Raw genomic sequence first — 57,671 nt, forward strand, 5'->3', positions numbered from 1 at the left:
AGATCATCAAAATTGTATCGCTGTTTTCTCATTGCACCTTCGTCTATTTTCCCATTGATGATAAGCAGGGCCGGTTTTCCGTCAAGAAAGCGCCGGACACCTTGAAATTTTAATGAGAGGTAGGCAAGTGTGATTTGAATGAAGGTTAACAGCAGGATTGGCCATACCGTATGTAACATGTTATCCTCTACTTCTTCTATGGCGAGAACCGCAATTTCTGCGATCATCATAAAAATGACTAGATCTAAAATGCTCAGCTCGCCAATTTCCCTTTTGCCCATTAAGCGAAATATAAACCAAATAAGAAAATATAAGATGATGGTTCTCATGGAAATGATCAAGATGTCCTGCATGTGATGTAAACCCTCCTTCTCCAACATAGCTTGTGTCAAAACACTTTATTTATGTAGAAAAGAAACGTCTGAAACATGTCTATTTTTTCTTCACTGTGAATACATTTTAGTAAAAGACAAGCTTCGTTCAATTGGAGAGGAGACGAATCTACATGCAGGAAACGAAACAAATTGGAAAAGGCATTTTATCCGGCTTAATTGCCATTTTTATCGTGATGGTTGTCACCAGTTTACTTGTGTCGCTCATGCTTACATTCACAAGTATGCAGGAATCATCATTTAAATGGATGATTATGATTTTGTCCTTTGCTGCCCTTTTATTAGGAGGCATCATTTCTGGTGGGAAAGCAAAGGAGCGCGGCTGGCTGATTGGTGCGGTCACATCTATCATTTTTTCTCTCACTGTCTTTTTATTTCAATATTTGGGGTTTGGAAAAACGTTTTCACCAGAGCAGTTTATCTATCATGGAGCATTTTTAGGCATTTGTATGCTGGGGGGAATGATTGGCGTCAATCTTCGAGGCAAATAAAAAAAGAGCGGTCATATCGCTCTTTTTTTATGGCTATGTATCAGAGGATTAGCCTTTGTCAGCTAATTCTCTAATAGCACGACGATCGAAAGTTAAACGGTTGTTTTCGCTTGTTTTGATGACCACTTTTGATTCATCAATTGAGTCGATTTCACCGTGTAAACCACCGATTGTGACGATTTTATCGCCTTTTGATAAAGATTGCTGCATCTGACGCACAGCTTTCTGTTGCTTTTGCTGTGGACGGATTAACAAGAAGTAAAGCACAGCAAACATGACAACAATCATAATGATTGAACCCATACCACCATCCATTCTATTTCACCCCTTTCTAAAGCATTGTAAAGCCTTTCGTTTATGCGTTAAAAGTTTTTCGCATTCGGTTTGTTAAAGCCGTAACGCTCAAAAAACTCTTCTTTAAAATCACCTAAACGATCCTCACGGATAGCTTCTCTCACTTGCTCCATTAATTTTAACAGAAAATGAAGATTATGATAAGTTGTTAATCGAATTCCGAACGTTTCATTTGTTCGAATTAAATGTCTAATATAGGCGCGTGTATAGTTTTTACATGTATAGCAGTCGCAGTTTTCATCGATTGGTCTAAAGTCACGCTCATATTTTGCATTTTTCACAACAAGACGGCCTTCACTTGTCATTAAGGTACCGTTCCTTGCAATTCGCGTCGGCAGTACGCAATCAAACATATCTACACCGCGAATGGCGCCGTCAATTAAGGAATCTGGTGAGCCGACACCCATTAAGTACCTCGGTTTGTCTGCTGGTAAGAATGGTGTTGTAAATTCAAGTACACGATTCATCACATCTTTTGGTTCCCCTACAGATAAGCCTCCGATGGCGTAGCCTGGGAAATCAAGTGAAACAAGGTCTTTTGCACTTTGTTTTCGAAGCTCTTCGTATTCTCCGCCTTGGACAATCCCAAACAGCCCTTGATCTTCAGGACGCTGGTGCGCTGTTAGACAGCGCTCTGCCCACCTGCTTGTCCGCTCCACAGAACGTTTCATGTAATCGTACTCTGCAGGATACGGCGGGCATTCATCAAATGCCATCATAATATCAGAGCCAAGTGCATTTTGGATGTCCATCGCTTTTTCAGGAGATAGGAACAGCTTGTCTCCGTTTAAATGATTACGGAAGTGAACGCCTTCTTCTTCAATTTTTCTAAATTCACTCAATGAAAAAACTTGGAATCCGCCTGAATCAGTTAGAATGGCTCGATCCCAGTTCATAAATTTGTGCAGACCGCCTGCTTCTTTTACGATATCGTGACCTGGACGGAGCCATAAGTGGTACGTATTGCTTAAGATGATGCCTGCATCCATTGCCTTTAATTCTTCAGGCGCCATTGTCTTGACTGTAGCCAGTGTACCTACTGGCATAAATACAGGTGTTTCAAATGAGCCGTGCGGTGTATGAACGCGGCCAAGACGTGCACCTGTTTGTTTGCATGATTTAATGAACTCATAACGTATCGGTAATTGCGACAAAAATGAGCCCTCCTGTCTTCGTTGTATAATGTTATTGAATCAGCATGGCATCGCCAAAGCTGAAGAATCGGTATTCCTCTTTCACAGCCTCATTGTACGCTTTTAGTACGTGCTCTCGTCCAGCTAATGCGCTGACAAGCATAATTAACGAGGATTTTGGCAGATGGAAATTCGTGATCATGCCATCAATTGCCTTGAATGTGTAGCCAGGGTAAATAAAGATCGACGTCCAGCCGCTCGAGGCTTTGAACTCACCATCATGTGCACTTGCAATGGTTTCAAGCGTTCTTGTCGACGTTGTGCCGACTGAAATAATCCGTCCGCCTTCATTGCGAACGCGATTAAGCTCATCAGCTGTTTCTTCATTCATTTCATAAAACTCTGCGTGCATTTCGTGTTCTTCAATACGTTCTGCACTTACCGGACGAAACGTGCCAAGCCCTACGTGCAGCGTAATGAAAGCAATGTGTACACCTTTCGCTTTCAGCGCATCCAGCAGCTCGGTTGTAAAGTGGAGACCGGCAGTTGGCGCAGCAGCGGAGCCAACCTCTTTTGAATAAACGGTTTGATAGCGTTCACGGTCGTCAAGCTGCTCTTTAATATATGGAGGCAGCGGCATTTCACCAAGGGATTCAAGCACTTCATAAAAAATGCCTGTATATTGAAACTCGACTTTTCTTCCACCATGTTCCATTTCCTCTGTACATACAGCTTGGAGCCGTCCATCACCAAACGTGATAACCGTCCCTTTTTTCACCCGTTTGGCTGGTTTGACAAGTGTTTCCCATTTGTCTCCTTCTTCTTGTTTCAATAGAAGAAGTTCAACTTTGGCACCTGTATCCTCTTTCATCCCAAACAGACGTGCAGGCAGAACGCGCGTGTTGTTTAGAACGAGACAATCACCCTTTTGAAAATAATCGATGATTTGTGAGAATGTATCATGTGTAATCGCACCCGTTTGTTTGTTTAAGACCATCAGTCTTGATGCATCTCTTTTTTCAAGCGGCACTTGTGCAATTAATCTTTCTGGTAAATCAAAATCAAATAGTTCTAGCTTCATTTCCTTCACCTATTCTGTAGTTAACTAGTTAACGTTATTTCATCCGTCCAAAGATATTCAGTAATATGGTCAGTACGATACTAATGACGATGCAGGTAATGACAGGAAAAAAGAACGTTACATTCCCTTTTTTCACAAAAATATCACCTGGAAGCTTACCAACCAATTGAAACACTAATCCTGCGGCAAAAAGGACACCACCTAAAATCATTAATATTTTAGGGAATTCAGTCACGAATCGGAACCTCCATTTGAAAATGTTCATACGCTTCTCTTGTGACGACACGTCCTCTTGGCGTTCTTTGCAGGAAACCAATTTGCAGTAAGTACGGTTCGTACACATCTTCAATCGTATGTGATTCTTCTCCTATTGTCGCTGAGATCGTATCAAGCCCAACAGGACCGCCTCTAAATTTTTCGATCATACTTAAAAGGAGCTTATGGTCTATATGATCGAGGCCTAGCCTGTCGACTTGAAGACGCTCAAGGGCATCTTCCGCAATGTCCTGCGTAATGGCATGATTCCCAAGCACCTGCGCAAAATCTCTTACTCTTCTGAGCAAACGATTGGCAACCCTCGGTGTTCCCCGGGAACGTCTCGCAATCTCTTCGGCAGAGCGAATATCGATCCCAATCTCAAACAGCTCGGCTGTTCTTGCCACAATGTGAGCCAAATCTCTTTGCTCATAGTATTCCAATCTTGCATGTACCCCAAACCTATCACGAAGCGGCGCTGTTAACAGCCCGACACGAGTCGTTGCACCTACAAGCGTAAATGGCGGTAAATCAAGCCGTACAGAGCGTGCTGTATCTCCTTTTCCAATAACAATATCTAAACAAAAATCCTCCATTGCTGGGTACAGCACTTCTTCAATTGAGCGCTGCAAGCGGTGAATTTCATCAATAAACAATACATCACCTGGCTCTAGAGATGTTAAGATGGCTGCCAAATCACCAGGACGCTCAATCGCTGGTCCTGACGTTGTACGCAGCTGAACATTCATTTCATTGGCAATGATCGATGCAAGCGTTGTTTTCCCAAGTCCAGGAGGTCCATATAAAAGGACGTGATCAAGCGTTTCCTGCCGCATGCGGGCAGCTTCAATAAATACGCTGAGGTTATCCTTTACTTTTTGCTGACCGATATATTGGCTAAGTGTCTGTGGCCGCAGACTTTGCTCAATGGCTGATTCATGGTTGTCTGCTTCAGTTGAGACGAGCCGTTCATCCATGAGACATCACCCTATTTCAACATTTTTTGTAAAGCTTTTTTCACATATTGATCGGTTGTGAGATTCTTTTCTTCTTTTAATAATGGAAGAACCTTTTTGATTTCACGATCACCGTATCCAAGGACACTTAAGGCTTCAAGTGCTTCATCTAATGCAGTTTGCTGCGTTTCGACCTGAATGTGGTCCTCGTGATTAAATAAGTTGCCAATCATTTCTGGCACCACATCTGCCAGTTTTCCTTTTAGATCCAGAATGATTTGACGTGCTGTTTTTTTGCCCACACCAGGGAATTTAATCAGGAAGGCTTCATCTTCACGTTCTATCGCTGAAATGACAGCGCCAGGATCACCGGAAGCAAGAATCGCGAGTGCACCCTTTGGCCCAATTCCTGTGACATTTAACAGTTTTGTGAACAGCGCTTTTTCTTCTCGTGTTTGAAAACCGTATAACGAAAAGGCGTCTTCCTTTATGTAATGATACGTATAAATCGTTTCTTGTTTATTTACTCGATAGATAAACGGGTTTGGGGTATAGACTTGATATCCCACTCCGCCGTTTTCAATGACAACATATTGCGGGCACACATAATCAATGGTCCCTTTTACAAACTCTATCACCGTTTTCACCTCTTTGACTGTTCTTCATTGTAACATAAATCGAAGAGAAAACCGCAATAAAAGTTAACATACGTTCGCTCAGTACATTTTTATGATGAAACCACGAAAAACAGCTTGCGGTCTTCACACCAGCAAGCTGTTACACGCTTTAAAACGATATTTCATTTCGATAAGGCTTCATGACTTCAAGCACATGCTCAAATTCATCCTTTGTTCGAAAAGGAATGCCTTGCTCAAGCTGCTTTTCCACATGGCTTTCTAAACGGGACGTATCAATTTGAAAAAAGAGATGAATAGGCTCCGCCCAGCCGTCAGGCCTTCCATGAAACGTAGAAATCACACCGTCCTCTGATAATCCGATATATCCATTTGCTTTACTTAATGGAGAGATATCATCAATTTGCTTTCTAAAAAGGGCAAAATCCTCTTTTTGTTCTACCAGCGTCCAGCCTTTATACTGCGCCCAGAATGTGTCTTTGTCTTCTAATGATGCCCGGTGTCTTTCAATACTCACATCGCCGTCTAGATAGACTTTTTCAAGCTGGACGGTAATAGAGTTTGACTGCTTTTGCAAGTGTTCTTTTCCTTCCATATCCGCAGCGAAAAAAAGCACACTTGTCATGATAAGTCCTGTAACGAAACATTTCATCTTCACTTTCACTATTTACACCTCTTTAGAACATGAGATCGATGCATGACATATGTAGTTTGACCCATTTTTCTAAACATTAACCAAATCGATGATTCAAATGTATGTTAAGAGTCTTTCGTTGTATCCTTCATTCGTAAATGTTATGTTTTATACAATCCATTGCTTTATCGAATGACACGGTTTTTTCATCATTCGTTTTTCAGCCGCATAAACTGAAACCAAAGAAGGTGAAGTCAATGTCAGAGGTCAAAAGATTAGCCGAATCGATTCAGTATCATGAAGAGAAACGTTTTCATAAGCTTGCCTATAAACCGGCAGAGCTTGAACTGTGCGGCAAAGGAAGAAGTGCCTATGTCTTTTTATACAAAAAAGACGGCAAGAAAATGGCACTAAAAGTCTTTTTCCCTTCTTATCAGCATATTGCCCGCAAAGAGGCTGCCATTTACGAAAAACTTTCTGGTTCGTCTTACTACCCTGAGATTTATGAGTCTGGGGATCAGTATATTTTAATGGAATATATTAAAGGCTACACATTCTATGAATGCCTTACAAAAGGAATTCCTATTAAAAAACAAATGATTGAACAAGTCGATGATGCGCTGGAGGAAGCGCGCGAGAAAGGATTGAATCCTTCTGATATTCATCTGCGCAATCTGATCTTAACAAAAGAAGGGCGGATCAGGGTCATTGACGTTGCCAGATTCACGCAAACGAAAGCATGTCATCAATGGGATGATTTAAAAGCCGCTTATGCCTATTACCAAAAACCTTTTTTCCCTAAAAAAGCACCGCGTCTGTGGCTTGAAGTCATTGCTTATTTGTATAAAAAGAACTGGCTGTCCCGCGGGCAGCTTAATAATCGAAATGATTTTTCTGCATAATGAAAGCCGCTCTCTACGAGCGGCTTTCTGCGTTATTCTGTTTCTACATGGATACTATTGACGTTTAATAGGTTAATGATTTCATTATTCAGCTTAAACCAATGATTGGCTTCTTCAATTTTTTTATACACATCATAGGTAGCTGGACGTTTGAGCTCGAAATCAAGCACTTCCCCATTGTTCATATGAAATGTTACCTTAAATACTTTCATCATAAGATCACCTTCCACTCTTCTTGTTCGCTGGTCAAATAGATCAGCTCTTTTCATTCATTCTCTATTGAACTCGTTTCCCCTCCTTGTTTCCATTCAAACCCAAGAAGTTTAAATTTTGTTTAAATTCGCACAAACATCTATCTCTCAAATCTGCAAAGAAGTATATTAGTTAAAAAGGAGGCTGCCCTTGATGAAGCAGAAAAAGAAACGAACATCTCCAGAAAGAAAAACAGTCTTTTTTCATTTAACAGATGCCCTCATTCCGAGTGTGGACATGATGGCATATGCAGTAAAGGCATTTTTTCACCTTTTAAGAAAAGCCTTCTCAGCCGTTTGATAAAACCCCGCACAGCATCGTGCGAGGTTCTTTTTTTAGGGCTGATAAATTTGACTTCCCTGGCTGACAAACTCCTTCGCCTTCTTTTCCATCTCTCTTTTCACTTCTTCAGATTGATTGCGGATATCATGAGAAATTTTCATACTGCAAAACTTCGGTCCGCACATCGAGCAAAAGTGAGCGGTCTTAGCACCTTCGGCAGGCAATGTTTCATCATGGAACGCCAAGGCTCTTTCAGGATCAAGTGACAGGTTAAATTGGTCCCGCCACCTAAATTCAAATCTCGCTTTCGATAAAGCATCATCGCGCTTTTGAGCCGCAGGATGTCCTTTTGCTAGATCAGCGGCATGTGCGGCAATTTTATAGGCGATCACGCCTTCTCTCACATCTTCTTTATTCGGCAGACCTAAATGCTCTTTTGGCGTTACATAGCATAGCATGGCTGTTCCGTACCAGCCGATCATGGCCGCACCGATGGCGGATGTAATGTGATCATACCCCGGCGCAATATCTGTTGTAAGAGGCCCTAATGTATAAAATGGGGCTTCCTTGCAAATGTCCATTTGCTTGTCCACATTCTCTTTAATTTTATCCATTGGCACATGACCGGGCCCTTCAATCATCACCTGCACATCATGTTTCCAAGCGATCTCTGTTAACTCACCTAACGTTTCCAGCTCTGCAAACTGCGCCTTATCATTGGCATCAGCAATCGAACCTGGTCTAAGTCCATCTCCAAGTGAAAAGGCAATATCATACGTTTTCATAATTTCACAAATGTCTTCGAAGTGAGTGTAGAGGAAATTCTCTTGATGATGAGCAAGACACCATCTTGCCATAATTGCACCGCCTCTTGAAACAATTCCGGTCACCCGATCAACTGTTAGCGGAATATATCTTAACAGCACGCCCGCATGAATTGTAAAATAATCTACACCTTGTTCTGCTTGTTCAATTAATGTGTCTCTGTACACGTCCCACGTCAAATCTTCTGCGACTCCATTCACTTTTTCAAGGGCCTGATAGATAGGAACGGTTCCTACTGGAACTGGGCAATTCCGAATGATCCATTCTCTCGTTGTATGAATATCCTTTCCAGTAGACAGATCCATCATTGTGTCTGCCCCCCATTTGATCGCCCATGTCATCTTTTCTACCTCTTCATTAATGGATGACGTGACAGCTGAATTGCCAATATTCGCATTGATTTTGACATGAAAATTCCTTCCGATAATCATTGGTTCACTTTCTGGATGGTTAATATTCGAAGGAATAACGGCTCTTCCGCTCGCTACTTCCTCTCTAACAAACTCAGGGCTTAGCTCTTCTCTTATTGCGATAAACTCCATTTCAGGCGTAATGATACCTTTTTTGGCATAATGCATTTGCGTCACGCGCGCTCCTTGTTTCGCGCGGAGCGGCTTATGATGAAAATCAGTTTGGACAGAATGGAAGGACTCCTTCTCCCTTGACCGATATCCGTTATCTTCCGGTTTTACATGACGCCCTTCATAACTTTCTGTATCTCCTCTTTCTTCAATCCATGCTGCCCTAAGACGCTTTAATCCTTTTGTGACGTCAATATGAACGTTCTCATCAGTGTACGGTCCACTCGTATCGTATACACGGACTGGTTCATTTTTTATGTCGCCCGCCTCTGTCACAGTATGTGAGAGCGCAATCTCTCTTTTCGGCACTAAGATATCGGGCCTTGATCCTTTCTCATACACCTTTCGGCTGCCATCAAAGCTGGATAATAATGATTGGTTGGATGGGATACTTTTCTTTTCCTTCATTTGCTGTTCTCTCCTTTTCTTCTTGTCACCGGACAGGATGGAATCAGCACCAGCAAAAAACCAGGCTCTATTTAAAGAACCTGGTTTCGTCGTCGGAAATAAACATGCATATCATTGATAGGATACATGCATCATCTTTAACTTCCCCACGCTGGTACGAGCCAGATCAGGTCCAAAGGGTTAAGAAGTTTATGCTTCTCTCTCAGCCCATTTACGGGCACCCCTAGTCACTTTTATTGATTTCCACATCAGTGTAGCATAGAGACTTCATGAAGAAAAGAAGATTCAGGAAAATAGTTCCTTTCCCCTACAAGCGTTATGGATCATGTTGATATACAGTCTTCTATACATCATTTATCTCTATCATTTCAATCAAATCTGAAATAAACATTGATCCTTTTCTCCTATTATGTATAATTAATCTAAACGGAGAATTTTTATACAATTTAATCAAAGGAAGTTCTAGTCGATTGCAAACATTTCTCACATTTATCGTCGTAGGATTCTCAATTGCTCTGCCTGTTGGAGCAATCACGGTTGAAATGACAAAACAGGGACTCAAAAACGGATTCTTTCATGGTTTAACTGTCGGAGCAGGCGGTATGACCATAGACTTATTACTTATTTTGGCTTTATATGCTGGATTTGCTCAGTTTTTATCTTTGCCGTTTGTTCAAATCCCGCTCTGGCTGATCGGAGCTGTATTTTTAATGATTCTCGCATACGATTCCATTAAAAATGCGGATCAAGATATCCATTTAGCAGGAGAAAAGGTCAATAAATCATTCGCAAAAACATATCGAAACGGCTTGCTCGTGGCGGTATCTCCTGGAAATCTTGTGTTCTGGGTTTCTGTTTTTGGTGCTGTACTTGCGGATGCGTATACAAAAACAGATTCATCTGAATTTATGCTGGCTGCCGGCGGTATTTTGGCAGGGATTCTCCTTCATGACATCGGTCTTCACACACTTGTATCCTTAACAAGAAAAGTGATGAATCGAACGATGATCAAGTGGACATCCATTATTGCTGGTATTTTATTACTAGGGTTTGGCTGTTATTTCTTTTACGAATTTTATATAGGCATCAAGGTTTATTTTTAAGAAAAGGCTAAAGTTCGTAATGAACTTTAGCCTTTTTGTGTCAAACTATCGGGTCATGCCTGTTTGGCCCGTTTCAAATTGCGTTCTTCTCATGTCTCTAAAGCGTGTGAATGCACCTTCATCTTTTATGACTTGGACTGCTCTTCCATCCGCATAACGAGTCGCTGCTTCTTCTACTTGTGATACGCCTTCTGACGTCAGGCGGCCATCTGATTTAATGGCAATATACACATTCTCATCCGTCACCATGACTTGAGAGTCTGCCACGTGATTCATTTTATTGATGCGGTTGGCAATTTTTCTTGAACGCTGGATGTTCTCTTGTTTATCGTAGCCTGAGAACGACATTTGGTTATGATAGTTCATATCTCCATGACTGTAGCGTCCATCTCCACCTGTGAGAGGCATTCGATCATCAGCTTGAGGACGTGTACGGTAATCAACATTTGTTGTATTTCTCCCGTTCATTCCCTCCATGAGTTCAGAAACTGGTCCTTGATGATCTTGGTTGTTGTCTTCCGCTCGTTGATTCGAATGATAACCAACCGGCTGGCCTGATTGATTATGACGTGTATCGACACCTGCGTTATTATTTGCACCACATGCCGTTAAACCAATAGGAAGAAGCACTAATGCGATTGTTTTTTGCCATTTTTGTCTCAAACGAAAAACCCCCTGTACAAATTCAATCTCATGAGCGCGAAACAGGCTCTGTTTTAGCATGTACAGTTAGGAAAAAAATCAAGCTGTCAGTTATAAACAAAAAAAGGAACGATTGAGATCGTTCCTTCTGACTGGTGACAAATGCTAAAATGTTCTTGATTTTAGCCATTTGTCTTCTTTTCAGCGTAATAGAAAACCTTTGCAATCTAGGAGGCGAGCACCGGAACGGAGCGAATTTGACATTCGTGAGTACCGGCGCGCAGACCTGACACCGAATGCGAGGGTTTGTCTACACGCTGAAAGGAACGATTGAGATCGTTCCTTCTGTCATTAATCTTCTTCTTCTTCTTCCTCCGGCCTTGCAAAAACGGATTGACCTGGATATGGCTGCATGTAAGGCTGAGCTGGATAAGCCCCCATTTGGCCATAAGGAACAGGATTCGGATAATGTCCTGGCCAAGGCTGATGATGCTTCATGCCATCATCGCATCCGCAATCTTCCTTGCCATATGCTGCATTTGAAACGTTTGGAAAAAAGCCTTGATTTGCGTTGGCATTTGCATTGGCGTTTGGATGCGTATGGTGATGCCAGTGATGTCCGTCGTTTGCATGGTGCTCATGATTTTCTCCGTAGTAAGCAGGCGCTTGATACGCAGGATAATAAGGATGAGCCGGGTATGGATATGGCATCATATGATGGTGATAATATGGATGGATAGGATAACATAAGCCCGATCCCGGTAAAATTGGCGATGCCGGCACCATTTGCTGCGGATATGGATACATCGCCGGCATGTAATGACCATGACCATAACCAAAATAAGGATCATATGGTTCATGATGATGATGCTGGTGATGATGCTCGTTATTTTCAGCCACTCCCCCTACCGCTGCCCCTCCCACATTTGGCATTTGCGGGAAGTTAGGAAGGTTCGGATGATTGCCATGCTCCATGTCTTTTCCCTCCTCTTTTTGATGCGGAATATGAATAAACGGATCATACCCCTTTGCCACTTCATCTTTTAGATGACCTTTATTTTCATGATGAAAATGGTCCTTGTGATCTTTATGTTCCTTATTTTCATGATGGACATGACCCTTGTTATCTTTGTGGTCTTTATTTTCATGATGAAAATGATCCTTGTGATCCTTTTTGTCATGAACATGATCTTTCTTCTCATGAACGTGATCTTTTTTCTCGTGATGATCTTTTTTGGGAGGAGGTGTGAATGGCTGGTAGAGATTGGTCTGATAATAGTTCACATCCACTTGCGGAAAAACTGGCTGCTCGATTTTTGGCACTGGCGGTACATATGGCACCGGTTCATTTGGCTTTTCCTTCGGTTTCGTATCTTGCACTTGCACGACATCTTTTGGCTTTTCTTTCACATACGGATGTTCTTTCGTTTTTGGCATTTCTTTTGCTTTGTGATGATCTGTTTTTACAGGAACACCACTAGATGGAATTTTAATCTTCATACCCGGCATGATTAAATCAGGATTACTGAGCTGTGAATTTAGTTTTTTCAATTCTTGAAAGTCGACTCCGTATTTCTTTGAAATTTTCCAAAGGGAGTCTCCTTTTTGCACAATATGAATTTTCAACGTTTTCCCCTCCTATGCAAAACGTGAACGTAACGGTTATGTCAGAAGTACAATATGTTTCAACATAAATTTATGCCTATTTACAAGCCGATATGATAAAAACTTGTTTTCTGATAGGAGGGGCTGATTCATTATTTAATGGCGAGCATTTTCTCGAGTGCAAGCAAAGCGTCTTTCGTGATGTCTTCATTGACCTGTATCAACCCGGCCGGCTGACCCTTCTCAATGCTTTCCAGTGACCATAGCAAATGAGGCAGATCAATCCGGTTCATAGTCAAACATGGACACATATCTGGGTTAAGAGATTCAATTTGTTTATCTGGGTGCTGCGCTATGATCCGTTTGACTAAATTCATCTCTGTTCCAATCGCCCATTTGCTTCCTGCTGGCGCCTGTTTGATCGTATCAATAATAAATTTCGTTGAACCTGCTAGGTCAGAAGCCCTTACGACCTCATGCGTGCATTCAGGATGGACAAGAATTTGAATGTCAGGGTCTTTTTTTCTCATTTCTTCTATATTCCGAACGGTAAACTTCTCATGTACGGAACAATGGCCTTTCCATAAAATCATCTTGATCCGGGAAAGCGGCTGATCGGTGATAAGCTTTTCTTCTATCTGATCCCAGACAGCCATTTCTTCTAGCGGAATACCTAAATCAAAAGCCGTATTACGCCCTAGGTGCTGATCAGGGAGAAATAGAATCCGCTCTTTTTGTGTCAGCGCCCACTCGAGTACTTTTTTAGCATTTGATGAAGTCACTGTTGCCCCGCCATGTTTGCCAACAAATGCTTTAATGTCTGCTGTTGAATTGACATACGTAAGCGGAAGTATTGTATCCCCAAACAGATCAGTGAGCTGCTCCCATGCTCTGTCTGTTTGTTTCATGTTCGCCATATCTGCCATTGAACAGCCTGCCCTCATATCTGGCAATACAACGCTCTGATTCTTGTTTGACAGCATATCTGCCGTTTCTGCCATAAAATGAACACCGCAGAATACAATGTATTCAGCCTCATGATTGTCAGCCGCTATTTGTGCCAGCTGCAATGAATCTCCTGTTGCATCTGCAAATTCAATGACCTCATCCTTTTGATAATGGTGGCCTGGTATAAAAAGCTTTGAACCAAAAGCCCGCTTAATGTCTAACACTCGCTGCTTCATCTCATCATCAGAGCGGTGTTTATATTCATCTGGCATCATGACTGCATGTTGATTGGCTAATACATTAAGCATGGACATGAGTTGTTCCCCCTTTATGACTGAATTCCATATTCATACTAAAATCAAATGCTGGAGCAGAATGTGTCAGAAAGCCAAGTGAAATAAGGTCGACTCCTGTGCCCCTGTAGCTTGGCAATGTCTCTAGCGTGATGCCTCCTGAAGCCTCTGTCAGAATGGACTCTGGCGTCATTTGTTTAAAACGTTTTACTTCGTCCGGAGAGCAGTTATCAAACATAATGACATCCGCTTTTGCATCAATGGCTTCTATAAGCTGCGTTTCTGATTCAATTTCCACTTCAATTTTCACCATATGACCGGCATATGCTCTTGCTTTCTCTACAGCTTCACGGATAGAACCGCATGCCGCGATATGATTATCTTTAATCATCACCCCATCCGATAAGCCAAAGCGATGATTCTTTCCACCGCCTGTCTTTACTGCGTATTTTTCTAACATACGCAGGCCGGGTGTCGTTTTTCTCGTATCACAAATCGTAATAGACGGGTCAGCTAATCTGCGGACCGCCTCATGTGTTAAGGTGGCGATACCTGTCATTCGCTGCAAAAGATTTAAAATGACCCTCTCTCCCTTTAATAAGTCGTTGACTGGGCCCTTTATTTTCGCCAGTACAGCGCCTGAATGAATCCAATCACCTTCTTGAAAATACAGCTCCGTTTGAATCTGTTCATTCAACAGGCCGTACCCTAGATCAATCACTTGTGATCCTGCCAATACACCAGATTGTTTCGCAATGATAAAAGCTGTTCCCTTCTTGTCTCCAAAGATGGCATCTGCTGATACATCTCCAAAGCCAATATCTTCAGTAAAAAAATGAGTGAGCATTTGTTTTAACTGTAAACGTTCCATTTGGCACCGATCCTTTCATTTTTCATGATATGAATGTGACCTTTTTCATGAACAATCTGCCTGCCCTGCCACAACGCGTCGCTCCGCTCTGGATAATCCATTCGATAATGGCCGCCTCTGCTTTCTGTACGGAGTAATGCAGATTTGGCAAGGCAAACCGCCAATGCCCATTGATTGCTTAATTCGATCTGTTCATTTGTGATATCCTTCACATTAATTTGCTGAAAATTGACACGTTGTAACGAATGGAGTAAAGTCTGCAAGCCTTTTTCATCTCTCACAATGGCCGCAAATGTGGTCATCCATTGTCTCAGTTGAGATGTTGAAATCATTGGGACCATCCATATTTCTTGAATTGAAAAAGGTGGACTTGTTTCTTTCTGTTTAGGCAGTTGTTCAATTCTCTGTGCCGCTTTGCTGCCTAACACGAGACCTTCCAGAAGAGAATTACTCGCCAATCGATTCGCACCGTGTAAGCCAGTACAGGCCGCTTCTCCAATGGCAAATAGCGCTGGAACAGTCGTTTCTCCATATTCATTGACGCTGATGCCGCCCATTAAAAAGTGCATACCGGGGGAAATTGGCAGCCTGCCGCTTTCCATATCGACGCCTGCACGCTGGCACATCTGAGCTATGGCTGGAAAACGAGCTGAAAAATGCGGGATATCCTGGATGTTAAGATACAATTGATGACCTAATTGCTGCTCATGAAAAATAGCTCTAGCGACCACATCTCTAGGTGCTAAATCAGCTTGTGGGTGAATACCTTTCATGATCCGCCTGCCTGTTTCATCTTCTAAATAAGCTCCCTCTCCCCGTACTGCCTCTGAAATGAGGCCAACTGCTTTTCCAGCGATTGTTAAAAGAGTTGGATGGAATTGAACAAATTCGAGATCCACTAATTGTGCCCCGGCTCGATAGGCCATCATCAGTCCGTCTCCTGTTATAGAAGGATCATTTGTGTTTGTCTCATATAGGGAGCCGCAGCCGCCAGTTGATAAAACAACGGCATCTGCGGTCATCGTATGTACGTGTCCTGTCTCGTCTTTCCATACAACACCCGTACATGTCCCTTCATGAATCAATAGATCAATGACATGATGATATTCGTATAAATGAATATGTGAGCCGAGCTGACTTTTCAGAAACTGTACAAGAGTTTTACCTGATTGATCTCCTCCTGCATGCAAGATGCGATGAGTGGTATGTGCTCCCTCTTTGCCTAATTGCGGCTCTCCCGCCTCATCTTGATCAAATGGACAACCTTCTGCTACGAGCTGCTCCACAAGGTGTTTTCCAAGTCTCACGATTTCTTGTACGGTTCTTTCATCATTGTGATCACAGCCGGCAGCTAGTGTATCTTGCACATGCTGCTCAGCTGAATCATGTGCTGAAAAGGCAGCAGCGATTCCTCCTTGTGCCAGCATGGAATTACTAGATGAACATTGTTTTTTTGTCATCATGATGACCTGGCAGCTTTTCGAAATGGTTTTTGCAAAGGAAAGCGCTGCAATGCCTGATCCCACCACAATAACTTTTTTGATTGATGACACCATCGCCCCTCCTGTCATTTACACCTGTCTTGACACATATCATTACACAACACTAAAATAAATACAAGAAAAAATTTTCACACGGGAGATGGATGGGTTGGTTTATTTAGATTACGCAGCTTCTACACCTGTTTCAGAGGAAGCGCTGCATGTTTTTGAGCAGCTAAGCAAAAATTTCTACGGAAATGCAAGCAGCCTTCATGATGCTGGGGGAAAAGCAAATGACATATTGACTTACAGCAGACAATCACTCGCTGCCATGATCGAGGGTGAACCGGATGGGATCTATTTTACAAGCGGTGGAACTGAATCCAATCTCCTTGCGATTCAATCGATCATCAATGGACTGCCAGCACATCAACAGCATGTCATCACAACTTCAGTTGAGCATCCTTCTGTTCATTATGCAGTTAGCAGCTTAGAGCGTTTTGGCGTAAAAGTCACGATCATTGAACCGAATCAGGATGGAATCATAACAAAGGACATTCTCAAAAAAGCATTATTGCCTGAAACAGGACTAGTATCTATTCAGCATGCTAATTCAGAAACAGGGATTATCCAGCCGCTTGCTGAATTAGCGCCTCTTTTAAAAGAAAGGAACATTCTTTTTCATACAGATGCTGTGCAAACATTTGGAAAGATTCGTGTGTCCATCAAAGAACTTGGAGTCGATGCTGTGTCCATCTCAAGTCATAAAGTGTATGCTCCTAAAGGCGCTGGTGCCGTTTATATGGGTGCTCATGTTCCTTGGAAACCTTTATATACAGGAGCAGTTCAGGAAAATGGCTTACGTCCAGGGACAGTAAACGTTCCATGTATCGGTGCTTTTGCTGCCGCAAGTGAACAAGCGATGCTTAGGCTGGATGAACAGCAAAAATTAGATAAACAGCTGCGTGATTATTTTCTTCAGCAGTTAAAAATAAGACAGCTGCCAGTTCGTACGCTTCAGGACAATGACAATCGCCGCACGCTTCCTCATATTATTGGTTGTTTTTTTGAAGGGTTTGAAGGACAATATGTAATGTTAGCATGTAACCGGCATGGGATTTGTCTATCTACTGGAAGCGCATGTGCTTCCGGTTATCACCATCCTTCCCCTGCTGTGAAGGCATTGCGTGTATCAGATCGTGATGCCCTACAATTTATTCGACTATCATTTGGATATCAGTCATCAAAAGATGACATCGATCAGCTTTTGCATACATTTGAGCATTTGCAAAAGGAGAAGAAGGGAGCTTAGGACGTGGAGCAAGAGAGGAAACTCATTGGCGAAGAAAGAAGAAACGCCATTTTAGAGTGGCTGAAAGAAACAGACACACCGCTTACTGGAAGCTTTTTAGCTAAAAAGGCGGCTGTCTCTCGGCAAGTCATTGTACAAGATATTTCATTATTAAAAGCAAAAAACGAACCCATTATTGCCACAAGCCAAGGCTATGTGTATATGGCAGCGCAGCATGCGCCAGAAAGAGAAATTGAACAAATCATCGCCTGCAAACATGATCCTGCTCGTACAGAAGAGGAACTGACCTTGATTGTAGACTTTGGAGTGACGGTGAAAGATGTGATCATTGAGCACCCTGTTTATGGTGAACTAACGGCCTCTATTCGCGTCAGCACACGGAAACAAGTCGCTGATTTTGTCCATCGTATTTCTAACACCGGCGCGTCCTACTTGTCAGAACTAACAGACGGCGTGCATCTGCATACTCTCACTTCTTACAGCCAAAAACAGCTTGACCAAGCCATTCAAGCGCTGGATGATGCTGGGTTTTTAATAAAAGACTAAAAAAATAGTGTCCTGCACGGGACACTATTTTTCATTCGTTAATTCATATGTTTGATAGCTGCCAAGCAGCTTGACCTCACAGCCAATCGCTTCTAATTCTTGAATCGAACCAGGGACGAGGACATCATCCATTTCTTTTTCAATATCAATAATAAATAAATAATGTCCAAGGCCTGTTTTTGTCGGACGAGATTCAATTTTTGACAAGTTGAGATTCCGCCAAGAAAAAGCAGACAGCACGCGGTGCAATGCGCCTGATTGGTCATCCTTAGGCAGACTGACCACAATGGTCGTTTTTGGCTTTGATGAAAAACCAGAATTCATTGGGAACGATGCGTTAGGATCTTTATGTAAAATCACAAAGCGTGTATGGTTGTGCGGATAATCATGAATGTCTTTTTTTGCAATCGTCAAACCATACGTTTTTGCGGCAATTTCATTGGCAATAGCCCCGACAGCTTCATCTGGATGCTCACTGATGTATTTTGCTGCATAACCAGTTGACTCCACTGGCCGATGAGGAATATGAGGGTACTGCTTTTTCAGAAATTGATGACACTGGGCAATCGCGTGAGGATGCGATTGAATGACATCTAACGTCTCCCAGCTCTCCGCTCTTGATGGGTGGACAAGCAAATGCTGTCGAATTGGTGCTGTCATCTCCCCCACAATGGACAGCGCTTCTTCATGAATTAAATAATCAATCGTTAAGTTCACAGAGCCTTCGAGTGCATTTTCAAGTGGAACGACCGCCAAATCGACTTCGCCTTTTGACACAGCATCCATACATTGCGGAATCGTTGCATAGGCACGCTGCACCGCATCTTTTGGAAAACAAGAGCATACGGCCAAATGAGTAAATGTTGCCTCTGGTCCAAAATAACCTACAGTTAATTGCTTCATCTGCTATGATCTCTCCTTTTACGCCCCAGAACCGAGAATTTCGACTTTTTCGACAAATTCAAGCTTTCTTAATTGATTCATGACGGTGTTGATATCATCTGCCATACCAGCTGTACTAATTGATAAGGTGACATTCGCTCTTCCTTGCAGCGGAATCGTTTGGTGAATGGATAACACATTACAGCCAGAGTCAGCCACAATTTGAAGCAGTCTTGATAAAGCCCCAGACCGATCCTCAAGGTGGAAAAACAATGTGATGATCTGCTCTTTCACCATTGTATAAAATGGAAAAACAGCATCTCGGTATTTATAAAAAGCACTGCGGCTTAAATCCGCTTTTTGAACAGCATCGGCAACTGAATCCGCTTTTTTGCGATCGAGAAGCTTTTTGACTTCAAGCGTTTTTCGCATCGCATCTGGAAGTACATCCTCTCTTACTAAATAGAACGTTTCTTCTTTCACCTGTTTTCTCCCCTTTTAAAAACGGGAGAGCCCATGGTCTGGACCCTCCTTTTGATCAATCAATAAATTCGAATTCAAATTCAAGCAGACGAATGATGTCGCCATCTTTTGCTCCACGCTCACGCAAGGCATCATCGACACCCATTCCGCGCAGCTGTCTAGAGAATCGTTTAACAGATTCATCTCTTGAGAAGTCTGTCATCTTAAACAGACGCTCAAGTGCTTTACCCGTTAAGACAAATGTGCCATCAGGATCTCTAGAAATCTCAAATGGTGCATCGCCTTCATCAAACCTGTACATCACGCGGTTATCCGACAGCTCCTCTTCATTATAGAGCGGGAATTCCGGTGTTGTTTCAAGCTGATTGGCGATTTCAAATAAGAGCTCACGAAGCCCTTCTCTTGTGATCGCACTAATCGGGAACACTTTATAGTCATCCGTTAATTTTTCTTTAAATGCCTCTAGATTGTCAGCTGCATCTGGCATGTCCATTTTGTTCGCAACAATGATTTGCGGACGCTCTGTCAATCTCATATTGTACTGCTCAAGCTCTTCATTAATCGTCACGTAGTCTTCGTATGGGTCACGCCCTTCAAGTCCAGACATATCAATGACATGGACAATGACACGTGTACGCTCAATATGACGTAAAAATTGATGACCTAAGCCAACGCCTTCGTGCGCTCCTTCGATCAGTCCTGGCAGATCCGCCATAACAAAGCTTCGGTTATCGTCTGTTTCAACAACCCCGAGGTTCGGTACAAGCGTTGTAAAATGATAATCCGCAATTTTTGGTTTCGCAGAAGAGACAATCGAGAGCAGCGTTGACTTCCCGACACTTGGGAAACCAACAAGTCCAACATCTGCAAGTACTTTTAATTCTAAGATGACGTCACGTTCTTTACCTGGCTCACCGTTTTCAGACAGCTGTGGTGCAGGGTTTGCTGGTGTTGCGAAGCGTGAATTCCCACGTCCGCCACGTCCGCCTTTGGCAATTACAGCCCGCTGCCCATGCTCTGTCAAGTCAGCTAGTACTTGTTCCGTCTCTGCATCTGTCACAACCGTACCCGGCGGAACTTTGACAATCATTTCTTCCGCATTTCGGCCATGCTGGTTTTTACTCATTCCGTGCTCGCCGCGGTCAGCCTTGAAATGGCGCTTATAACGAAAGTCCATTAACGTTCTAAGTCCTTCGTCTACTTCAAATACAACATCTGCACCATTTCCGCCGTCGCCGCCTGCTGGGCCGCCCTTTGGTACATATTTTTCACGACGGAACGCCACCATACCGTTTCCGCCGTCACCGCCTTTAACATACACTTTAACCTGATCTACAAACATAACTTCCTCCGTTTCTCTGCATCACATATCTCGTTCTTGCCTCAAACAAAGCTCAATCATGGACTCATGAGGCGTCACATGAAATTGCGTTATACTCATACATGGATAGTTTGCGTCATGAAACGCATTTAACGCATCCAAACTTGTTAATTTTCCTTTGAAATCAAAATATAAGATCACATCATTTTCTTCATGATCTGTTTGGAAAGTGACCGTTAAATGATTTTCAGTTTTTTGGCAAACTGATTGATCGAATATCGAAAACAACTCCTGTGATACCGTTAGCAGCTGCGATTCATATGCTGATAAGTCTCGGGTTTCACCAAGCACTTCATATTCTAAGGTGATAAAATGCGACTCCCAATTAAATGTTAGAAAGTAATAGGCCAATTGGGGAATTTTTAAATTTGAGAGTTTGGATTCATGCTGTGCTTCAATGACCATTTCTTCTATAATTTCAAACACGCGGTCATATTTTTCTAATGTCAAGTTGCCTTTGATCAGCTGTAATTTATTCATCCAGTCGTGTCTTGAACGACTGAGCAGATAGATCAATTCATTTGTTAATGCAACGTGAGTTAATTTTTCATTTTCTTTACTTGGTATCTCTTCCATTATCGCACTCCCAATCGTTTGGTCTCTCTTTTAGGAGTCTTATCATCAATATGTCTCCCTGAATTATAACAGAGAAGACAGCATAGAAAAACACTAGTTATGTGAGGAAAGGTTGTTTTTTCTGATCGTATAGGAGAAAATGAGGCAAAGTCAGCAAACGTTCTTTGATATTTATGGAGTGCATCTTCTTTTATCATCTTCGGTACTGCTTGTAAAAAGTGAAAAAACTCCAGTCAATGACCGGAGTTTTTAGCAATTATTGTGCCGCAGGATATACGCTCACTTTTTTACGGTCACGACCGAAACGTTCGAATTTAACTGTTCCGTCGATTTTAGCGAAAAGAGTGTCGTCGCCTCCGCGTCCAACGTTTTCACCTGGATAGATTTTCGTTCCACGTTGACGATAAAGGATAGAACCACCAGTTACGAATTGACCATCAGCACGTTTAGCGCCTAAACGTTTAGACTCAGAGTCACGTCCGTTCTTTGTAGAACCTACCCCTTTTTTAGATGCGAAAAATTGAAGATCTAATCTAAGCATGAAGTTCACCTCCTATTTTTTTGTTGATATTCTCACATAATCGTGATAATCTCGTTCAATTGTCTCTAAGGAAACGACCATGCCTTCTAAAAGCAGCTGGGCTTTTTCAAAGGATACTGGATCTGTATCAGCCGGCAGTTCAAAAGAGAAGTAGCCGCCATCTTCACCAATATCAAGCAGTGGGTCCAATCCTGTCAGTGCAATAATTGAATTGACTGAGCCAAAAACAACAGCAGATACACCTGCACAAACGAGATCCTGACCTTTTTCAGCAAACTCGGCATGTCCAGTCATCTGAAAAGACGTAATGCTTTCATCTGCTGAAGACCGAGTAATGGTTGCTTTGATCATATCACTCACACGCCTTAAGCGTTGATTTTTTCGATAACAACTTTAGTGTAAGGTTGACGATGACCTTGTTTCTTGTGGTTGTTTTTCTTCGGTTTGTACTTGAACACAGTAATTTTCTTACCGCGACCTTGTTTTTCAACTTTAGCCGTTACTGTTGCTCCAGCAACTGAAGGGTTACCCACTTTGACAGTGTCTCCGCCGACAAACAATACGTTTTCGAAAGTTACTGTTTCACCTGCTTCAGCAGCTAGTTTTTCAACATAAACAGTTTGACCTTCTTCAACTTTTACTTGTTTACCACCAGTTTCGATAATTGCGTACATCTCTGCACCTCCTAATAAACTCAGACTCGCCGAATACAGGGGGCCATAGGCACTTTACACCTGCTCCGCGCGGTTGTAGCACGGGTGCTACATATCCATAACATTAAAAAATATATCAAACTAGACGCAGAATGTCAATGTATTTTCACTATTAGTACGGTAAAAGAAGCTCTTCCATTGAGGAGGTGGTTCTGCGATCTGAAAAATACGCATGGAGCAGTTCATTTTCATCAAGCTGGCTCATCTTCACGCCATCTCTTTCAATAATAATCGGATGCTTGCAGCCCCTTTGAAATCGTGCCATCACTTCGTATACTTTTTCCTCTGCACTTGCTCTCAGCGGAATCAGTTTTTCTACCTTCTGCTCTTTTTTACCGTAATACCGTTCTAGTAAGAAGCGAACCCTGACGTAATGCCGCTGCCTGTGTTCCATCACGAGTGAATAAGCTAAAAAAGTAAGCAGCACCCAGCCATTGAATTGCAGCGGTGCAAATAAAAGTAACCCTCCTGTCAATAGACCGAAAAAGACAAGTGAGCCTTTTATTGCTAGGGCATGTGCACGTTGGAAAGGGTAAAAAACAGATAAGAGCAAAAAGAATAATTTTCCGCCATCAAGCGGCCAAACGGGCAAAAGATTCACAAGGAAAATCGCCATATTATAAAAGGTAAACATCGTAAAGACGTCGTGCGAGATAAGAGAAGCCTCCATGAAAAGCCATGCCATGAGCTGGAGCGGTATATGCTGAAGCGGCCCGCACAAAATGACCGCCAGCTCTTCTTTTAACGGACGGTTCCCATGTTCCTCTACTTCCACCGTTCCGCCAAATGGCAGTAAAAAAATCCGCCGAATGCGCCAATGATAATAGCAGGCAGCCGCTGCATGTCCAAGTTCATGGACACAGACAATCACGAGCAGACAAAGCAGCGGCTTGATTTGACCTGACAGAATCGCAAACGCCATCACAATCCACAGCAGCGGATGGATGTGAATTTTCGTCAGCATGAGCAGCCATCTATTCAAAGGTCATCACCTGAATAGGATCGATAAATTGTTCATTTTGCTTAATGGCAAAGTAATACGTGCCCTTCCCTTGATCATCAAGTGAAATCTGGCCAATTTTTTCACCCTTATCGACAAAATCGTATAAGGCCACATCGGCTTTCTTTAATTGACCGTACCAGCTATAGCTGTTATCTGCATGCTGCACTACAACAGTAAGCCCTGTATCGCTTTGCTTTTTCACCTCGACCACGTAGCCTTCCTTCATACTATCAATGGCTTCAGCGGATGTCTCCACTTTGACACCTGCTCCATTTTGCGTAAAGGATTCCTGCACTTTACCAGAGGCAGGAACAGCTAGTTCTTGATTCGCTTGTACGTCCTTTTGGCCATCTTTTTTCTCTGTTAAAAAGGCCAGCGGATGTCCAACTGTTTTTTCAAACCAGCGGTTAGCAGCAGCAAATTGAAAATCTTGCTCAAAAGTCTGAGTAATCATCGGCTTCAGCTGCTGAAACGGACCTGTCTGACCTTTAAATGAAATGGCTGCAATCAAAACAAGGGACGCTGATAATAAGCATTTAAGCACAAAGGTATTCGGGTTAAATAAGGGATGACGATATTTCTTTGGCTGATGGGACGCCGGTTCATAGGAGGTCGAGCCAGAATGCTTTTCTTCCTCTGTCAGCATAACCCATGGCGGGATATCTTCTTTTTTCTTGAAAGCCGTCTTCTTAGGGGGAGCAGCTGGCTGCATCATTTTGCGGCGCTGCGCGATTTTCTTTCGGTACTCGTCCACTCTTTTCATGAGATCACCCTTTACATACAAACAGTTTGTACATTTTATGTGACAACCCCATCTGATATGCAACAAAAAGACCGATTCTCATCGAATCGGCCTCAGCGTGCAGACAAACCCTCGCATTCGGTGTCAGGTCTGCGCTCCGGTACTCACGAATGTCAAATTCGCTTCGCAAAGGTAGCCGTCTTTCCTAGACTGCAAAGGTTTTCTATCACGGTTCAGTGATTATGCTCTTACACCAAAAAATGCTTTGAGCTTTGCAAACATTCCCTTGTTTTCTTCTTCAAAAGATTGAAGCGGAACAGATTCGCCTAGTACCCGGCGGGCAATATTGCGATAGGCAATCGATACTTTATTTTTAGCATCCATAACAATCGGTTCACCATTGTTTGAAGCCTTAATCACATCATCATCATCTGCTACAATGCCAAGTAAATCAATTGATAAATGATGTACCACTTCATCTACATCCATTGAATCGCCATTTTTCGCCATGTGTGTACGAATACGATTGACAATCAAACGAGGCGGTTCGATATCTTCTTGTTCTAACAAACCGATGATTCGGTCCGCATCTCTTACAGCTGAGATTTCAGGCGTCGTCACGACAATGGCCTTGTCTGCACCGGATACAGCATTTTTAAAGCCTTGCTCAATTCCAGCAGGGCAGTCAATAACAACATAATCAAAGTCTTGTTTCAATGATTGAATTAATTCTTTGATCTGTTCCGGCTCTACAGCCGTTTTATCACTTGTTTGAGCAGCAGGTAAAAGATACAAAAGATCCTCGAAACGCTTATCTTTTACAAGCGCTTGATGAATTTTGCATCTTCCTTCTACTACATCGACTAGATCATAAATAATGCGGTTTTCTAGCCCCATCACGACATCCAGATTCCGAAGGCCGATATCGGTATCAACTAGACACACTTTTTTCCCTTGAATTGCTAGTGCTGTGCCTAAGTTTGCAGATGTTGTTGTTTTGCCAACGCCGCCTTTTCCTGAGGTAATCACAATAGCCTCGCCCAATTTCACATTCCTCCCTCAAGCCTTGTCAGATTAGGTCTTATATGAGCCAATTGCTGCAGGCGTTCAATGATCATATTGCCATCTATATCTAAATAAGCACATTCCATTTCATTTCCATCTTCTTTTTGGTCTGGCGCGCGGTTAAAAACTTGTGCGATGCGAAGCTGTGTTGGAATCATATGAGATGCCGCAATAACAGCCTGTTTGTTGCCATTACATCCAGCATGCGCCACACCTTTTAAAGCGCCAAGCACAAAAATATTTCCTCCTGCGCGAATCGTTCCGCCAGGATTGACATCTCCTATTAATAAAAGATCTCCTTCGACATGCAGCACTTGTCCAGAGCGCACAATTTTTGCTACAGAAGTAATTTCAGCCTCTGCTTTTAATCGTCTCGCCTCTTCAGTTGACATGACTTCACTTTCAATGGAGTGGATGACGAGATGTTCGTTTTCAGACACCGCTTCAGTCAAACGCGTCTCCTGATCCTCTGTTAAATACCGAAAACCAAGCTTAATATGCACATTGACCTTATGTCCTTCTCTTCCATCTGTATATTGCTCAAGTAATAGAACCTCTCGCAAGCCGGAAAGAAGGTCATCAAACGAACAGTCATCATTTAACTGTAATGTTAATCCGTTTTTTGTACCTTTTATCGTCACATATTGCTGTTTTTGAGTTTTCAAGATGCTCACCTCAACAACATACTCATTTCGCCGTAATTGGACAAACTCCTGCTTTTATTCGTCGATCAGTCCTTGTTTCACGTGGGTGAAAAAGAGCCTAAACGGCACAACAAGTATGAGAGACGCAGCAGTATTTAAAAGAATCGTTGGAATAAAGCGTTCGATGACATACGTATTAAACGGCATAATCCCTGGTTGAATTGTCGCTTGAACGCCGTATACATAAAACTCCATCACGGAAACAGCAATAATCGACAGAAAGACAACGACTAACATATTCGTTTGCAGAACTTTAAAGGCTTTTGCTAACAAATAGCAAAGCGCCCCAAAGCCAAACATATGAACACCAAGTATGCCTGTATATGAAATATCATATAAAAGTCCAAAGATAAATCCGTAAATCACACCATATTTTTGATTCAGAAAAGCAGTCATAAATACAAGTGCGAGTAAAATGAAATGAGGAGCTAAAATTTGATTCTCTGAAACAAATGGGAGCTTCACTAAATCAACAAAAATGCTGTCAAATACGAAGATAAACAACATGACGAAAGCAAGAAGGACACGTTTCACGAGCCTTCCTCCTTCGTCAATTCAGATGCATCTGCTGTACTTGTGCTGCGATTCACCACAATCACGCGGTCTAAATTGTTGAGTTCAGCCGCTGGTTCTACGTAAATGATCTTTGTCAGGCCGTAATGGTCTGGCTCGATTTCACTTACCTTACCAATCGTTAAGCCTTGCGGGAATACGCCCCCTGCTCCAGATGTTTCAACAAGATCTCCTTTTTTGACATCCCCATCTGCATCGGATTTCAGAATATTCATAGTCAGCATTTTTTTCTTGCTGTCATAACCGTTAATGATTCCATTGAGTTCTTCTTTGCCCTTTTTCGCAAAAATTTTCGTTGAAATTCTATTATTTTGGTCAGTAGAGCTTAGCAATCTTACAGTCGAAGTAAAATTGTTGAGCTTATCACTTTCAATCTTCCCAATTAATGCGCCACTTTCATTTGTGACTGCCATATCTTTTTCCACGCCTTGTTTTTTCCCTTTATCAATCATCACAAAGCTATCCCAAAGAGAAGGATTTCTTGCGATAACAGTTGATAGAATTGGCGTGTAGTCACGAATAGAGTTCACATAGCCAAGCTGTTTGCGAAGCTTTTTGTTCTCATCTTCTAGTTCTTGAAGTTTCGCCTCATATTGAGTTTGTCCATCAAGTTTTTTTCGAAGACGCTCGTTTTCATCATATGTGTTCTTTAAATCTTGTACGTTCCCATAAATACCGGCAATAAATTGTGATGGTTTATGAAAGACACCTTGAAAAAAGCCTGTCGTATCCCCCACTAATTTTTCCGGCCATGAAGCACCTCTGCCGCTTTTCACTGAAAAACCAATCATGGCCACCAGTACGATGACACAGACAAGGAGCAACATTAATCTTTTATTCATAAAAAACTGCGGCATGTCTTACACCTCTTTAATTACGCCCGATTATCGATTATCTTTTGATTTTCCTTTGAACAAATGAATATGTTCTAGTGCTTTCCCTGTCCCGATTGCCACACAGTCAAGCGGGTCTTCTGCAATAATGACTGGCATTTTCGTTTCATCGCTAATGACTTTGTCAAGATTACGCAGTAATGCACCGCCTCCTGTTAAAACAATTCCGCGGTCCATAATATCTGCTGCGAGCTCAGGAGGGGTTTTTTCAAGAGTCATTTTCACTGCATCGACAATTGTTTCCACCGTATCGCGAAGCGCTTTTGCAATCTCTTCTGCCGTAATAGAGATTGTTTTTGGCAGACCTGTTAAAAGGTCACGTCCGCGAATGTCCATCTCATCATGTACGTCAGGCTGCGCAGAACCGATTTCCATTTTAATCGCTTCTGATGTACGATCACCGATCATTAGGTTATACGTTTTACGGATGTAGCTGCTGATCGCATCATCCATCTCATCTCCTGCCACGCGGATTGATTGTGATGTCACAATGCCGCCAAGAGAAATAATCGCTACTTCTGTTGTACCGCCGCCAATATCCACAACCATACTTCCTGTTGGTTCCCATACAGGAAGGTTAGCACCGATTGCCGCAGCAAATGGCTCTTCAATCGGGTATGCGTCACGTGCACCAGCTTGTCTTGTTGCATCAATGACTGCACGCTCTTCTACAGCTGTAATACCAGATGGTACACATACCATGACGTAAGGTTTACGAGCAAAAAGCCCTTTGCCTTTTAATGCTTGATTAATGTAATATTTCATCATTGTTGCTGTCGTCTCGTAATCTGCAATGACTCCGTCTTTCATTGGGCGTAATGCCACAACATTACCAGGTGTACGGCCAATCATGTTTCTAGCATCATTTCCGACTGCCACTATAGACTTCGTATCAGTTTCCAAGGCTACGACCGAAGGTTCTCTCACAACAATGCCTTTTCCTTTAATAAAAACAAGCGTATTCGCTGTGCCAAGATCTATTCCAAGGTCTTTTGTACCAATTCCAAACATATGTATGTATCTTCCTTTCTTAAACCAAAATTCCCTTAGGGAAAAACTCATAAACTCTATTATATCGTAAAACATTGAAAAAAAAAGTGTTACAAATACCCTTTTTCCTTCAAACTCACAAATTTTTGATCACCTATGACAAGATGATCAAGCAGCTGTATTCCAATCAGCTTTCCACATTCAAAAAGTCGCTGTGTGACTTCAATATCTTCCCTGCTCGGCGTCGGATCTCCCGATGGATGGTTGTGCACACATATAAATGAAGCAGCGGACCGTTTAAAGGCCTCTTTGAAAATTTCACGCGGGTGAACGATGGATGAGTTCAAACTGCCAATAAACACGGTATGTTTATGAAGGACTTGATTTTTAGTATTGAGATAAAGACAAACGAAATTTTCCTGTTGTAAAAACCTCATATCTTCCATCACAAAGTTTGCCCCATCCTCTGGTGTGCGGATCACATAGCGGTTGTCCGTCGTTTGATGGTGTAATCTAGTGCCGAGTTCTAAAGCAGCTAAAAGAGAGACCGCCTTCGCCTTTCCAACTCCTCGAATCTTCGACATTTCTTCAATTGAGGCTTCTCTTATCGTGCGAAGACCGCCAAATGTTTGCAGAAGTCTTGCAGAAATTTGAAGAACTGATTCCTTTTTTGTGCCTGTCCTTAAAAGAATCGCAACAAGTTCATGGTTTGACAGACTGCCGGGACCATATTTGATCAATCGTTCTCTCGGCTTTTCATCTTGAGGAAAATGCTTTAGCAACATAGGGAAATCGTTCATGATGCCCACTCCTTTTAGATTCCTTCCTGTCATCAAAAAGGGGTGATTCCAAATGTTTCGAGCACTCTAACTGTTTTGGCAATAGGGAGACCTACAACGGAAAAATAATCACCATCTATTTTTTGAACAAACAGTGCGCCTTTTCCTTGAATGCCATAGCTTCCCGCTTTATCAAGCGGTTCTCCCGTTTCGATATAGCGGTCTATTTCATTTTGCGTAAGTGTCCAAAACGTCACTTCTGTCTGTTCATAAAATGTTTCTTTTCTATTCTCTGACTGAATCGTGACACCCGTCAAGACTTGATGTGTCTTTCCTGACAATAATTGAAGCATTGAGGCCGCTTCTTCCTTGTCTTTTGGTTTCCCAAGACATTTGCCGTCAATTGCAACAATCGTATCTGCACCAATAATCACAGCTTCGGGATATAATCTTTGAATATCACTTGCTTTTTGTTCTGCCAACCATTGGACGTTCTCTGCAGGAGAAAAGTTTCGATTTATTTCTTCTTTTAATTGACTTGCTTGAATGTCATAAGAAAACCCTGCTAGATCAAGCAATTCTTTTCTTCTAGGGGATTGAGATGCGAGAATCAATTGGTTCATGTTTGTTCATCCTTTCAGGGTTTAGCCTAAGAAGTAAGATACCCATTCATCCTATCAAATGTACATCTTACCGACAATTTACGAAAATTCATTTTTCATGTTCCTTCATCATTATGTTGGATGCAAAAGAAAAAAACTAGTCATTTTTTGACTAGTTTGGTTTCTTAAAATATGATTTTACGTATTTAATTGATCAAGCAGTGCCTGCTGAGATTTCCACCCGTTTTCAGCAGTAGGTTCATTTAACAGCTGCACCGCTTTCAGCAAACTGCTTTTAGCTGGTGCGTCCGTTGTTTTGGCACTTTCAAGCTCAGAGATCAGCTGCGCAACGTCCTTTTGATCCACATCATCCCCTGCAATGACCTTAGAGGATAAAACAGATGCCTTTTCTATTAAACTAGTCAGCTCCTCCGGTACTTGAAATGAGAGCTCCTTGCCTCCCCACGCCTCAAAGTGCTGATCAATCAGCTTCTTCCCAACAGCACTTGTCATGCCCTGTTCTGTCGCAAGCCCGGCAATGACATAATAGCCATCATCCATCGAGACCTTTTTCCCCGCATATCCTGCTTCTTTTAAACTGCCAACTAATTCATCTGCTCCTTTTTCAGAGGAAAACTTTCCAGCCTGTACGACATAGGTTGAAAAGCTGCCAGAGGCGCTTTTTTCATCCTTATTCTCTTTTGATTCATCAGCAGTATCTGCTGGCGGCGCATCCCCGCCTGCTTTCATTGATGATTGATTTCCGGACGCTGAAACGCTGATATCTCCCCCTGATGGATTCTGAGAACCATCTTGACTTAAGCTAAGTGCAAACACACCAAGGCCTGTCCCAAGAACCACTGCAAACACAATCGTTGTCATCACTCTCTTAAACGGGCCGCGGTTTTTACCGAACTTCTGGTCAAAGGAGCCTTTTTTCTTTTGATAAGGTGTGACGACCTTTGGGTCAGAATGATAAATATGATCAGCTGCGTCATCCCACTGGAAGTCTTCTTCTTTCGGTTTAGCCGGTTCTTCCTCGGAAGCAGCTGTCTCCTGTTCTGACTGCCTTTTTTCCTCCCAATTCGAAAACGTCACTTGACCATCCTCTTGCTGTTTTGGCGGCTGGTGGTCATCTTCATGAAGCATTTCTTCTTTGCCATTAATATTGACTTTTAACCCTTGTTTTTTTGCCTGCCTTTTTTTCACTGTCATTCCCCGCTTTCTGACATTGTTTGTAAGAAAGACCTTTTTGTCCAATGAATCAGCGCGAATGTAACCCGTCCTTCTTTCTGTTTCACACTTTAACATAGCGGATAAAAAAAAGAACAAGACTTTTGTCGGCACGGAAAAAAAGTGTTCGCCAATTTTTTCAACCGATCGACCCGGCGAACGGGAGCATGACATGAACTCCATAGAGATACAGCCAAAAAGAAAAAGAGATCGCAGGAACAAAGGGAAATGGCTCATCTAATCGAAAAGAAAAAACCTTCGCATAGACGATTCCAGCGATACACGAGAGAAAAAGAATGAGAAGGAATGGCTTGAATCCTAAGCAAAATGCAAGCACACCGAACAGCTTCATATCAGCTCCGCCCATGCTATTTGGCTTGAAACGATCTAAACTATAAAACAAGAGAAAGCAAAAAAGAAGCGAAGCCGCTCCTTCCCACCAAATAAGAAGAGGTTCAAGCGTGCGGTATATGACGAAAAGAGGGAAAAAGAAGAGAAACAGCTCGTTTGGCACCCTCATATAAAGGAGATCGCTCACGACAGCAATCACAAATAAACTACAAAGAATCACAAGAAAAAGACCTTCAAACGAAATACCAGCGATTCTATACATGAGCAAAAAAAGACTGCCTGACAGCAGCTCAATCAGTGGATATAGCATTGGCAGCCGAGTGCCGCAATGTTTACAAGTCCCCCTCAATAATGCATATGAAACTAGCGGAATCATCTCGCGCAAGGAAAGCGGCTGTTTACAGGCTGTGCAGTGAGAACGAGGAAAAAGAATAGACCGCTTCAGTGGCAGCCTTTCACCGACTAGATGAAAGAATGACCCCATGGTGACGCCCGCAAGAAACACAAAAATGCCTATCATATATCGTGACCCCTTCCGAAAATAGAATATCCCGGATTGTACCATAGCGATTCACCTTGAACACCTAATGCAAATGTGATTTCCCCTCTCATTTACATTTCAAAAGAAAAAAGACGCACATTGCATAGAAGAAATTGCGTCTTTTGCTTACCTTAAAATACGATTTCGGATATCTTGTATAAGCAATTATTTTTACGCTCGTTTTGTAAGAAGAGCACTAAAATTAACACCATATATTATCTCAACTACACTTCCATTACTATTAAATAATAATTTATTTAATAGTGTCTAGAATCTTTTTCCATTATTTTTATCCTTATCATTACCTTGATCGTCTTCGTTCTGTTCTTCATTTTGCTCTTCATGAAATTCAATACTGGTGTTTCCAGTAATATTGTCAAAGGGAGTATAGTAAACACCTATGCTTTTCCTTAAAATAATTCGTTTAAAAAGGATGACAACTATTAAAACAACTATTAATAACATAAAAGAAAGAAGTACTCCACTGATAATAAACAAGTTATTCCTCCTTTCAGGTGAAAATTGAGGGAAAGCGTTTTAAAAATTAAATTACAATCTGTTAATTTAGAAATTAATACTACGCGATGCACCTTTTTATCCATTGTACTATACAGTTACATTAAACCCAAAATAATCCATTCCAAAAAGCAGCAGTCATTACTTGAAGTGAAATTGATTAAAAATATCTCATAAACCATCATAGAGAGAATAAGAAAGGATGAGCATCGAATAAAATATGTTCACTCCATATAGAATTCCTTCCCGTCATCAACGCTGCAACTTGAGTACCTAGTAAACCCGCTCTTTTACATTTCAAAAGAAAAAGACGCACATTGCATAAAAGCAATTGCGTCTTTTGATTATCTTAAAATACGATTTCTTATATCTGAAATAAAATAAAGAGAGCCAGTCACAAGAATCACCGCTGAAGGATCATCACTTTTTTTCTGAATGAACTCAAGCACTGTACGAGGGTCATCATCATACGACTTTGCGTCTAAATGACTGCATACATAAAGCTTTTCAGCTGATTCGGCTCTTGGAAAATCAAATGAAACAAAATGGATAGAAGAACTTACAGCTTCAAGCTTTTGAATCATTTTCTTGTACGGCTTATCTTTTAAAGCACTAAAACAAATATGCACCTGTTTACTAGAAAAATGAGCTTGTACGGTTTCAATTAAACGGTCGATCCCTTCTTCATTATGTGCGCCGTCTAAATACACTGGAGGATGATCTTTGACCTTTTCAAACCTCCCCGCCCAAACTGCCTGCCGAATGCCTTCATATATTTGCTCTTCTGTCACGCTAATATAGCCTTCTTGCTCCAGCCATTCAATGAGTAAAACAGCAAGGGAAGCATTTTGCCTTTGATGCGTTCCAATTAATCCTGTTTCAAGCTGAGGATACTGCCTTTTTGATGTGCGTAACGTGAAACGTTCACCTGTTTCTGTCGGCTGCTGCTCATCAAAACTGCAAGTATCTTGTAAGGAAATACATTCGGCATTCTTTTCTTTTGCTGTGTTTTGAATGACAGCAAGAGCTTCAGGCTGGTGAACTGCCGTGATCATCGGAATACCCTCTTTGATAATGCCCGCTTTTTCAGCTGCAATTTGTTCAAGTGTGTCACCTAAAATGGCCATATGATCATGACCAATCGACGTAATCGCTGTTAAGATAGGCACAGCAATATTTGTAGAATCAAGCCTTCCGCCAAGCCCTGTTTCCAAGAGGACAAAGTCTACTTGGTGCACATGAGCAAAATAAGCAAATGCACATGCTGTAATGATTTCAAATTCTGTTGCTGCGCCAAGCTCTGTTTGATCTAATTCATCAACAAAAGGCTTGATTTCATTCACCAAACTCAGCCATTCTTCATCCTCTATAGGCACTCCGTTCACGCTGATTCTTTCATTGAACGTTAGTATAAATGGGGAGGTGAAAGTTCCAACTGAATAGCCGGCTGCCTGTAAAACAGAACGCGTAAACGCAATGGTTGATCCTTTACCATTTGTACCTGCAACATGTACTGCTTTTATGCTTTGTTCCGGATTTCCTAGTCTGTTCATCAGCCATTTCATCCGTTCTAGACCCGGTTTTACGCCAAAGGCCAGTCTGCTGTGAATCCACTCAATCGCTTCATGATAGGTTGTAAACAATGTCATCTCTCATTTCATACGAAATTTTCAAAAAAGACGACTCCATTTCATTAGGAGCCGTCTTTTTAATCTTATGCTTTCAGCTCTTCAATACGCTTTTGAACAGCTTCGCGTTTTGCGACATAATCACGTTCTTTCGCACGCTCTTCTTCTACGACACTTTCAGGCGCTTTTTTCATAAAGCCTTCATTGCCAAGCTTTTTCTGTACTCGTTCCACTTCTTTTGTCAGCTTATCAAGCTCTTTTTGCAGACGAGCAATTTCTTCATCTAAGTTGATTAAGCCTTCAAGCGGCAAAATGAGTTCTGCTCCAGAAATAACAGCCGTCATCGCTTTATCACTAGCTGGGACATCTGTGCCAATTTCAAGAACACTTGGGTTCGTGAAGCGCTCAATATATGAACGATTTTTCTCTAAACGTTCCTGAACATCAGACGTAGATGCTTTAATGTAAAGCTCCACTTGTTTGCTCATTGGCGTGTTCACTTCACTGCGAATGTTACGAACAGAACGAATGAGTTCAACAAGCAGCTTCATATCAGCAGAAGCTTGTTCGTTGGAAAGCTCCGGCTTCACTTCAGGCCATGCCGCTACAGTAATAGACTCACCTTCATGCGGTAGATGCTGCCAGATTTCTTCTGTTAAGAACGGCATAAACGGATGTAATAGTCTCATTGTTTGATCTAATACATACGCAAGGATCGAACGAGTCGTTTTCTTCGCTGCTTCGTCTTCACCATAAAGCGGAAGTTTCGCCATTTCAATGTACCAATCACAGAAATCATCCCAAATGAAGTTGTATAAATGTCTGCCCACTTCACCGAATTCATACTTGTCAGCAAGCTGTGTGACACTTTCAATTGTTTCATTTAAGCGTGTTAAAATCCATTGATCAGCAACTGATTTTTCTCCTGATAAATCAAGCTCATCGTACGTTAAACCATCCATATTCATTAAAGCAAAACGGGATGCGTTCCAAATTTTGTTCGCAAAGTTCCAAGTGGATTCAACCTTTTCAAAGCTAAAACGAAGATCCTGACCTGGTGAGCTTCCAGTCGCTAAGAAATATCTTAATGAATCCGCACCGTATTTGTCGATGACCTCCATTGGATCAATTCCGTTGCCGAGCGACTTACTCATTTTACGTCCTTGTTCGTCGCGGATGAGCCCATGAATGAGGACATCTTTGAACGGTTTTTCTCCTGTGAATTCAAGACCTTGGAAGATCATGCGGGATACCCAGAAGAAAATGATGTCATAGCCTGTTACAAGCAGATTGGTTGGGTAGTAGCGCTTGAAGTCTTCACTGTCTGCATCCGGCCAGCCCATTGTAGAAAACGGCCACAGCGCTGAACTAAACCATGTATCAAGTACATCGTTATCCTGTTCCCAGTTCTCAATATCTTCTGGCGCTTCAAGTCCAACGTATACTTCTTTCGTTTCTTTATGATACCAAGCTGGAATGCGGTGTCCCCACCATAGCTGACGAGAAATACACCAGTCACGGATATTTTCCATCCAATGTAAATATGTCTTTTCAAATCGGTCTGGAACAAATTGAACTTGGTCGTCCCCTTTTTGCAGATGAATGGCTTCGTCTGCCAGCGGCTGCATTTTCACAAACCATTGTGTCGATAAATACGGTTCAACGACAGCTCCACTTCGCTCACTATGACCAACTGAATGCATGTGGTCTTCAATTTTGAACAAAATGCCTTCCTCTTGTAAATCCTTGACAAGCTGTTTTCGGCATTCGAAGCGGTCCATTCCTTTGTATTGCAGGGCATTCGCATTCATTGTGCCATCTTCATTCATGACAAGAATACGCTCTAACCCATGGCGGTTTCCAAGCTCAAAGTCATTCGGGTCATGAGCAGGTGTAATTTTCACAGCACCTGAACCAAACTCCATATCAACATAGTCATCACCGACGATTGGGATCTCACGGCCTGTAATTGGTAAAACCACTGTTTTTCCAATCAAATGCTGATAGCGTTCGTCATCAGGGTGTACGGCTACGGCTGTATCTCCCAGCATTGTTTCAGGTCTTGTTGTTGCAATTTCAATTGAACCTGTTCCATCTGAAAGCGGATATCTCAAGTGATAAAACGCACCTTGAACATCCTTATAAATCACTTCAATATCAGAAAGTGCCGTTTTCGTTGCTGGATCCCAGTTAATGATGTACTCTCCGCGATAAATAAGCCCTTTTTCATACAATTGAACAAACACTTGGCGAACGGCTTTATTCAGACCTTCATCTAAAGTAAAACGTTCACGGGAGTAATCGAGGCCAAGTCCCATTTTCGCCCACTGGCTGCGAATAAAATCTGCATATTCTTCTTTCCACTTCCACGTTTCTTCCACAAATTTCTCCCGGCCAAGGTCATACCGGCTTACGCCTTCTTCGCGAAGCTTTGCCTCGACTTTTGCTTGAGTCGCAATACCGGCATGGTCCATACCTGGAAGCCAAAGAACGTCATAGCCCTGCATCCGTTTCATACGTGTCACGATGTCTTGGAGTGTAGAATCCCATGCATGCCCAAGGTGCAGTTTTCCTGTCACGTTTGGTGGAGGAATGACGACTGTATATGGATCTTTCGTTTTGTCATTTTGTGCTTCGAAGAATTTCCCTTCAAGCCAGTACGTATAGCGGTCTTTTTCAATCGCATTTGGATCGTACTTTGTTGGCATTTCTTGATTATTTGTTCCCATTTGTGTAACCTCCACATTTTTTCGGCTGATGAAACATAAAAAAAAGCCTTTCCATCCTTATAAAAGGACGAAAAAGCTTTTTCGCGGTACCACCTTTTTTCATGAGACACATACACGTGTCCCATACACTCTAAAGGATAACGGGGTTCTCCCGAATTTCTCTACTTGTTCATTCAAGAAATTAAGCTCACAGGCGACCTTCCAAACAAGTACATCCTAGGAAACCTTTCAGCTCTTGGCTTCCCTCTCTTTAGGGTCTTGCTCGTACTCTTCCTGATCCACGCTTATGATATATCACGTTCATCAGCACATACTCATCTTTTATTAATATTACTAAATGCCTTTTGTTTTCGTCAATCATCTTTTCCGCTTTTCTTCTTCTTTATACAAATTGGGCAGGCACCCTTCGCCCTTTTGCCCATATGATAATAACAAAATGAAGAAGGAGGGCGTTTGATTTGAAGAAGATCAATCCTTACACACTTCCCCCCTGGCTGAGACAAATTCGGGCAGTTGCTTCCCAAGTCGTTCTCCCGATTGCTATATTTCAAGGATTTCGTACGATCATTTTCCCTACGACATTTGACGTCCTCATTCTAGGTATTCTTATTTTTCTCGCCTGTGCCTTTCATCTTGATTGGTTTTAAAAACTCATCATTATGTACCTGCCCATATAAAGCCAACGCAGTATAACCTCGTCATTCCGCCGATGACGAGGCACTTTGTTCTTCTTCAAGCCGTCTAGCCTGCTCAATTTCGTGAATTTTCATGACGGTCGGCTCAGAATTTTTCATCTGCCAATACGCTCTTAACAGCTGCTGGCAGCTTTCCATTTCATCCTGCCCGCCTGCTTCATAGGCTTTTACTGTATCAAACAGCCCTTGCGGATAAGCGAGGTAGCTTAGGAACAAATGCAGTTCTTCCTCCCGAAGAGGATTTCCTTTTTGATACGTATAAAACAAAGAAGTACATTCAGGACAAGACGTAGGATAGGTTTTGAAAGTCCGAAAGTAAAAGGTCAGAAGATCATAAATGGGGGAGGCTTTTTTAGACCGCTCGAAATTGGTGAAATGTCCTGTCCCTACATCATTATACAAAAAGTGATGGATCGATAGCTGCCCATGATTTAGCACAACACGCGTTGTCTCTTTGTCTTTCATTTCTTCATGCCAATCTTCTAAACGTTCAAGCGCAAATTCACTGGCAGACATCGCCTCTGAAAAATACATAGCAGCGGCCAGCTCAAATGGCGACATATACCACGTTTGTTCTGCCCGCTCTATGAATCGTTCATACATGTCTTTCTCTGTTTCCCATTTGGTCTTGATTTGTGTGTAATGTGCTTCTATCTCTTGCTCTGTGATATCCATCATGACTTCAGTCCGCTTATGAAGTCTTGCAATCTCTTGAAATAAATATTCGTGCTTATCGTCCTGCTCTTCTCTCTTTTCATTCGTCAGCCACGGCATCAGATAGTATGCATACTGGCTTTCTCGATGACTTGAGAAAAAGGAACCGCTCGTTGTCCGATAAATCGGCACAAAGGAGCGATAGCCCTTTGATTCTAGTTCAAGCATTTGTTCTGTAAATTGCATATGCCGGCTGGCTTTTACTCGCTTTAGAGCAAATACACCCTGCTTTGTATATACCTTGATGACAGCAGGACTGACAGGTTCAATATATTCAGCCTCAAGTCCGTATTCATATAAGACAGATTGGATTTCATCCACGTTCACTCACCACATTTTCTCGGTCAGTCATCGCTTGCTATGCATTGCTTTTTTGATATTCAGGAATATAAAGAATCTGCCCTTCCTCAAGCTCCGCATCAATCGATAATGAGTTTGTGCGAAGAAGCTGCTGCACATTCAACTGATATCTCTCACAAATACGATCGACCGTATCTTCTTGCTGAACTATACATATTTTCATGCGGGAAAAATCTTCCTCCTCCTGCTTAGCGAACAGCTTTGTTAAATAAAGAGAGTTCTCACTGCCAGACGTTTCTCTCACGTCTTCTTCAAGCTCCTCTTCTTCTTGAGCTGACTCATATATTTTAGGTGCTTCCCGTTCATATAACCGCCCGAGCTGATATTCATCATCGTGCGCCTCATGCTCAGGCTCCACTTGATCAGCAGGTGATTCAAAAGCCGGATACGACTGTACCGTTTCTTCCTGCTCTTCAGCAGCTTCCGGATCCTTTCTTACTTCCACTTCAAAGAACGGCTCTTCCCGCTCCTCTTCTTCTAATAGCTTTGGCGGTTCAAAAAATGGTGGTTCCTGCACCTGAGCTTCAGGGATGGATCGATAACCAAGCGCCACAGCTTCTTCTTGATTATTCGGCTGTTCCGGCTGTTCTGGCTCTTCAGCTTCTTCTAATTCTTCAGGTTCGTCGGACGCTTCCTCTACTTCCCTGTTCACCAATTCTATCTCAATTTCTTCTTCCTCTTCTTCTTGTACTTCCTGCACTTCCTGTTCCTCTTGCTCCGCGCGCGTGTCATGTTGGAATACAGGCTGATTCTCATCATGCTCACGTTCTTCGTCTTGCAGCTCTTCTTGTTCTTCATGTTCCGGCTGCAACTGATAATCGTAGGCCATATCGCCATAATCCACTTCAGGACGATGGACAAATTCATACGGCTCCTCTACAGGCGCTTGAGGCGTTTCCTCGTCTAACAAGCCCTCAATGGCTAAATCAGCCTGAATGGTGAGCAAACGATTCTCTGTCAGCTGGTAATCAAACGCATCAATAAACACAAACACATCATTTAAATGACTAATTTTGTTCTTCGGAATGGTGATATCGACTGGAAATTGATGCAAAAGCTCCGCCGTTCCGTCTTCTCTGACCTTTACCTCATCTGCTTCCCTGTATGTTGGAAAGGAACTCAATTCACCCAATAGCTCCTCTTGATTTATGTTGTATTCTCCTGTTAGCTCGAGTGAACCTCTAATAGAAACATAATCATTCACTTCTTGAACGAGAATGTCAGGGTCGAGAGAAATTGACAGCAGCTCACTGACTTCCTGTCCGCTTTTGAAATAAATGGATTCTTCTACCGAAAACTGTAATCGATTGTTTTGAGACAAGTCGGTGTCCTCCTTTCATCTAATCCTTAAAAAATAAAATTAGATGTCAATACAGTTGTATGAGGGAGGAAGTGAAAATATGATTGGTTTTCTCTAATGCAAAAAAGCCGATATGTCTCCATATCGGCCTTTTGTTTTATCGACGTAGTTTTTGAAAAACCTTTTCCACTGTCTCAATCGTATATTCGATGTCTTCATCTGTATGAGCTGTTGACAGGAATAGTCCTTCAAATTGAGAAGGCGGGAGGAAGATGCCGTGATCGGCCATTTCCTTGTAAAATTCAGCGAATAAAGCAAGATCAGCTGTTTTCGCTTTGTCATAATTGATCACTTCTTCATTTGTAAAGAAGAATCCGATCATGGAACCCGCACGGTTAAATGTTAATGGAATTCCGTATGCTTTTGCCGCTTTCGAAATGCCTTCTTCTAAACGGTCACCTTTTCGTTTAAATTCTTCATAAGACTCAGGTGTCAGCTGTTTTAGGGTTTCTAAGCCTGCTGTCATCGCAAGAGGGTTACCAGATAACGTTCCTGCTTGATATATTGGACCGCTTGGCGCAATTTGTCTCATAATATCCGCTCTTCCGCCATAAGCACCGACCGGAAGACCGCCGCCAATCACTTTACCAAGGCACGTCAGATCAGGTGTGATGCCAAAATAGCCTTGCGCGCAGTGATAATCCACACGGAAGCCTGTCATGACCTCATCAAAAATAAGCAATGATCCGTATTGCTCCGTGATGTCTCTTAGTCCTTGCAAGAAACCTTCTTGCGGAGGGACAACCCCCATATTTCCTGCGACCGGCTCTACAATAACACCAGCGATATCATCTCCGAATTCTTGAAAAGCAACTTGAATACTTTCTAAATCATTGTACGGTACTGTGATTGTGTTACTTGCAGTCCCTTCAGGAACACCAGGACTATCCGGCAGTCCAAGCGTTGCTACTCCAGAACCAGCTTTAATGAGCAAAGAATCACCGTGGCCATGATAGCAGCCTTCAAATTTCACAATTTTATTTCTACCTGTAAAACCACGAGCTAGACGAAGTGCACTCATCGTCGCCTCTGTACCAGAGCTGACCATGCGAATAACTTCGATGGAAGGAACCCGTTCTGATACAAGTTTAGCTAATTCATTTTCAACTAACGTAGAAGCACCGAAGCTTGTCCCATTTTCCGCTACTCGCTGAATGCTTTCAACGACACGATCATTCGTATGTCCTAAAATAAGCGGTCCCCATGATAAGACATAATCGATGTATTCATTTCCATCAATATCATAGATCTTGGCGCCTTTGCCTCGTTCCATAAAAATCGGGTCTGTGTTGACTGATTTAAATGCACGCACAGGGCTGTTGACACCACCAGGCATTAATTGCTGTGCTTCTTCAAATGCTTGCTTTGATTTTTCATAGCTACGTCCCATTTCAACGTCCTCCTGTCTATCCGTTCTTTATTCTGAGAGCCATTTTGCTGCATCTTTTGCATGATACGTAATGATGAGTTCTGCTCCTGCACGTTTCATGCTTGTCAGCATTTCAAGAACAAGCTCTTTTTCAGAAATCCAGCCATTTTGAGCGGCGGCTTTCACCATCGCATACTCTCCGCTCACATTATAAGCAACAACAGGGAGTGTAAATTCATTTTTCACATCACGCATAATGTCTAAGTAAGAAAGAGATGGTTTGACAATCAAGAAGTCAGCTCCCTCTTCTACATCAGATTGCGCTTCTCTCAGAGCCTCTAAACGGTTTGCAGGGTCCATTTGATATGTTTTACGATCTCCAAACTGCGGTGTACTATGTGCCGCATCACGAAACGGACCGTAAAAAGCACTTGCATATTTCACCGCATATGACATGACAGGTACATGAATAAAGCCTGCTTCATCAAGTGCCTCACGAATGGCAACAACAAATCCGTCCATCATATTTGAAGGCGCGATGATATCTGCACCTGCACGCGCTTGGCTGACAGCAGTTTTCGCTAATAGCTGAAGAGATTCATCATTTAAAATTTCTCCATCTTCAACGATTCCGCAGTGTCCGTGATCTGTATATTGGCATAAGCAAGTGTCTGCAATGACCACGAGCTCTGGGAAATGCTTTTTGATTTCAAGCGTTGCTCTTTGAACAATGCCATGATCGTGATACGCCTCACTGCCTACATGATCTTTATGATCCGGCACACCAAATACAATGATCGATTTGATGCCAAGATCAACAAGCTCTTGGACTTCTTCTTTCACGAGGTCTACAGAAATGTGATATACACCAGGCATTGAAGAGACTTCTTTTCGGACATTTTCTCCCTCTACAAAAAAGATCGGGTAAATGAAATCAGATGGTCTTAAAAAGGTTTCTCTGACTAATTCTCTCATTCCTGCGCTTGTCCGCAATCTGCGGTGTCTGTTAAATTTCATCAATGGTTCAACTTCCTTTCAGATAAACGGCACATTAAATCAAGCATTCCGTCTATCGTATAAGTATCTGGGGTTTCAGAAGAAATCCCGTATTGAAGCAGTGCCTCTTTTGTCAGAGGACCGATCGTCACAAAACAGGTGTCAGATGCAGCAAGCTTCGCTGCGTCTTGTTCCATCACATGCATAAAAGAATGAACAGTGGATGAGCTAGTAAATGTAATAAAATCAAATGATTGCTTCGTCATTGCCGATTTAAGAGCAGCAATTCCTTCCTCATCCTTGACTGTTTCATATAAAATCCATTCTTTTACCTCTATGCCGAGCGGAATGAGGGTTTCTTTCACCACATCTCGTGACAGATGCCCTTTTGCTACAAACACACGCTCTCCTGGGCGTACATGGTCAAGTAATGCATCTGCCAGTTCCTCCGCTATAAATCGTTCTGGCACCACATCCACCTTCAAGCCGTGCTGCTCAAGATAGGCAGAAGTTTTCTCTCCTACAGCAGCCACTTTCAAATGGGTTAAGCTCTTATGTAAATGATGGTCTTTTATGTAATTCAGAAAAAAAGACGCACCATTCACACTCGTAAAAACAAGCCATTGGCTATTTTGTAAGTCCTTTAAAAAGGCCTGCGCTTTTTCTTTTGTGAGCGTAGCCTCAAACCGAATAAGAGAGGTTAAAACCGCATGACCGTTCAGCGCTTCGATCTTTTGCTGAAACACGCCCGCTTGACGTTCATTTCGAGTGACAAGCACCGTCTGTCCGTGAAGCGATTTGCCTATGCTCATTGAGACAGATCCTTTTTCACCTTGTCGATCAAATCCTTTGCTCCCTTATCGGCCATCTGCTTCGCACACGCTGTTCCAATGGCTTCAGGGTCAGTGCCTGTGACGGTTTCTCGAATAATCGTGTGCCCATCAGCAGATGCAACAAGACCTGTTAGTTCAATTTCATGATGCTCATTCATCGTTGCATAGCCAGCGATCGGCACCTGACAGCTTCCATCCATTTGTTTGAGGAAAGCTCTTTCTGCAAGGACCGTTTTCTTCGTATATTCATTCGTAAATTGAGCAAGAAGCTTAAGCAGTTCTTCATCATCCCCGCGGCACTCAATCGATAGCGCGCCTTGTCCAACGGCAGGAAGGCAAGTCTCAGGAGATAAAAATTCCGACACGACCTCTTTGCTCCATCCCATTCTGGACAGACCGGCAGCCGCTAGAATAATGGCATCATACTCTTCATTTTTCAGCTTTTCCAATCTCGTATCAATGTTTCCTCGAATCCATTTAATCTCAAGATCTGGTCTTTCCTGAAGAAGCTGGGCGCTGCGCCGTAAGCTGCTTGTTCCTACAATTGCGCCCTTAGGCAGTTCGCTGAGACTTAGATGATCCTTCGAAATAAGTGCATCCCGCACATCTTCACGCTCAGGAATACAGCCAATAACTAAACCTTCTGGAAGAGCAGCCGGCATATCCTTCATGCTGTGCACCGCCATATCGATATCATGATTCAGCATCGCCTGCTCGATCTCTTTAACAAACAGTCCTTTTCCGCCAACCTTAGATAAAGTCACATCTAAAATTTGATCACCCTTTGTCACAATTTCTTTTATTTCAAAAGAATAAGAAGGGTTTAGTTCAGACAGCTTTTGAATGACCCATTTTGTTTGTGTAATTGCCAGCTTACTTCGTCTAGAACCTACTTTAATTGTACGCAATACGTCTTCCTCCCGACAATGCCTTTAAGACTCATCATTATTGAAACCAATGAAAGGTTGATAAGCTACCAAGCAGAAAATAATTGATCATCAGCACAAGAAATGAAGCGACATTCCAAAATGCCACGATTTTGCCCTGCATATTTCTCACCAATCTGATATATAAGTAAAAGCCGTATAAAAACAGCATAATAAACGAACCAAGCACCTTTGCATCTGTCCAGTACAACGTATCATACGAAATATATGCCCATATGATGCCAAGAATTAAACTAAGCAAGAGCATAGGCACACCAATAATGTTTAATACGTACGCCATATGATCCAGCTTTGATAAGTCTTCAATTCTCAGAAGCCATTTTCCCCATTTTTTCTTTTTCAGCAAACGATATTGAAAGAGATAAAGCAGTGAAAACGCAAATGAAAGTGAAAAGGCACCGTAGGATAAAATCGCCATCGTAATATGAATCACGAGCAGTTCACTCGTCAGCTTCCCCGTTAGTTCTGCTGAATGGAGATCAGATGGTGTAAAGGTGTGAATCGCCATCATGGAAAAACCGATCACATTTGTAAAAAAGACAATAAATTCAACGCGCAATACCTTTGTGAGCACAAGAGACAGTGTCACAAGCACCCACGTATAAAAATATAACCCCTCTGCTACATTCAACACAGGGAATCGGTCTGTTTCCATCATAATATAGAACATGTAGACTGTTTGCAGCAGCCAGACAATAGAAAGCAACCAGAAAGCCATTTTTCCAGCCTTCCGGTTGTGTTGAAGAAAATCTATGAAATAGAACAAGACACTTAGTGCATAGATTAAGATCGTTGCTTCATTGAGTCTCGCTACAATGGATTCCATCATCGCTTAATCACTCACTGGCAACTGTAGCAAAGCCTTGCGCCATATTTGGTTTGAAAAGCTGAAATGATCCTTGCTCCACCTGCATCGGCTCAACCTTTTGCTCTTCATCTTCAACCTGTAAATCAAAGATTTCTTTAAAGAGTAAAAGCTTTTCCTCTGCATTCGGCTCCGCGGCAATTTCTTTTGCCTTTAAGATAGGATCTTTCAACATTTGGTTGATGATGCTTTTTGTATGTTTATTTAACAGCTTCATTTCACGGTTTGTGAGGTTTGGAAGCTTCCGCTCAATACTCTGCATCGTATCGGCTTGAATTGTGAGTGCTTTTTCTCTAAGTGCAGAAATAACCGGAACAACACCTAACGTATTCAGCCATTGCTTAAATTCCACAATTTCTGCTTCAATCAGAAGCTCAACCTGCTCAGCCACTGCACGGCGTTCTTTTAAGTTGGCAGCCACGATGCCTTCAAGGTCATCAATGTCATACAAAAAAGCACCTTCTACTTCAGAAATAGCTGGATCTAAATCACGGGGTACAGCAATATCCACCATAAATAGAGGTCTGCCCTTCCGCTTTTTATTCGCACTTTCGACCATTTCTTTTGTAATGACAAATTGTTTCGCTCCCGTTGAGCTGATTAAAATGTCCGCTTCGGATAATGTTTTTTCTAATTGGTTTAAGCTCTTAGGCTCTCCTGAAAAACGACCCGCCAATTCCTTTGCCTTCTCAAACGTTCGGTTAATGACCGTTACTTGGCCAATTCCTTGACCTTGAAGGTTTTGAGCCGCCAGTTCGCCCATTTTGCCCGCACCAAGAATCAGGACATGCTTATCAGAAAGACGTCCAAAGATTTTTTTGGCAAGCTCAACAGCTGCATAGCTGACAGATACGGCATTAGACGCAATATCCGTTTCCGCATGAGAGCGCTTTGCAACGGTTACCGCCTGTTTAAATAAATAATTGAAAACGGTACCAATGGTCTTCTCCTCTTGGGCTACTTTAAAGCTGGAACGTACTTGACCGAGTATTTGCGTTTCACCAATGACCATGGAATCAAGTCCACAAGCCACACGGAATAAATGCTCAACCGCTCCATCGTTTTCATAAAACTTCAAATATGGAGAGACATCTTCCTTTTCTAAACCGAACCAATCGGCTAAAAATCTTTTTATATAAAACCGTCCAGTATGAAGCTGATCTACTACTGCGTAGATCTCTGTTCGATTACATGTTGAGATGACGATATTCTCTAGAATGCTTTTTTCTTCTTTAAGCTTGGACATCGCTGTTCCGAGCTCACTCGGTTCAAAGCTCAGCTGTTCCCGTATCTCAACAGGGGCTGTTTTATAATCTAAACCCACAACAAGAATATGCATAACTTCAGCTTGCACCCCCAACGCCCTGTCTAATTTATAATAATTACAATATAGAATTTATTATTTATAATGATTATAACATATATTCATTTTTAACTGGATAAAAATTGTGAACAGATTTCAAAAATGTTGTGATATAGTAGAAAAATGTTCGACACCAATTATGCCATATCATCACTTCAAGCAATTTACCAGATTTGGCGCGTGCGGACAAATGATCTGCTTAAAAGAAGGTGACATCTTTGAAGAAGAAATCCATTTTGCTGCCGCTCACTTTATTGGCTGTAGCGCTATATGCCATTCTCTCAGGAGGTCAATTTGACATTTGGAAGGATCAAGAGAAATGGTATACACTTGTACTGCTTTTTGGCCTCGCGTTCTTATATCAAGGAAAAAAGGAGCAAGAAAGCGCTCATGTGTTTATCGGTATGCTCATGACAGGCCTTTCGCTACACTTTATTCTACAGCCTAAATTGGACCACTGGCCTGACACATTTACAATGATTGTGTTCATCGTAGGACTTGCACTCTTTGTGAAATCATCTCAGAAAAAAGAATATCGAATTGAAAGTGTTGTGCTGATCGCACTCGGTTTGTTCCTTTATTTCTTTCAGCAAATTACAAAACAGCTAAGTTCCCTTTCGATCCCTACTTCCGGCTTTGAATTGTACTGGCCTTATGTACTGATTGCTGTCAGTCTCCTCTTATTATTTTTAAAAAGGAAATAACTTATACTTATAAAACAACAAGCGGCTGTTTGTTAAATTTTTGAAACACACCTAAAGATAAGAAAAATATGCAGTATTATTAATGATAATCGACAATAACCGCCTTATCTGCAATTGCTTGTTTAGCACCATTTTTGCAGGTAAGACGGTTTTGTTTTCCTATCCATGTATCAATTTTCAACAAAATGATAGAAGTGTTGCTGTCAAATCTTTGTTTTCCTCTCAAGTTCATTTTCGTCAGGCAATCTAAAGCCAAATTCTTTTTCCCATAAGTCATTCCCACTATCAAATATTTCATTTAATATATCAACTTCATTAGCTTGATTCCCAAATCCAGCATCATGGGCTAAAATAATACCAAAATATGACATACAATCGTAGTAATAGTTTTGTGGTAATAGCATATGTAAATGCCAAACCTCATCAATTTCAGTATTTGGAGCAAAAGAACGATCGGGATATTTTTTAATCATGAACCAAAATTTTTTGTATTGATCTACTAAACGAGTAACATTTTCTTTATTCATTCCTTCAAAATAGTAACCAAACCTCAAACAGGCTTCTACTAAGTCCACTGAAAATTCAGGATAACTCAACTTATCCATTCATTGAACTCCCCTTTTTAAAATATTTTTTAGAATCAAAAATCGAATGACTCCAATACAAAGACATAACGGAATGATGTAATGAATATTGAAATATTTTGAGCTTTCCAGCATGAATGTAATAACTGTAATAATTAATATTGTTCCTAACTGATTTAATGTATTCATACCTGCGAGCGCTATACTTCTATAATTAGGATCAAAAAAAACTAAAAAAGAAGATTTGATTAAACTCATAAACAATGGATTAATGAGTGTCAAAATAAAAAAACCTATTAAAAACAATGAACTATTGGGAGCTAGGATCATCAAAATTAAACCAAATATGAGAAATATCATTATAAAATAGACTCTCGAATGTATTTTTTTTATATCAATTCTTCGGATCAATAGATTTCCTAGTAAAACTGATACCCCGCCAATTAGCCAAAATAATGACACAGTAAGATCGCTTGCAGAAAACGTTTCTTTCAGAATAATAAAGGAATAATTCATAACTATAGGTAAAAACATCCCATCAATAAACATGATGAACAAATAACTCTTTGGTGTTTTTTTGAATATTCCAACATTCTTTAAAGATATACTTTCAATTTTCAAGCGGGGAACAATCGGATATAAATACTCATACACCAACAAAGCAACAAAGAACATTAGAAAAAAAAGATACATTTCCTCCCCAATGAATATAAATAAAATGGGCCCACTAAAGAAACCAATTGTTTTAGCTGAAAGTAAAAACATATTACGATATGCAATATCTTTATGAGGCTGATTGGATAAATACATGTTAAAACCTGATTCCAAAATAAACGATAGGCCATTTATAAAAAATTGAAAAGCAAGCATTAAACAAAACATTAAATTAAATAATTGTTTGTTTAAAGCAAAAAACGAAACAATGGTTAAGATAGACAAAGTAAAGACAAAAAATTTTGCCGTGTATTTAGATAAGACTTTAAATAAATAATTACTCACAATATTACTTAAGATAAATGAAAAACCACCAATCAGATACATACTGCCTGCATAAAAATATGAGCCTGTCATTTCAAAAAAATAAAGAGGCAATCCAGTCCAAACTAATGCCCCTATGAAAACGATCATGGTATCCAAATAGACTAATGTATTCACTTTACTAATGTTCATATACACTATTCCTTATTTAAGTGTTGAGAAACAGAGATTTTAAAAATCTCTGTTTCTCATGAAAACTTCTCTTACTTTTTCTTTAATTCCTTTTGCATTTCTTTCATTTCATTTAGCGAGTAATTATAGCACGTTCTCGCCTTCAGTTTTGATTGTTTTTCCTTCATTTCATTTAGTGAGTAATTGTAACAAGTTCTTGCTTTTAGTTTCACTATTACCACTCCTATCTGAAATATTTTCAATTTCATATTAGCAAAATTGTTTTTATTTGTAAACAAAGTATTTATTTAACACAGAGTGCAGTTTTAATTAACTTTCCTCAACAAACAATTTAAGTGATTCTAGAAACAAAAAATTAATTTTAAATTCATCGTTTTCATTCATATTCTGCGTCTTCTGTCCGCATATGAAAAAAAGTTGTAAGAAAACATAAGTTTTCTTACAACTTTTTTATTGCTTCTTAGCCGTTTACCTTCGCAAGGATCGCATTCCAGGCTTCATCTTTCCCCTTTTTTGTTTCAGAAGAGAATAGGATGAGTTCATCTGAAGGGTCAATGTCGAGCGTCTGTTTGACGACTTTCGCATGTTTTTCCCATTTGCCTTTTGGAATTTTATCCGCTTTTGTTGCGATGACGATCACGGGAACTCCGTAATATTTAAGGAACTCATACATGTTCACATCATCTACTGATGGCTTATGGCGCAGATCCACAATTTGGACGACTGCTTTTAATTCTTCACGCATTGTAATATACGTTTCGATCATTCTACCCCAGGCTTCGCGCTCTGTTTTTGATACTTTGGCAAAACCGTAGCCCGGAACGTCCACAAAATGGAGCATATCATTAATAATGTAGAAATTAAGCGTCTGGGTCTTACCTGGTTTAGAAGACGTACGCGCTAAATTTTTACGATTAATCAATGAGTTGATGAACGAGGACTTTCCAACATTTGATCGTCCAGCAAGCGCGATTTCAGGCAGTCCGCCGCTCGGGTACTGCTCTGGTTTCACCGCACTAATGACGATATCTGATTTTGTTACTTTCATCTTCCCTCTCCTACCAATGCTTTCTCAAGCACCTCATCTAAATGTGAGACCGGAATAAAGGTTAGTCCTTCTCTCACACTTTCAGGAATATCATCAATATCCTTCTCATTGTCCTTTGGAAGAATAATGGTTTTCAATCCTGCACGATGTGCGCCTAATGCTTTTTCTTTTAGTCCGCCAATCGGAAGCACTCTTCCTCTTAACGTTATCTCTCCTGTCATACCAACCTCTTTTGACACAGGACGTCCTGTGAGTGCTGATACAAGAGCCGTCGCAATGGTGATACCAGCTGATGGCCCGTCCTTTGGAACCGCACCCTCTGGAACATGGATATGAATATCGTGCTTTTCATTAAAATTAGGATCAATGTTCAGTTCATCTGCTTTGGATCGAATATAACTGAATGCCGCCTGTGCAGATTCTCTCATGACATCACCAAGCTTACCTGTTAACAAGAGCTTGCCTTTACCAGGAGAAAGTGATACCTCAATTGATAAGGTGTCTCCTCCAACTGTCGTATACGCAAGTCCTGTGACAACCCCGACTTGGTCTGTCGTTTCAGCCTGACCATAACGGTAAAGTCTTTTTCCGAGAAATTCAGATAAGTTCTTTTCCGTCACTGTGATGCGTTTGCGGTCTTCAGCCACAATCGCTCTTGCCGCTTTTCGGCAAATGGCCGCAAGCTGACGCTCTAATCCACGAACTCCTGCTTCTCTTGTGTAATAGCGAATCATATCATAAATCGCTGCTTCACGAAGCTGCAAGTTCCCTTTCTTTAATCCGTGCTCCTTTAGCTGCTTCGGCAGAAGATGATCTTTCACAATCTCTGCTTTTTCAACCTCTGTATACCCTGCAATCGTGATAATCTCCATTCTATCACGAAGTGGACCTGGAATGGTTGCTAAATTGTTGGCAGTGGCAATAAATAACACCTGCGATAAATCAAATGTCTCTTCAATATAGTGATCGCTAAAGTTGTGATTTTGCTCTGGATCCAGCACTTCAAGCATCGCAGAAGACGGATCACCTCTAAAATCAGAGGACATCTTATCGATTTCATCTAAAAGAAACACTGGATTCATTGTGCCTGCCTTACTCATCCCGCGAATGATACGGCCTGGCATCGCCCCTACATACGTTCTTCTATGTCCGCGAATTTCAGATTCATCACGCACCCCGCCAAGAGAGATACGGATAAACTTTCGATCAAGTGATTTAGCAATCGATTTGGCAAGTGACGTTTTCCCTACCCCAGGAGGTCCTGCTAAGCAAAGAATCGGTCCTTTTAATGAATTGGTCAGCTTCTGTACAGCAAGGTATTCAAGCACACGTTCCTTGACTTTTTCCAGCCCATGATGCTCATCATCTAAAATTTCACTTGCAAGCTTTAAATCTAGACGATCTTCTGTATAGATGCCCCATGGAAGATTGATCAGCCAATCAATATAATTTCGAATGACAGAGCTCTCCGCAGAGCTTGAAGGAATTTTTTCATAACGGTTCAATTCTTTTAACGCCGTTTCACGAACAGACTCAGGCATGCTGGACTCTTCGATTTTAGACATTAATGAACTGACTTCGCCTGTTTTTCCTTCCTTGTCTCCAAGCTCCTTTTGAATGGCTTTCATTTGTTCACGCAAATAATATTCTTTTTGCGTTCGTTCCATTGAACGTTTGACACGCTGGCCAATTTTCTTTTCAATTTCCAGCACTTCTTTTTCATTGTGGATTAAGCTGATGACACGATTCAGACGTTTTTTGACATCCACTGTTTCCAGTACTTCTTGTTTGTCCTTTAATTTGAGCGGCAGGTGAGAAGCGACGATATCTGCCATTCTCCCCGGTTCCTCAATATCCGTCACCGTTGCATATGTTTCAGCTGAGATTTTTTTTGAAATTTTTATGTACTGATCAAAATGATCTAACAAAGTGCGCATGAGTGCTTCTGCTTCTGCGTCCTTTAACTCTTCTTCTGCCAATTCTTTAATATCGACGGACGTATAGTCCTCAAGCTCCACATATGACTCGATCTGCGCTCGATTTAAGCCTTCAACGAGTACACGAATCGTTCCATTCGGCAGCTTCAGCATTTGTTTGATTTTTGTGTAGGTGCCGACTTTGAAAATTTCCTCTTCACCTGGTTCATCTATTGAAATTTCCCGCTGTGTTGCTAGAAAAATCATATGATCGTTCATCATCGCCTGTTCTAAAGCTTGAACAGACTTCTCGCGTCCAACGTCCAAATGCAAGACCATTGTTGGATAAACAAGCAAGCCTCGCAATGGGAGGAGCGGAACATTCTTTTTGATTTCATCTGCCATGTTGATTGACACCTCCGTCACTAGTATGAATCATTATAATATACCTGTTTCAGTCTTGTACAATGTAAAAGACTTGAGAAATGATGATCTTACCGTAGTATACCCTTTCTTTTTATCTTGAAAAAGAAAAAAAGATCTATTTCACTAAAAAATCCCCATATGTGATGGGGATTAAACAGATTTTCTTTTCATTTCCTCTTCTAGTCCATCTTTCTTCTCGCCTGGCGGGTTGACCAAACAGTGATCCAGCACCTCTTGGAAGTGCTTCACAGGCACAATAGTGACGCCTTCAATCTCTTTTAAGATCGACTGCTGGTTGTCATAAGGAATAATCACGGTTGTGGCACCAGCTTGTTTCGCCGCCTTAATCTTCGGTATCACACCGCCGATCGGCTTCACCTGACCCTGCAATCCGATTTCACCTGTCATTGCTGTCAGATGATCAATCGGGATTTGATGAATGGCAGAGAAAATCGCCGCCGCCATGGCAATCCCAGCAGACGGTCCATCAATAGGGGCACCGCCTGGAAAATTAATATGGATGTCATATTCATTTGTCCGTATCCCTAAGTTTCTCAGCACTGTTAATACATTTTCAACAGATCCTTTTGCCATACTTTTTCGTCGAATAGATTTAGACTGACTGCCAATGCTTTCTTCTTCTGCAATGCCTGTAATGTTGATACTTCCTTTTTCGAGTGCCTTACATATATTCACTTCAATCTCGAGCAAGGCACCGCTGTTTGGTCCGTAGACTGCCAGACCATTCACTACACCGACTTTTGGCTTTTCCGGTACTTTTTGTTCATATCTTGGTGTCAGCTGGCTTGAGTGAATGACCCACTCGACATCGGCGATCGTGATGTCTTTTCTGTTTTCCGTGACGGCCATTCCAGCGGCGATCTGCACCATATTGACTGCTTCACGGCCATTTTTCACATAAGAGGTTAACAGGTTCAGCCCTTCATCACATAATTCCTTTTGGATTTTCTGGACAGCCTTAGCAGCGACAATTTTCAGTTCATGCTGGTCAAGGTCCTTAAAGAAAATTTCCAAACACCTCGATCGAATCGCTGGTGGAATTTCTTCAGGTGTTCTTGTCGTGGCGCCAATCAATCGAAAATCAGCCGGAAGTCCATTTTGAAAAATGTCATGAATGTGATTCGGAATTTGAGTGTTTTCCTCACTGTAGTAGGCGCTATCTAAAAATACTTTCCGATCTTCAAGGACTTTCAGCATTTTGTTCATTTGAATCGGATGCAGTTCCCCAATTTCATCGATAAACAGAACCCCGCCATGCGCATGCGTAACGGCTCCTTGTTTTGGCTGCGGAATGCCTGCCTGTCCCATCGCTCCCGCCCCTTGGTAAATTGGGTCATGCACAGAACCAATGAGCGGGTCTGCGATGCCCCGTTCATCGAATCTTGCGGTTGTGGCATCGAGCTCCACAAATACCGCATCTTTCTTAAACGGTGAATCAGCATGACGTTTCGCTTCTTCCATGACAAGACGGGCAGCGGCTGTTTTTCCAACCCCCGGTGGTCCATAGACAATGACATGCTGAGGATTCGGTCCGCACAGCGCTGCTTTTAGAGCACGAATGCCGTCTTCCTGCCCTACAATATCTTGAAACCCCTTTGGCCGGACTCTCTCTGATAAAGGCTCACTCAGCTTGATTGACCGCATCTTTCTGAGTGCTTCCATTTCTTTTTTTGATTCTTTGTCTATCGTCACCTTTTGTGTGCGCTGATTTCGCAGTAAGTTCCAAAAGTACAGCCCGATGACGATACCAAAGAACAGCTGTATAAATAATACGATTCCTGTCCAGCTCAATCGGTGCTCCCTCCTTCATCTATCGTATGTATTGGTTTCTGTCTGCTAGTATTTCCTAGAGCTGGACGGAATAAACACGTCTTCTACGATAAATAAAAAACTCCTGAATCAAAATGATTCAGGAGCGAGACTTCTCTTATGCAGATGTTTTAGTATCCTTGTTGACGACTGTGCCATCCTTTAACACAAGACGCGGCGGCTCACCATCAGCAACCGTTGCACCAGTGATGACACATTTTTCAATATCATCACGAGATGGAAGGTCAAACATGACATCAAGCATGATGCCTTCAATGATCGAGCGAAGACCACGAGCTCCTGTTTTACGCTCAATTGCCTTTTTCGCAATTTCGCTAAGAGCATCTTCTTCAAATTCAAGCTCTACATCGTCAAGCTCAAGCATTTTTGTATATTGCTTAACAAGCGCATTTTTAGGCTTCGTCAAGATTTCTACAAGTGCTTTTTCATCTAACGGCTCTAGGCTTGCAATAACCGGCAGACGACCGATGAATTCTGGAATTAAACCGAAGCGAAGCAAGTCTTCTGGCAGTACTTTTGATAGAAGGACTTCTTTTTCAAGATCTTCGACTTTATTTTCCGCACCGAATCCAATTACTTTTTGACCTAAGCGGCGTTTGATGATTTGCTCAATCCCGTCAAAGGCTCCTCCACAAATGAAGAGGATGTTCGTCGTATCAATTTGAATGAATTCTTGATGCGGATGCTTACGTCCACCTTGAGGCGGTACACTAGCGACTGTTCCTTCAAGAATTTTCAAAAGGGCTTGCTGGACGCCTTCCCCAGATACATCGCGAGTGATAGAAGGGTTTTCTGATTTTCTTGCTACTTTATCGATCTCATCGATGTAGATAATGCCTTTTTCCGCTTTTTCTACATCATAATCCGCTGCCTGGATCAGCTTTAGTAAAATATTCTCTACGTCTTCACCAACATAACCCGCTTCAGTTAATGATGTTGCATCTGCGATCGCAAATGGCACATTTAAAATACGTGCAAGTGTTTGAGCAAGTAATGTTTTACCGCTTCCTGTTGGTCCAATCATAGAAATATTACTTTTCGAAAGCTCAACATCATCAATCTTGCTGTTGGAATTGATCCGTTTGTAGTGGTTATACACCGCTACAGCTAAGGATTTTTTCGCATTGTCTTGTCCGATGACATATTCATCAAGAATCTCCCGAATTTCATGAGGCTTCGGAACATCCTTGAATTCAACTTCTTCCTCTGTGCCGAGCTCTTCTTCAACTATTTCCGTGCAAAGCTCGATACATTCATCACATATATATACGCCAGGTCCTGCGACCAGTTTACGCACTTGATCTTGCGTTTTTCCGCAAAACGAGCATTTTAATTGACCTTTTTCCTCGTTGAATTTAAACATTCTTTCACCCCTTATTCTTCTTCACTTGCCTGTAGCTAACAGTCAGCTACCTTTCTGGGTCCAGTATGTATGCATTTTACCATACTTTCCTAAAAGACGGTAACGATGTGTTTCTAACACTGCACATTGAGATATGTATGACAGAAAGATGCGACTTACACTATCGTTTCCAAAAGAAGCGATGATAAGTCAAAAATTGTACAAAACAAGGCACGAGTCACTCGCGCCCTGTTTTATTATTATGCACCATATTAACGGTTTTCTACAAGAAAATCAATTGCTTTACGAACTTTTAGATCTTCTTTCATTGCTTCAGTAGATCCGATCGCTTGTTTGATATTTTCAATTGGCATGTTGTATGCTTCAGCCATTTTTGAAAGTTCTTCTTCCACTTCTTCGTCAGACACTTGTAAGTTTTCTGCAGCAGCAATTGCTTCAAGTGTTAGGTTAGATTTTACGCGTTTAGCAGCATCTTCTTTCATTTGCTCTTTCAGCGCATCTTCATCTTGTCCAGAGAATTGGAAGTAAAGCTCAAGGTTCATTCCTTGCATTTGAAGACGTTGTTCGAATTCTTTCATCATGCGGTCTAGCTCAGTGTCAACCATCGCTTGTGGGATGTCAACTTCCGCATTTTCAGAAGCTTTCGCAACTAGCTCTTCACGAAGTTTTCCTTCTGCTTCGTTTTCTTTTGCTTCTTCAAGACGTTTCTTCGTTTTTTCAGTTAACTCAGCAAGCGTTTCTACTTCTTCATCAACATCTTTAGCGAACTCATCGTCAAGTGCTGGAAGTTCTTTTGCTTTGATTTCATGAATTTTCACTTTAAATACAGCTGGTTTACCTGCAAGGTCTTCAGCATGGTATTCTTCTGGGAATGTAACTTCTACGTCTTTTTCAGCGCCAGCTTCAAGACCAACTAATTGCTCTTCGAAACCAGGGATGAATGAACCAGAACCTACTTCAAGAGAGTAGTTCTCAGCTTTTCCGCCTTCGAATGCTTCTCCATCAACGAATCCTTCGAAATCAAGAACAACTGTATCGCCGTTTTCGATTGCGCCTTCTTCTTTGACAACAAGCTCAGCTTGACGGTTTTGCATGCCTTTAAGCTCTTCTTGTACATCTTCATCAGTAACAGCTGTGTCGTCTTTTTCTACGTTAAGACCTTTGTAGTCACCAAGTTTTACTTCAGGCTTCACTGTTACTTTTGCAGTGAAGATTAAGTTTTCGCCTTTTTCGATTTTCTCAACATCGATTTCAGGGCGGTCAACTGGCTCGATACCAGCTTCGTCGATTGCTTTTGGATATTCAACCGGAAGAAGAATATCTAATGCATCTTGATAAAGAGATTCTACACCAAAACGCTGCTCGAAAAGACCACGTGGTACTTTCCCTTTACGGAATCCAGGGATCGATACTTGCTTAACCACTTTCTTAAATGCATCATCAAGTGCTTTGTTAAATGTTTCAGCGTCAACTTCTACAGTTAGTACGCCTTCGTTACCTTCTTGTTTTTCCCATTTTACTGACATGTGTGTTTCCCTCCAAAAATCTATTCAGATTGTGCGTTGCTCCATTCTAAAGCATCATAAAGACTTCGTCCAATCAAAAACCACGCACTCCGCTAAGAAGCTTGCATTATGTATACAACATTTGACTTGATTATACATATCGTCTTTCAACCGTTGGAATCTGACAACTGCACTATATATGCACAAATACAACCATTATATTATAACATAACAAGTCCGTCTTTCAACTAAATCGACAAATTACAAATAAGAAATTTCTTCAATATCTTTCAGCATTGTGCAAGCTTCTCTCAGCTCTCGTTCGTTAAATTCATACAATAGATGCAATTCTTCGAGTTCAATCTCAATCCCATGCATTTCATAGCCGACTTTATGAAGTGCTGCTGCCCAAAGACTCGGATCTGTGTATTTAGGAAGAAATGGATACAGCACAAATAAGTGCCGGCGCCATAACTCTTCCACGGCTTGGTAAAGGGTCGGATTCTCATTGCCAAGCGTGTCATCAAGCATACGAAGGACTTGCTGAAGAAGCGGCATCTGCTCTGGCTTTACAGCCTCAGAAGGAATAAGGGTTAAAGAATCACCGAATTTTGTCACATGAACCGGTTTTGCCACATCATGCTCTGCCAGAAGCTGCAGGATCATTGATTTGACCAAAGGGTTCCCATCAGGAT

61 protein-coding genes, 1 riboswitch and 2 other annotated features (2 of these 64 running past the window's edge) are annotated in these 57,671 nt (G+C 41.7%); of the genes, 8 read left to right on the top strand and 53 right to left on the bottom strand.

Going from position 1 to position 57,671, the window contains the following annotated elements:
- A protein-coding gene (locus NSQ76_RS13305) for a DUF421 domain-containing protein (RefSeq protein ID WP_024423139.1) crosses the window boundary here: on the bottom strand, positions 1-353 show its 5' portion. 310 nt of this gene lie to the left of the window's left edge; the window shows 353 of its 663 coding nt (coding positions 1-353); its start codon is at positions 351-353; the stop codon falls past the left edge of the window.
- 152 nt (positions 354-505) lie between these two features.
- On the opposite strand from NSQ76_RS13305, the gene NSQ76_RS13310 reads away from it, so the two are divergent.
- On the top strand, positions 506-883 hold the full coding sequence (locus NSQ76_RS13310; protein WP_024423140.1) for a TIGR04086 family membrane protein: 378 nt from the start codon (positions 506-508) through the stop codon (positions 881-883).
- Between the two features lie 48 nt (positions 884-931).
- On the opposite strand, the gene yajC is transcribed toward NSQ76_RS13310, so the two are convergent.
- The 7 genes from yajC to NSQ76_RS13345 all read right to left on the bottom strand — a co-directional run bounded on the left by yajC (position 932) and on the right by NSQ76_RS13345 (position 5,949).
- Positions 932-1,198 carry a preprotein translocase subunit YajC gene (gene yajC / locus NSQ76_RS13315; RefSeq protein ID WP_008360993.1) on the bottom strand — a complete coding sequence of 89 codons (267 nt, stop codon included), beginning with the start codon at positions 1,196-1,198 and terminating at the stop codon, positions 932-934.
- Between the two features lie 47 nt (positions 1,199-1,245).
- A complete protein-coding gene (gene tgt, locus NSQ76_RS13320; RefSeq protein WP_024423141.1) occupies positions 1,246-2,391 on the bottom strand; it encodes a tRNA guanosine(34) transglycosylase Tgt in 1,146 nt (381 codons plus the stop codon).
- 31 nt (positions 2,392-2,422) lie between these two features.
- Entirely contained in the window at positions 2,423-3,451 is a 1,029-nt protein-coding gene (gene queA, locus NSQ76_RS13325) for a tRNA preQ1(34) S-adenosylmethionine ribosyltransferase-isomerase QueA (RefSeq protein WP_024427855.1), read from the bottom strand.
- Positions 3,452-3,485: 34 nt separating this feature from the next.
- The gene (locus NSQ76_RS13330; protein ID WP_012010741.1) at positions 3,486-3,686 is read right to left on the bottom strand and encodes a DUF2905 domain-containing protein; all 201 of its coding nucleotides are present in this window, start codon (positions 3,684-3,686) and stop codon (positions 3,486-3,488) included.
- The gene (ruvB, locus tag NSQ76_RS13335; RefSeq protein ID WP_024423143.1) at positions 3,679-4,683 is read right to left on the bottom strand and encodes a Holliday junction branch migration DNA helicase RuvB; all 1,005 of its coding nucleotides are present in this window, start codon (positions 4,681-4,683) and stop codon (positions 3,679-3,681) included. The genes NSQ76_RS13330 and ruvB overlap by 8 nt, the downstream gene beginning before the upstream one ends.
- A gap of 11 nt (positions 4,684-4,694) precedes the next feature.
- A complete protein-coding gene (gene ruvA, locus NSQ76_RS13340) occupies positions 4,695-5,300 on the bottom strand; it encodes a Holliday junction branch migration protein RuvA (RefSeq protein WP_024423144.1) in 606 nt (201 codons plus the stop codon).
- 148 nt (positions 5,301-5,448) lie between these two features.
- Positions 5,449-5,949 (bottom strand): intercompartmental signaling factor BofC, encoded by a 501-nt coding sequence (locus tag NSQ76_RS13345; RefSeq protein WP_073979823.1) that lies wholly within the window; start codon positions 5,947-5,949, stop codon positions 5,449-5,451.
- 239 nt (positions 5,950-6,188) lie between these two features.
- On the opposite strand from NSQ76_RS13345, the gene NSQ76_RS13350 reads away from it, so the two are divergent.
- Positions 6,189-6,833 carry a serine/threonine protein kinase gene (locus NSQ76_RS13350; RefSeq protein WP_024427853.1) on the top strand — a complete coding sequence of 215 codons (645 nt, stop codon included), beginning with the start codon at positions 6,189-6,191 and terminating at the stop codon, positions 6,831-6,833.
- Positions 6,834-6,865: 32 nt separating this feature from the next.
- Here NSQ76_RS13350 and NSQ76_RS13355 read toward each other — a convergent pair whose 3' ends face one another.
- Entirely contained in the window at positions 6,866-7,048 is a 183-nt protein-coding gene (locus NSQ76_RS13355; protein ID WP_008342761.1) for a hypothetical protein, read from the bottom strand.
- A 190-nt stretch (positions 7,049-7,238) separates the two neighbouring features.
- On the opposite strand from NSQ76_RS13355, the gene NSQ76_RS13360 reads away from it, so the two are divergent.
- Positions 7,239-7,385: a hypothetical protein gene (locus NSQ76_RS13360; protein ID WP_164512168.1), complete on the top strand. Its 147-nt coding sequence runs from the start codon at positions 7,239-7,241 to the stop codon at positions 7,383-7,385.
- A gap of 35 nt (positions 7,386-7,420) precedes the next feature.
- Here the strand turns inward: NSQ76_RS13360 and thiC are convergent, their stop codons facing one another.
- Positions 7,421-9,181, bottom strand: coding sequence for a phosphomethylpyrimidine synthase ThiC (gene thiC / locus NSQ76_RS13365; protein WP_327830987.1), 1,761 nt, complete (start codon positions 9,179-9,181; stop codon positions 7,421-7,423).
- 126 nt (positions 9,182-9,307) lie between these two features.
- A riboswitch (TPP riboswitch) is annotated at positions 9,308-9,416 on the bottom strand.
- 235 nt (positions 9,417-9,651) lie between these two features.
- On the opposite strand from thiC, the gene NSQ76_RS13370 reads away from it, so the two are divergent.
- Positions 9,652-10,284 (top strand): LysE family transporter, encoded by a 633-nt coding sequence (locus NSQ76_RS13370; RefSeq protein ID WP_341054277.1) that lies wholly within the window; start codon positions 9,652-9,654, stop codon positions 10,282-10,284.
- A gap of 45 nt (positions 10,285-10,329) precedes the next feature.
- On the opposite strand, the gene NSQ76_RS13375 is transcribed toward NSQ76_RS13370, so the two are convergent.
- From NSQ76_RS13375 to nadB, 5 genes are all read right to left on the bottom strand, one after another.
- Positions 10,330-10,947 carry a YhcN/YlaJ family sporulation lipoprotein gene (locus tag NSQ76_RS13375; protein WP_024423149.1) on the bottom strand — a complete coding sequence of 206 codons (618 nt, stop codon included), beginning with the start codon at positions 10,945-10,947 and terminating at the stop codon, positions 10,330-10,332.
- A gap of 330 nt (positions 10,948-11,277) precedes the next feature.
- Complete coding sequence (safA, locus tag NSQ76_RS13380) at positions 11,278-12,552, bottom strand: SafA/ExsA family spore coat assembly protein (protein WP_341054280.1); 1,275 nt, start codon at positions 12,550-12,552, stop codon at positions 11,278-11,280.
- A 131-nt stretch (positions 12,553-12,683) separates the two neighbouring features.
- A complete protein-coding gene (gene nadA / locus NSQ76_RS13385) occupies positions 12,684-13,793 on the bottom strand; it encodes a quinolinate synthase NadA (protein WP_327823128.1) in 1,110 nt (369 codons plus the stop codon).
- The gene (gene nadC, locus NSQ76_RS13390; RefSeq protein WP_041115096.1) at positions 13,780-14,643 is read right to left on the bottom strand and encodes a carboxylating nicotinate-nucleotide diphosphorylase; all 864 of its coding nucleotides are present in this window, start codon (positions 14,641-14,643) and stop codon (positions 13,780-13,782) included. Before nadC ends, nadA begins: the two co-directional genes overlap by 14 nt.
- Positions 14,625-16,199: an L-aspartate oxidase gene (gene nadB / locus NSQ76_RS13395; protein ID WP_327823129.1), complete on the bottom strand. Its 1,575-nt coding sequence runs from the start codon at positions 16,197-16,199 to the stop codon at positions 14,625-14,627. Before nadB ends, nadC begins: the two co-directional genes overlap by 19 nt.
- 94 nt (positions 16,200-16,293) lie before the next feature.
- Here nadB and NSQ76_RS13400 point away from each other — a divergent pair, with 94 nt between their 5' ends.
- Together NSQ76_RS13400 and NSQ76_RS13405 are read left to right on the top strand one after the other, a co-directional pair.
- Positions 16,294-17,436, top strand: a complete 1,143-nt coding sequence (locus tag NSQ76_RS13400; RefSeq protein ID WP_412676649.1) for an IscS subfamily cysteine desulfurase — start codon at positions 16,294-16,296, stop codon at positions 17,434-17,436.
- A gap of 3 nt (positions 17,437-17,439) precedes the next feature.
- Positions 17,440-17,982 carry a transcription repressor NadR gene (locus tag NSQ76_RS13405; protein ID WP_034621115.1) on the top strand — a complete coding sequence of 181 codons (543 nt, stop codon included), beginning with the start codon at positions 17,440-17,442 and terminating at the stop codon, positions 17,980-17,982.
- A gap of 24 nt (positions 17,983-18,006) precedes the next feature.
- Here NSQ76_RS13405 and pheA read toward each other — a convergent pair whose 3' ends face one another.
- From pheA to NSQ76_RS13510, 21 genes are all read right to left on the bottom strand, one after another.
- A complete protein-coding gene (gene pheA / locus NSQ76_RS13410) occupies positions 18,007-18,885 on the bottom strand; it encodes a prephenate dehydratase (protein ID WP_034621117.1) in 879 nt (292 codons plus the stop codon).
- Positions 18,886-18,903: 18 nt separating this feature from the next.
- Positions 18,904-19,347 (bottom strand): ACT domain-containing protein, encoded by a 444-nt coding sequence (locus NSQ76_RS13415; protein ID WP_008342790.1) that lies wholly within the window; start codon positions 19,345-19,347, stop codon positions 18,904-18,906.
- A gap of 55 nt (positions 19,348-19,402) precedes the next feature.
- Positions 19,403-20,689, bottom strand: a complete 1,287-nt coding sequence (obgE, locus tag NSQ76_RS13420) for a GTPase ObgE (RefSeq protein WP_024423156.1) — start codon at positions 20,687-20,689, stop codon at positions 19,403-19,405.
- A 21-nt stretch (positions 20,690-20,710) separates the two neighbouring features.
- Positions 20,711-21,304, bottom strand: coding sequence for a sporulation initiation phosphotransferase B (locus NSQ76_RS13425; RefSeq protein WP_024423157.1), 594 nt, complete (start codon positions 21,302-21,304; stop codon positions 20,711-20,713).
- A 256-nt stretch (positions 21,305-21,560) separates the two neighbouring features.
- Positions 21,561-21,845 (bottom strand): 50S ribosomal protein L27, encoded by a 285-nt coding sequence (gene rpmA / locus NSQ76_RS13430; RefSeq protein ID WP_003216586.1) that lies wholly within the window; start codon positions 21,843-21,845, stop codon positions 21,561-21,563.
- Between the two features lie 12 nt (positions 21,846-21,857).
- Complete coding sequence (locus NSQ76_RS13435; protein ID WP_034621123.1) at positions 21,858-22,196, bottom strand: ribosomal-processing cysteine protease Prp; 339 nt, start codon at positions 22,194-22,196, stop codon at positions 21,858-21,860.
- Positions 22,197-22,210: 14 nt separating this feature from the next.
- The gene (gene rplU / locus NSQ76_RS13440; protein ID WP_003216781.1) at positions 22,211-22,519 is read right to left on the bottom strand and encodes a 50S ribosomal protein L21; all 309 of its coding nucleotides are present in this window, start codon (positions 22,517-22,519) and stop codon (positions 22,211-22,213) included.
- Positions 22,520-22,531: 12 nt separating this feature from the next.
- Positions 22,532-22,604 (bottom strand) — a sequence feature (ribosomal protein L21 leader region).
- A 66-nt stretch (positions 22,605-22,670) separates the two neighbouring features.
- Positions 22,671-23,540, bottom strand: a complete 870-nt coding sequence (locus NSQ76_RS13445) for a M50 family metallopeptidase (protein WP_197172637.1) — start codon at positions 23,538-23,540, stop codon at positions 22,671-22,673.
- Entirely contained in the window at positions 23,533-24,324 is a 792-nt protein-coding gene (locus NSQ76_RS13450) for a M23 family metallopeptidase (protein WP_024427844.1), read from the bottom strand. Before NSQ76_RS13450 ends, NSQ76_RS13445 begins: the two co-directional genes overlap by 8 nt.
- A 219-nt stretch (positions 24,325-24,543) precedes the next feature.
- Complete coding sequence (gene minD, locus NSQ76_RS13455) at positions 24,544-25,347, bottom strand: septum site-determining protein MinD (protein WP_017358134.1); 804 nt, start codon at positions 25,345-25,347, stop codon at positions 24,544-24,546.
- Between the two features lie 2 nt (positions 25,348-25,349).
- Positions 25,350-26,033, bottom strand: coding sequence for a septum site-determining protein MinC (gene minC, locus NSQ76_RS13460; protein WP_024423161.1), 684 nt, complete (start codon positions 26,031-26,033; stop codon positions 25,350-25,352).
- A gap of 54 nt (positions 26,034-26,087) precedes the next feature.
- Positions 26,088-26,606, bottom strand: a complete 519-nt coding sequence (mreD, locus tag NSQ76_RS13465; RefSeq protein WP_197172636.1) for a rod shape-determining protein MreD — start codon at positions 26,604-26,606, stop codon at positions 26,088-26,090.
- Positions 26,603-27,502 carry a rod shape-determining protein MreC gene (gene mreC / locus NSQ76_RS13470; protein ID WP_024423163.1) on the bottom strand — a complete coding sequence of 300 codons (900 nt, stop codon included), beginning with the start codon at positions 27,500-27,502 and terminating at the stop codon, positions 26,603-26,605. Before mreC ends, mreD begins: the two co-directional genes overlap by 4 nt.
- A gap of 27 nt (positions 27,503-27,529) precedes the next feature.
- Entirely contained in the window at positions 27,530-28,549 is a 1,020-nt protein-coding gene (locus NSQ76_RS13475; RefSeq protein WP_007501538.1) for a rod shape-determining protein, read from the bottom strand.
- An 89-nt stretch (positions 28,550-28,638) separates the two neighbouring features.
- Positions 28,639-29,313, bottom strand: a complete 675-nt coding sequence (gene radC / locus NSQ76_RS13480; RefSeq protein ID WP_029706175.1) for a RadC family protein — start codon at positions 29,311-29,313, stop codon at positions 28,639-28,641.
- 47 nt (positions 29,314-29,360) lie between these two features.
- Positions 29,361-29,930 carry a Maf family protein gene (locus tag NSQ76_RS13485; RefSeq protein WP_024423165.1) on the bottom strand — a complete coding sequence of 190 codons (570 nt, stop codon included), beginning with the start codon at positions 29,928-29,930 and terminating at the stop codon, positions 29,361-29,363.
- Positions 29,931-30,107: 177 nt separating this feature from the next.
- On the bottom strand, positions 30,108-31,124 hold the full coding sequence (locus NSQ76_RS13490) for an SPOR domain-containing protein (RefSeq protein WP_327823136.1): 1,017 nt from the start codon (positions 31,122-31,124) through the stop codon (positions 30,108-30,110).
- Positions 31,125-31,281: 157 nt separating this feature from the next.
- The gene (locus tag NSQ76_RS13495; protein ID WP_034621130.1) at positions 31,282-32,013 is read right to left on the bottom strand and encodes a prepilin peptidase; all 732 of its coding nucleotides are present in this window, start codon (positions 32,011-32,013) and stop codon (positions 31,282-31,284) included.
- A 288-nt stretch (positions 32,014-32,301) separates the two neighbouring features.
- On the bottom strand, positions 32,302-32,532 hold the full coding sequence (locus NSQ76_RS13500; protein ID WP_377939556.1) for a DUF3951 domain-containing protein: 231 nt from the start codon (positions 32,530-32,532) through the stop codon (positions 32,302-32,304).
- A 362-nt stretch (positions 32,533-32,894) separates the two neighbouring features.
- On the bottom strand, positions 32,895-34,199 hold the full coding sequence (locus NSQ76_RS13505; protein ID WP_034621133.1) for a bifunctional folylpolyglutamate synthase/dihydrofolate synthase: 1,305 nt from the start codon (positions 34,197-34,199) through the stop codon (positions 32,895-32,897).
- Positions 34,200-34,264: 65 nt separating this feature from the next.
- Positions 34,265-36,907 carry a valine--tRNA ligase gene (locus tag NSQ76_RS13510; protein ID WP_025092445.1) on the bottom strand — a complete coding sequence of 881 codons (2,643 nt, stop codon included), beginning with the start codon at positions 36,905-36,907 and terminating at the stop codon, positions 34,265-34,267.
- Between the two features lie 60 nt (positions 36,908-36,967).
- Positions 36,968-37,197 (bottom strand) — a binding site (T-box leader).
- Between the two features lie 168 nt (positions 37,198-37,365).
- Between NSQ76_RS13510 and NSQ76_RS13515 the strand changes: the two genes are divergently transcribed.
- On the top strand, positions 37,366-37,554 hold the full coding sequence (locus NSQ76_RS13515) for a hypothetical protein (RefSeq protein WP_003216497.1): 189 nt from the start codon (positions 37,366-37,368) through the stop codon (positions 37,552-37,554).
- Positions 37,555-37,605: 51 nt separating this feature from the next.
- Here the strand turns inward: NSQ76_RS13515 and ysxE are convergent, their stop codons facing one another.
- The 8 genes from ysxE to hemA form a co-directional block, all read right to left on the bottom strand.
- Positions 37,606-38,637 (bottom strand): spore coat protein YsxE, encoded by a 1,032-nt coding sequence (ysxE, locus tag NSQ76_RS13520; protein WP_034621137.1) that lies wholly within the window; start codon positions 38,635-38,637, stop codon positions 37,606-37,608.
- Positions 38,638-38,674: 37 nt separating this feature from the next.
- Positions 38,675-39,997 carry a LysM peptidoglycan-binding domain-containing protein gene (locus NSQ76_RS13525; protein ID WP_034621140.1) on the bottom strand — a complete coding sequence of 441 codons (1,323 nt, stop codon included), beginning with the start codon at positions 39,995-39,997 and terminating at the stop codon, positions 38,675-38,677.
- A 136-nt stretch (positions 39,998-40,133) separates the two neighbouring features.
- Positions 40,134-41,426: a glutamate-1-semialdehyde 2,1-aminomutase gene (gene hemL, locus NSQ76_RS13530; RefSeq protein WP_024427834.1), complete on the bottom strand. Its 1,293-nt coding sequence runs from the start codon at positions 41,424-41,426 to the stop codon at positions 40,134-40,136.
- Positions 41,427-41,453: 27 nt separating this feature from the next.
- On the bottom strand, positions 41,454-42,422 hold the full coding sequence (gene hemB, locus NSQ76_RS13535; RefSeq protein WP_029706177.1) for a porphobilinogen synthase: 969 nt from the start codon (positions 42,420-42,422) through the stop codon (positions 41,454-41,456).
- On the bottom strand, positions 42,422-43,213 hold the full coding sequence (locus NSQ76_RS13540; RefSeq protein WP_025092448.1) for a uroporphyrinogen-III synthase: 792 nt from the start codon (positions 43,211-43,213) through the stop codon (positions 42,422-42,424). The genes hemB and NSQ76_RS13540 overlap by 1 nt, the downstream gene beginning before the upstream one ends.
- Complete coding sequence (gene hemC / locus NSQ76_RS13545; RefSeq protein ID WP_025092449.1) at positions 43,210-44,142, bottom strand: hydroxymethylbilane synthase; 933 nt, start codon at positions 44,140-44,142, stop codon at positions 43,210-43,212. Before hemC ends, NSQ76_RS13540 begins: the two co-directional genes overlap by 4 nt.
- A gap of 37 nt (positions 44,143-44,179) precedes the next feature.
- A complete protein-coding gene (locus tag NSQ76_RS13550) occupies positions 44,180-45,010 on the bottom strand; it encodes a cytochrome c biogenesis protein (RefSeq protein ID WP_025092450.1) in 831 nt (276 codons plus the stop codon).
- A gap of 7 nt (positions 45,011-45,017) precedes the next feature.
- On the bottom strand, positions 45,018-46,385 hold the full coding sequence (gene hemA, locus NSQ76_RS13555; protein ID WP_024427831.1) for a glutamyl-tRNA reductase: 1,368 nt from the start codon (positions 46,383-46,385) through the stop codon (positions 45,018-45,020).
- Between the two features lie 242 nt (positions 46,386-46,627).
- Between hemA and NSQ76_RS13560 the strand changes: the two genes are divergently transcribed.
- The gene (locus NSQ76_RS13560; protein WP_034279808.1) at positions 46,628-47,113 is read left to right on the top strand and encodes a hypothetical protein; all 486 of its coding nucleotides are present in this window, start codon (positions 46,628-46,630) and stop codon (positions 47,111-47,113) included.
- A 203-nt stretch (positions 47,114-47,316) separates the two neighbouring features.
- Here the strand turns inward: NSQ76_RS13560 and NSQ76_RS13565 are convergent, their stop codons facing one another.
- From NSQ76_RS13565 to ddcA, 9 genes are all read right to left on the bottom strand, one after another.
- On the bottom strand, positions 47,317-47,718 hold the full coding sequence (locus NSQ76_RS13565; RefSeq protein ID WP_208946385.1) for a glycine-rich domain-containing protein-like: 402 nt from the start codon (positions 47,716-47,718) through the stop codon (positions 47,317-47,319).
- Complete coding sequence (locus tag NSQ76_RS13570) at positions 47,719-48,867, bottom strand: MFS transporter (protein ID WP_327823142.1); 1,149 nt, start codon at positions 48,865-48,867, stop codon at positions 47,719-47,721.
- Between the two features lie 71 nt (positions 48,868-48,938).
- Positions 48,939-49,079: a hypothetical protein gene (locus NSQ76_RS13575; protein ID WP_017367733.1), complete on the bottom strand. Its 141-nt coding sequence runs from the start codon at positions 49,077-49,079 to the stop codon at positions 48,939-48,941.
- Positions 49,080-49,327: 248 nt separating this feature from the next.
- Positions 49,328-49,915, bottom strand: a complete 588-nt coding sequence (gene yihA, locus NSQ76_RS13580) for a ribosome biogenesis GTP-binding protein YihA/YsxC (protein WP_024423177.1) — start codon at positions 49,913-49,915, stop codon at positions 49,328-49,330.
- Positions 49,912-52,236 (bottom strand): endopeptidase La, encoded by a 2,325-nt coding sequence (gene lon, locus NSQ76_RS13585; RefSeq protein ID WP_024423178.1) that lies wholly within the window; start codon positions 52,234-52,236, stop codon positions 49,912-49,914. The genes yihA and lon overlap by 4 nt, the downstream gene beginning before the upstream one ends.
- A gap of 171 nt (positions 52,237-52,407) precedes the next feature.
- Positions 52,408-54,069, bottom strand: coding sequence for an ATP-dependent protease LonB (gene lonB / locus NSQ76_RS13590; protein WP_327823143.1), 1,662 nt, complete (start codon positions 54,067-54,069; stop codon positions 52,408-52,410).
- Between the two features lie 136 nt (positions 54,070-54,205).
- On the bottom strand, positions 54,206-55,471 hold the full coding sequence (gene clpX, locus NSQ76_RS13595) for an ATP-dependent protease ATP-binding subunit ClpX (RefSeq protein ID WP_024423180.1): 1,266 nt from the start codon (positions 55,469-55,471) through the stop codon (positions 54,206-54,208).
- Between the two features lie 251 nt (positions 55,472-55,722).
- Positions 55,723-56,997: a trigger factor gene (tig, locus tag NSQ76_RS13600; protein ID WP_024423181.1), complete on the bottom strand. Its 1,275-nt coding sequence runs from the start codon at positions 56,995-56,997 to the stop codon at positions 55,723-55,725.
- A 240-nt stretch (positions 56,998-57,237) separates the two neighbouring features.
- On the bottom strand, positions 57,238-57,671 hold the 3' portion of the coding sequence (gene ddcA / locus NSQ76_RS13605; RefSeq protein ID WP_024423182.1) for a DNA damage checkpoint antagonist DdcA. The gene runs 574 nt beyond the window's last position; the window shows 434 of its 1,008 coding nt (coding positions 575-1,008); its start codon lies beyond the right edge, outside the window — the gene reads right to left on this strand; the stop codon is at positions 57,238-57,240.

The organism is Bacillus sp. FSL M8-0256 (assembly GCF_038005765.1).
GTDB classification, from domain to species: domain Bacteria; phylum Bacillota; class Bacilli; order Bacillales; family Bacillaceae; genus Bacillus; species Bacillus safensis.

Bases quoted from the DNA above. Each gene is read 5' to 3' on its own strand.
- NSQ76_RS13310 (WP_024423140.1), top strand. From the start codon at position 506: ATGCAGGAAACGAAACAAATTGGAAAAGGCATTTTATCCGGCTTAATT.
- yajC (WP_008360993.1), bottom strand. From the start codon at position 1,198: ATGGATGGTGGTATGGGTTCAATCATTATGATTGTTGTCATGTTTGCT.
- queA (WP_024427855.1), bottom strand. From the start codon at position 3,451: ATGAAGCTAGAACTATTTGATTTTGATTTACCAGAAAGATTAATTGCA.
- ruvB (WP_024423143.1), bottom strand. From the start codon at position 4,683: ATGGATGAACGGCTCGTCTCAACTGAAGCAGACAACCATGAATCAGCC.
- NSQ76_RS13345 (WP_073979823.1), bottom strand. From the start codon at position 5,949: ATGAAATGTTTCGTTACAGGACTTATCATGACAAGTGTGCTTTTTTTC.
- NSQ76_RS13350 (WP_024427853.1), top strand. From the start codon at position 6,189: ATGTCAGAGGTCAAAAGATTAGCCGAATCGATTCAGTATCATGAAGAG.
- NSQ76_RS13355 (WP_008342761.1), bottom strand. From the start codon at position 7,048: ATGATGAAAGTATTTAAGGTAACATTTCATATGAACAATGGGGAAGTG.
- NSQ76_RS13360 (WP_164512168.1), top strand. From the start codon at position 7,239: ATGAAGCAGAAAAAGAAACGAACATCTCCAGAAAGAAAAACAGTCTTT.
- thiC (WP_327830987.1), bottom strand. From the start codon at position 9,181: ATGAAGGAAAAGAAAAGTATCCCATCCAACCAATCATTATTATCCAGC.
- nadA (WP_327823128.1), bottom strand. From the start codon at position 13,793: ATGTCCATGCTTAATGTATTAGCCAATCAACATGCAGTCATGATGCCA.
- nadC (WP_041115096.1), bottom strand. From the start codon at position 14,643: ATGGAACGTTTACAGTTAAAACAAATGCTCACTCATTTTTTTACTGAA.
- nadB (WP_327823129.1), bottom strand. From the start codon at position 16,199: ATGGTGTCATCAATCAAAAAAGTTATTGTGGTGGGATCAGGCATTGCA.
- pheA (WP_034621117.1), bottom strand. From the start codon at position 18,885: ATGAAGCAATTAACTGTAGGTTATTTTGGACCAGAGGCAACATTTACT.
- obgE (WP_024423156.1), bottom strand. From the start codon at position 20,689: ATGTTTGTAGATCAGGTTAAAGTGTATGTTAAAGGCGGTGACGGCGGA.
- NSQ76_RS13425 (WP_024423157.1), bottom strand. From the start codon at position 21,304: ATGGAAGAGATACCAAGTAAAGAAAATGAAAAATTAACTCACGTTGCA.
- rpmA (WP_003216586.1), bottom strand. From the start codon at position 21,845: ATGCTTAGATTAGATCTTCAATTTTTCGCATCTAAAAAAGGGGTAGGT.
- NSQ76_RS13435 (WP_034621123.1), bottom strand. From the start codon at position 22,196: ATGATCAAAGCAACCATTACTCGGTCTTCAGCAGATGAAAGCATTACG.
- rplU (WP_003216781.1), bottom strand. From the start codon at position 22,519: ATGTACGCAATTATCGAAACTGGTGGTAAACAAGTAAAAGTTGAAGAA.
- NSQ76_RS13450 (WP_024427844.1), bottom strand. From the start codon at position 24,324: ATGAAAAGAGTGGACGAGTACCGAAAGAAAATCGCGCAGCGCCGCAAA.
- mreC (WP_024423163.1), bottom strand. From the start codon at position 27,502: ATGCCGCAGTTTTTTATGAATAAAAGATTAATGTTGCTCCTTGTCTGT.
- NSQ76_RS13475 (WP_007501538.1), bottom strand. From the start codon at position 28,549: ATGTTTGGAATTGGTACAAAAGACCTTGGAATAGATCTTGGCACAGCG.
- radC (WP_029706175.1), bottom strand. From the start codon at position 29,313: ATGTTGCTAAAGCATTTTCCTCAAGATGAAAAGCCGAGAGAACGATTG.
- NSQ76_RS13485 (WP_024423165.1), bottom strand. From the start codon at position 29,930: ATGAACCAATTGATTCTCGCATCTCAATCCCCTAGAAGAAAAGAATTG.
- NSQ76_RS13490 (WP_327823136.1), bottom strand. From the start codon at position 31,124: ATGACAGTGAAAAAAAGGCAGGCAAAAAAACAAGGGTTAAAAGTCAAT.
- NSQ76_RS13495 (WP_034621130.1), bottom strand. From the start codon at position 32,013: ATGATAGGCATTTTTGTGTTTCTTGCGGGCGTCACCATGGGGTCATTC.
- NSQ76_RS13505 (WP_034621133.1), bottom strand. From the start codon at position 34,199: ATGACATTGTTTACAACCTATCATGAAGCGATTGAGTGGATTCACAGC.
- NSQ76_RS13510 (WP_025092445.1), bottom strand. From the start codon at position 36,907: ATGGGAACAAATAATCAAGAAATGCCAACAAAGTACGATCCAAATGCG.
- hemL (WP_024427834.1), bottom strand. From the start codon at position 41,426: ATGGGACGTAGCTATGAAAAATCAAAGCAAGCATTTGAAGAAGCACAG.
- hemB (WP_029706177.1), bottom strand. From the start codon at position 42,422: ATGAAATTTAACAGACACCGCAGATTGCGGACAAGCGCAGGAATGAGA.
- NSQ76_RS13540 (WP_025092448.1), bottom strand. From the start codon at position 43,213: ATGAGCATAGGCAAATCGCTTCACGGACAGACGGTGCTTGTCACTCGA.
- NSQ76_RS13550 (WP_025092450.1), bottom strand. From the start codon at position 45,010: ATGATGGAATCCATTGTAGCGAGACTCAATGAAGCAACGATCTTAATC.
- hemA (WP_024427831.1), bottom strand. From the start codon at position 46,385: ATGCATATTCTTGTTGTGGGTTTAGATTATAAAACAGCCCCTGTTGAG.
- NSQ76_RS13565 (WP_208946385.1), bottom strand. From the start codon at position 47,718: ATGGATAAGTTGAGTTATCCTGAATTTTCAGTGGACTTAGTAGAAGCC.
- NSQ76_RS13570 (WP_327823142.1), bottom strand. From the start codon at position 48,867: ATGAACATTAGTAAAGTGAATACATTAGTCTATTTGGATACCATGATC.
- yihA (WP_024423177.1), bottom strand. From the start codon at position 49,915: ATGAAAGTAACAAAATCAGATATCGTCATTAGTGCGGTGAAACCAGAG.
- lon (WP_024423178.1), bottom strand. From the start codon at position 52,236: ATGGCAGATGAAATCAAAAAGAATGTTCCGCTCCTCCCATTGCGAGGC.
- clpX (WP_024423180.1), bottom strand. From the start codon at position 55,471: ATGTTTAAATTCAACGAGGAAAAAGGTCAATTAAAATGCTCGTTTTGC.
- tig (WP_024423181.1), bottom strand. From the start codon at position 56,997: ATGTCAGTAAAATGGGAAAAACAAGAAGGTAACGAAGGCGTACTAACT.